The organism is Nonomuraea sp. LPB2021202275-12-8, assembly GCF_037044575.1.
GTDB lineage: Bacteria > Actinomycetota > Actinomycetes > Streptosporangiales > Streptosporangiaceae > Nonomuraea.
Window position 1 is genome coordinate 1 of record NZ_JBAHWD010000006.1, and the last position, 56,541, is coordinate 56,541.

Genomic DNA, 56,541 nt, shown 5'->3' on the forward strand with positions numbered 1-56,541 from the left:
CGGCGCAGGGTCGCCATCTGGCGCTTGTTCAGCTTGTCCCACCGACGCATATCACTAGATGACATCAGGTCGCGACCGTACGCAACCAAATTGGGCGACGAGGGTTGTCAGCTCATGAGTGTCACGATTGATCAAAGCTGGTGCTGGGCCTGTGATGTTGCGTCTGAGATATACGTGGCCACATCGGCCGTCGCTGTGAGGGGGTTGTTGCCCGTACAGGTGATGCCAGGCTCATCACCTAGTCCTGACCTACACCGGCCGCCCCTGCACGAGGAACCCGACCAGGCCGTTGGTCCCCGAGGGAAGATAGATCGGATCTGAGGGGGTTCCAGATGCGGGAGGAGGCCGCCGATACGCATCCCGATGACGTTGTGTCTCTTCTTTGCATGCGGGCAGTCAGCCAGGGAAATGTCAGTAGTGCCAGGAATAATGAGGTTGAGAAGGGGAGGTTCGATGTCTCACGACGTTCCAGACCTCGATCAACAGTCCTTGCCTTCGCCCAATGGCTGCCGCTGGTGTGGCGTGGAAGAGCGCGATCACGCCCAGCGGTGGAAGCCGCCTGTGGGCTGGCACCGCTGGGCGGAGCCTACGTCCGATCAGCGTAAGGAGCGGATGCGAGCACGCCGAGACCGGCGTGCTCGCCGACAAGACCCTGATGCCTGCGCTACTCCGCTTGTCGCGTGAGCGCTGTAAATATCTCTCTAAGCTGGGTGGGCACCTGCTCGGGGTGAGTAAGCGACGAGGCGAGTTGGTACATCATCTCCGGCTTGCCCCCGGGGCCCGCCTCGCTTTCCCGTTGAAGTAGACCGTGAACCTCTTTGCTGAACTTGCCGTTCCCACGCAGAGCTTTGAAGTCTCCGGCGTACCACTGTCCAGAGGTTCTGGGCCAGATGGTGTTGGCGACATCGGCCCACACCTCATCGGTGAAAAGTTCCTCGAACTCGTTTAGCTTCTGTGGCTCACCGAGAAATCTGACGATGTCGTCGTGGGCCTGCCCGAAGCGCGTCCGGAGCCGGTCCGACTTGAAGATCGACAGATTCCTGCTGTCAGCATCGATCATGAGCATGACCGACCGCTGATGCTCGACCAGATAGCTGGCCAAGTGCAGGGCTCCTTCGTTGTTGTTGCACGCCCAAAGAGCGATGCCGACCGCCTGTAGCGCAAGCCCCTGCGACAGACGGAACAACACAGGGATGGCCTGCTGCTCTGAGGGGCCTTCAACGGCGAGGAAGACGCGCTCATGCAGCAGCACCGAGTTTCTTAGCCCTAGGGACGCCGCTAGGTGCTGCAGATGCCGGTCGATGGCGCCGTGCTCGTCGGTCCCGAGCCGTTCCATGACGGTTCGGCCACCGTGATCCAGCTTGAGATTGACCACATCGGCGATGTCAACGCCGTCGATCAGGTTCATGGAGTGCGTGGCCACCATGACGCCGACGTGAGCAAGCGCGCTCTGTTCCCTGATCAACTTCATGATCTTACGCTGGTAGCCGTAGTCGAGGTGCGTGTCGGGCTCGTCGTAGACGATGATCATTTGAGGCCGTGAGGGGACAGGTTCCTCCGACACGTCCGCGGTCTCGGCGGCGAGGTCCTGCTCGGTCTGGAGAAACTTGCTCGTCCACTCCCAGATGGCCAGAGAGATGCGCCGGGCGCTGCCTTGTCCCGAGCGATCGAGGCCCACATGCTCTCCAGAAGCGCGAGCAATGCGCAGCGGAGCGGCTTTCAACCCCTGCGAAAAGGAGATCTCGGGCTCGACGAAGACCTCCTTGAGGTCGGGACACCGGCTCAGGATGTGGCCGCACAACGCTTGGGCGTCTGCCTGCAGGTTCTCCTTGACCTGGGCCTGAATTTCGTTCAGCTGCCCCTGCAGAGTTTCGTCGGACAGGTGCGTCTGAAAGCAGCTTTGCAGCACCGAGCGCACCGCTTCGTTGGGCTCAGAGGAGCGTCCGTCGAAAGGTAGCACGGTGGGCATGCGGGTTTCCAAGCCTGAAGGAGCCTGCACCCATCCTTCAGGGCCAGAGTGGAGGACCGCGTACTCTCGTAGGGCCTGCTCAATTTCCGCCTTCTTGGTGCCGGCTGGGGACAGGCCCAGCTCTTTGGCCAGCGCTTTGAGTTCAGACACCTTGTACGAGGACAGATCGCGCAGGCGCTCATCGCGCGGAACCGGCAGCCAGCACTCCAGGCGCGAGACGAGGTCAGCGCCTGCTGAGCGCCGCAATCGAATGGTGGCCCCGAGACCGAACGTCTTCTGCTCCCACTCGTCGAGCGTGAACACGCCTTCGACCTCGGTCAGCTCGCATCGCGACAGCGAGTCAGACGACGACAAGTAAGTGCGGTCGTCATCTTCCAGGGGGCATCGACCAACCAGGTAGCTCAGGGCCGCGAGGATCGCGCTCTTCCCGCCGTCGTTCGGGCCGGCCAGGATCGTCGGCTTGCTGACAGGAATGCCGTCAAGTCGCAGCAGGGAGCGGAATCCCATGACGGAGAAGCAAGTGAGCAACACGCGCTGTAAGCTCCGATCGCGGGGAGAGGTGGGAGAGGATGTGCGAACGCCTTCGATTCAGGCGATAGCCACTCGAGCCTCAGATACAACATCGTAGAACGCCTACACAGTCGAACGCTCACGCTTTGCGCGACACGCCGGAAGGCTTCGTAGGCGATCACGAAACCGAGGAATGCGCGGATCCCATCTTCCCGGACGGCTTCGCTTAAGCGGCCCACAGTGTCGCGCGGATCGTTCCAGAGTGGCTCCGGTGATCGGCTTACCGTAGCGGATCAATTGGATTGGAGTAGATCGAAGAAGCGGCAGTTCAGGCCCCTAACGCAGCGAAACCCATCCGGCACAGAGGTTAAGGCCGGGACCGCCCGATGACGGAGACCGTGGACGGGTGGCGACCGCAGGGGGACACTCCTCATGGGACAGGCCCTCGGCGTGAGGTGACCACATGCAGGCCGCAGTCATCACCGCGAGTGTCAGCGTCGTCGTGGCCGTGCTCGTCTTCCTCCTCAACCAGCGCAGCCAGCTTCTGCAGGAGAGACGCCAGGCTCGCCTGACGCGGATCAACGCTCAGCTACGCGAGCTGTACGGCCCCCTGCACGCGCTGGTCGACGTCAACGAGAGGATCTGGGCCGAGCTGGAACGGACCCAGCTGCCACCGCCGGGGGAAAGGCTCTCAGTCCGGACTCTCCCTCCGCAGGCGGCCGACAACTGGCGCAGATGGTTCCGGAGCGCCCTGATGCCGACAAACCTTCGGATGCGGGAACTCATCATCAAGCACGCGGATCTGCTGATCGAGCCGGAGTTCCCCAAGCCGCTGCAGGATTTCTGCGCGCACGTGACCTCCTACGAGGTGCTGCTCGGCGCGGAGGAGAGCGGGGAGAGACCGTTGATCGGCCATCCGGGCGAGCCGTACGTCGAGTACGTGCGGACGTCGTTCACGCGGCTCAAGGTGGAGCAGCTTCGGCTGCTGAGCGGGAAGCGGGGGACGAACGGCCCTCGGGGATCCGCAGGGTGATCGCATCGCGGGTCTCGCCGAGCGGTCTCGGGCGCCGGTGCCCCAGCGGGTCGTCCGGATCGAGGTCGTAGAGGTAGCACAGCTCGTGCAGAACCAGATTCGACAGTTCGGCAGCATCGCTCAGTGCGGGGAGAGGGTGCTGCAACAGGCGTTCGATGTCGGGGCTCAGCTCGTGTTTGTCGCCCAGCAAGGTCTGAGCCCTTCTCAAGGTCCGCTCCAACCCCGCGCGCGCGAAGCTGGACACCTCGACTCCACTCTCACCTGCCTGCAGCCGCGGAACCCAGATCTCCAGGTGTGCCCGGATGGCGCCGGCGGTGCGCGCCGCCCATAGTTGTTGCTGGTATCCCGCATCGTCCGGCACGCTCAGCTCTGGTAGCGCCGGGTCTCCTCGTCGAGTCGTCTGCGGCCCTCGACGGTGATCTGACACCTCCCGTTCTTGAGCTGGGAGGGCTTCTGGTTACCGGGCAGGGTGACGAGCCCTTCCTGCAGCAACGCGTTCAGGGTGGCCTGAACTTTCTTCATGGGGACCCTCGTCTCGGCGGCTATCGTGCGCACGTCGATGTTGTCGCTGTCGCTCAGCTTGGCGAGCAGGATCCAGTGCAGCGGTAGGGCTCCGAGCAGCGCGGGGCCAGTGACGCACAACGCGGGAAGCGGCTTGGGGAATTTCCCAGCCTCCTGCCAGCGGCCGTCGTCCCCGTTGACGGCGACGCCCATAGTGGCAAGCTTGGCCATCACCTGCTGTCTGGTCTTGGAGGTCGCGTCGAATCTGACGGTCTGCAGGCTGCCCAGGTCGCTGGGGAGCGAGATGTCGCCGTACTGCACGACGAGGGTTTTCTTCCTGTTGAGGTGCCAGGCGTAGCCGAGCTCGAACAGGACGTTGGCGCGGGGCCGGTTCATCAGGTCGCGCGGGTCATGGGGCTGGATCAGCGCTGGGTGGATGAGCACCAGGTCGTCGGGGGTGAGCATGACCACCGTGGCGTACGACATCTCGAAGCCCTTGTCCACGACGTCGGCCGCGAAGTTGCCCGCTCCTCCGAGCGCCAGTTCGGCGTCCTCCCACTTGATCACGTGCAGGTTCAGCGACTGGAGGAAGACGATCATCGCTTCGGTCGCCTCGTCCCACCGCCCCTTGACCAGGAACACCTTGCGCCGTTCGCTCTCGATGGGAGGAGCCGCGAGCACCGCGGAGGTGACGTCCTTGCCCCTCTCGGCCGCCAGCACAGCCCGGACTCCGGGATGCCTGGTCGGCGGGCCGGTCCCGACCTTCTCCTCCAGGTCCACGAACCCGAAAAGTTCGTCGGACGAGGCCTCAGTCTGCGTCACTTTGATGCGCGTGATCTCCCCAATCGGGACTCGCCAGCCGTTGACATTGAAGTCCCGGCCCTGCCGGAACGGTTCGAGGAAGTCGCGTTGCAACGTCGCTTCGTCCAAGTCGAAGTGCACTATGGGACGGCGTTCTTCACGTAAGTGGACCTGGATGTGATAGAGCACGTTGACCCCCACCAGACCGGGTGTCCAACATGTTAGAACTCTTCACGTCAGGAGGCGATACTCGCCGGCTCGGCATGGCAGGGCGTGCGTTTCAGTACGCGCCACCTGGCTGAGGATGACCACGCCGATCACCATGAACACCACCGGCGCCCGTGCGCTGTCTACTTTGAGGATCGCTCGCCGCGGACCGTCGGTCGCCGCCGCAGGGATGATGGCGGCGCTGTTCCAGAAGGGCCTGGTAGGGAATGACGAGCCGTGCGGCCAGGGCATGGAAGTCCTGGCGAGGCATTCCGGTCAGCTGCGGATGAGTCAAGCGCCTGGAAGATGTGCATCTGGCTGGTGACCGTGGTCGAGCCAGTCACGCAGGTCCTGGGCCTGGGAAAAGTAGCGCGCCGTCTGGCCCATTGTGATCTTCTGTTCGTCCATGACGAGTACGGGTTTCCCGGATCGCCTCACCGATGGTGACAGCGTTGGTGCCGAGTAGAGCGGCCAGGACGTTCTGGGGGCAGACCTGACGCAGGTAGATGACGGTGACCAGAACACGGTCGGCATGGGTCAGCAGTGGCCGACCGTGAAAACGCGGGCCTCACAGCACCGAGTAACCGGTGATTCCATGCCTATTGACCAGCGGTCCGCACCAGCGAGATTCACGGAGCCACACTGCCCGGCCAGCCGAAGAGTGCGCATGGTCAAGGGATGCCAACCGTTGTACGGTTGCTCGTCGGATGCTCATCGGCACCTGATACGGCATGACACCGGGCGGCATTCTCGGACATTTGAGCGCGGGCAACGCATGACATCGCGACTTTTAATCCGTAGGTTCCGGGTTCGAGCCCCGGGCGCCCTACCATCTCGACCTGCGGTTTCCCCCGATTCTGTAGTCGAGTCGTCCGACCGTGAGTCACGGTGAGACACATGTGAGTCACGTTCCAGGGCGGGCGTTGTTCACTGTACGTGCGGACTTGCGAGCCGCCTTGAGGACAAGCCGGGCAGTGGCCCGAGCGCTGTCGTGATATAGCTGCGGCAGCACCGACGTGTACGTGTCGGCGGTGAGCACGATGCTGGCATGACCGAGCAGACCCTGCACCACGCGTAGATCCGCACCTGCCGCCAGGGCCAGCGTGGCTGCTCCGTGTCTCAGGTCGTGTAGCCGCACCGGAGGAAGGCCGCTGGCCAGGACCAGCTTGTGGAAGCGGTAGCTGAGATAATCGGGATCGATCGCCTCGCCGTTCTCGCGGGTGAACATCGGGGATGACGGCGACCAGCCGGTGCCCAGTTCACCGCGCTGGGCCCGTTCATGGCAGTGCAGCAGCCGGAGGGTGTCGACGTCCAGAGCGACACCGCGCTGACTGGAGGCGCTCTTCGGCGGGCATGGGAACAGGCCATGGTCAGTGTGGACGAGCTGGCAAGCGATGGTGAGTTCGCGCCGATCGGTGTCGAGGTCGATCCAGCGCAGGCCGGCTACCTCGGCGCGCCGCAGACCATGTAGCGCGATCAGCCACCACAGCGCGAACAGCCGGTCATCGCGGACGAAGGTGAGGAACTCGGTCAGTTGCTCGATCGTCCACACCGCCACGGCGGGGCGCTCGCCGGTGCGCCGCCAGGCGGCCACGCGTCGCGGGGTCCACACCACCGGGTGGACGTGGCGTGGCGACGGTAGCCGCAGCCCGCAGGCCGGGTTGTCACTGATCACATCTTCCCGTAGAGCTTCGTTCAAGGCAGCGCGCAGGGTTGCCCGGATCCTTTCCAGGGTGGCCGCGCTGATCGGCTTGCCGTACCTGGTGCGGCGCCTGCCCACCACGGTGAACATCCTGACAACGTGCCGCCTGGACAGCCCGCGAAGCGGGACGAGGCCGAGATGCGGGATCAGGAACAGCCGGACGTGATCACGGTAGGCCTTGAAGGTGGTCGGCCGGATCCGCCGCTCAACCACCGACAGCCAGTAGCGCAGCCACTGGGCGACCGTACAGTACCCGGTCACCGGCGCCGCCTCCAGCGACTGAGCGAGATCACGGGCAGCCTGCCTCGCCGCTTCGGCCGTGGGGAAGCCCCCACGTCGCAGTCGCTGCCGCCGCCCGGACACGTCCGTCACCTGGACGGCGAAATACCAACTGCCGTGCGCCTGATCCGCCAGCCGGGCGCAGTGGTTTCCCAGCCGTTTACCTGTCGCCGCGTCGGCACAGCCACAACGCCGATACACCACGTAGTGATCTTGGATGCGTGTCATCGCCGTTCACTCCCTCGCTTGGGTCACGGGAGATGACGGCAACAACGGCATCTACATCCAGTGAATTTTAGGTAGATCCGTCAAGCCACAAACCCATCCCTGTCGACAAGACGTCCTGCCCTGATGACCTCGACCATTTTGACGAGGTACAGGCGCCGCCTGCCACCGACGCCAGCAAGGGACCGCCTCCGGGAACCCGCCGCACCCAGGGCCTACGAGGCCGCATGTCCTATCACCGCAGCTAGATGGGCGGCGGCCTCATCTAGCGGAGGGCGTCTTTCCCGTTACTGAAAACGATCTTTACTTTTAGTTCAGCCTTATGTGATGATCATTCAGTTTTGATACTTCTGTTCGAAAGGTTATGAGTGCGCAAACGCCGATCAGCGTCCGGCTTATCCGCCCGGACGCGCCGCCAGGCTGCCCTGATCACCACTCTGATGCTGCCGCTCTCGCTGTTGAGTGCACCCGCGATCGCCCAGAGCCCCACGCCATCCCCCTCCCCAACCGCCGCATCGACAACGCCACCAGGCGCCACCCCAGACCCGGCTCTCAAGACCGCCTGGGATAAGGCGGCCACATCCGGCAAACCCGTCGAGGTGCCCGCCCAGTTCACCGAGACCATGAAGGTCTGGGCGAACCCTGACGGCAAGAACATGCGGGCCGAGCTGCACACCCGGCCCGTTCAACTCAAGGACCCGGCCAGCGGCGCTTGGGAGCCCATCGACACCCGCATCGTCACCCGGGACGGCAAGCTGCAGGCCGCGCGGGTCAAGAGCCCGCTGACCTTCGGCGGGCGCGGCGCCAAGCAGCTGGTGTCGGCGGACGGCAGGCAGGGGACGAGCGGCCTGAAGGTGACTCGGGCGCTGCCGGAGCCGAAGGTCTCCGGCAGCGCGGTCACCTACCCTGACGCCGTCGCGCCGGGAGCGGACCTGGTGGTGCAGGCCCAGGCCGACGGGTTCATCTCCCAGGTGGTTCTGCGGCAGCGGCCGACCGGCCCGGTGACCGTACGGCTGCCGCTCACCCTGCCCGAAGGCACCACGTTCGGCACGACATCCGACGGGCAGCCGCAACTCAAGGACGCCAAGGGCAAGGCCGCGGCCGCGCCGATCGTGCTGACCGCGATGGACGCCAAGGTGGAGTCCTCCCCCGAGGAGGGCAGGTCCGCCCCGGTCGAGGCCCGCATGCAGACCTCCGGCACCACCTCGGAGCTGGTGTTCACCCCGGACGAGAAGTTCCTGGCCGACCCGGCGGTGACCTACCCGGTGACGATCGCCGCCGCCTCCGAATGGTTCGGCGGCGGAGAACCCGACGACGCCTGGGTCAGCAAGAACAACCCCGGCACCAACAACGCCGCGGCCGGCTGGCTACGCGCCGGCACCACCCAGACCAGCGCCGACATCGCCCGCGTGTACCTGAAGTTCGACACCGACGACCCCGTACTCGAGGGCGCCACCGTGCTGGACGCTGACCTGTGGGTGTGGAACTACAAGTCCGGCGGCCCCAACGGCCAGCTGTGCGGCGACCCGATGGACGGCTCGGGCATCGGTGCCGCCCTCATCACCTCCACGTGGGATACCTCCACCTTGAACTGGTCCCGGCAACCCACGCTCGCCGGCGTGGCGGGCGGGAGCGGGAACCAGGCCGGCTACAACTATGAGGCCGACCCCGCCAGCTGGTGCGCCAAGGAGGAACAGCTGGTCCACCGGGTCACCGGCATGGCCCGCGGCTGGATCGAACAAGGCGTGGACAACCACGGGATGGTGCTGCGAGCGGTCACCGAGAGCCCGGCGATCAACTGGCGGCAGTACTACGCCAGCGAACACAGCGGCGACCCCTACCCGGGCTACCGCCACCCACCCACCCTCATGGTCGAATACACTCCCGCTCCGAAGCGGCTCACCATGCACCCCAGTGTCGAGGAGGAAGTCGTCACCTCGGAGGTACTGGATCAGTACATCGGTGATCTCACCAGCACTCCGCAGGCGGCGCCGGCTCTCAGTTGGTCCGAGGTCCAGGAAGAGCATCGAGCCAGCAATGAAGTGATGGGGCGTAACCCGGACTCCTTCTTCACCCCGCCGAGCGACATACCGGCGGACCAGATCGTCGCCGATCTGGATCCCGATGCCAACGAGAGCGCAGATGTACCGGCAGAGGAAACGATTCTGGGGCACTGGTCCTTCGACGAAGGCTCAGGCCAGGTAGCTGCGGACTCTTCCGAGTTCGAAAGCCACGCCACGTTGGGCGGCACGACGACCTGGACTCAGGGCCGGTCGGGAAGCGCGCTCACCCGCACTTCCAGCGGTTCGTCCGCACCGGTACCCGCTGGCATCTCCCGCTCCACCGCCTCACAAGAGGCCAAGAAACAGGGGAAGCCGGTAGAAGTCACGGCTGAAACCTCCGAGACACGCATCACCCACGCGCTGCTCGATGGCTCCTACAAAACCGAGATCACCATGGGGCCAGTCCGAACTCGGCGCAGTGATGCGTGGATTCCCATCGACACCACGCTGATCGAACAGGACGGAAGCCTGAAGCCCAAGGCGATCTCGGCTGGTGCCAGCGTGGAGGTCTCCAACGGCGGTAACGATGCCTTCGTGAAGATGGCCGCCCACGGCAAGAGTTACGCCTTGCGCTGGCCGACGCCGCTGCCCAAGCCGATCGTGAAGGGCCAGGTGGCCACTTACACCGACGCAGCCGGCGCCGGGGCTGACCTGGTGGTGACGGTGCTGCCGACCGGGTTCCGGCATGAGGTGGTGCTGCGCCAGCGGCCCGCCAAGCAGGTGGAGCTGAGGATCGGCGTCGAAGACGAAGGGCTGACCCTGTCGGAAGGCAAGGGTGGCCGACTGCTGCTGAGGGGCAAGGACAAGAAGCTGGTCGCCGCAGGGACACGACCGGTCATGTGGGACTACAGCGGCAAGGGCCGACTTGCGCCGGTCAAGCGGGGCGAGACCGGCACGGACGTGGTCACCAAGGACGGCCGTACGGAACTGGTGGTCAAGCCGGACCAGGCGTTCCTGGCAGATGCCGGCACCATCTACCCGGTGCGGGTGGCCGCGGTGGTCACGCTTCCGCTCAGCGCCGACGTCGATACCAGCATGAACGACTCCGAGGGCTGGCCCGCGCTCCCGGACAATCCGGTCATGCTCGCCGGCACCATGACGGGCGGAACGAGGGCACGGGTACATCTGCAGTTCGACACCGCAGGCGTGCAGGGCAGCACGGTGACCGACGCCACGCTGTCGATGAACACCATCGACAGCCACAACTGCGGCGCCACGCTCTCCCGAGGCATCCAGGTCGCCCGCCTCACCGGCGCGTGGGACCCCGCGAACCTGTACTGGGCCAACAAGCCAGCCCACACCACCGAGGACGCTTCCACCAACTTCAAGGGCGTCGACCAGAACTGCGACATCTACCCGGACAGCATGGACTGGAACGTCACCGGCATCGCCCAGGACTGGGCCGCCGGCGCCGTCAACCACGGCCTGGTGCTCAAGTCGCCCGGCGAGGCGGATGTCGACAACTACCGGGTGTTCACCTCCTCCGAAGACACCGACTTCAACCTGCCGCCGACGCTGACCATCACCACCAGTGGACCGGCATCGCAACCGGCGGTCTCGGCCCCGGCCATCACACCGGCGCACACGGTGGACGGCACCACGGTGACGACCTCACTCACCCCACAGCTCGCCGCTACCGTCACCGACCCCGCAGGCGGCAACCTCACCGGCCAGTTCGAGGTCGAGCACGACCCCGCCGCCATTGGACAGGGTAGCGGCCAGATCTGGGCCGGCGCCTCCCCGGTGGTCACCTCCGGCAGCCAGGCCACGGTGAGCGTCCCGGCGGGCATGCTGACCGACGGCTGGAAGATCCGCTGGCGCGCTCGTGCTGTCAACACCGGCGCTACTACGACCTCGGCGTGGTCGGACTGGCTGGCCGCTACGGTGGATGTGCCCGACCCCGGCGGTCAACCGACAGTAACCGCCCTCCAGATCGACCCGTCCCAGCAGGTCAACGGCCAAACCGTGACCACAAGCCTCACGCCGGCGCTGCTGGCACAGGTCACCGACCCAGCTGGCCAGCCGCTGCGCGTGGAGTACGAGGTCGAGCACGACCCCGCCGCGACCGAGCAGGGCACCGGCCAAATCTGGACCGGCGCGCTGGACAACATCGCCTTCGGGGCCCCGGCCAGGATCACAGTGGCAGAAGGAAGGCTCCAAGACGGCTGGAAGGCGCGCTGGCGCACCCGTGCTCTCAACACCGCCGCCGGCACCAGCTCAGCGTGGTCGGACTGGCAAGAATTCCAGGTGAGCGTGATCGAGCCGACCGATGACGCCCTCGCTTACACCGCCGGAGCTCTGATCCCAACCGATGGGAACTTCACCGTCACCGCATGGTTGCGCTGGGACGACAAGGACGGCGCCTACACCGTCGTCGAGCAGAAGGGACTGCACCAGGCTCCCTTCCACCTCGGCAACACACCGGAGGACGGCCTGGTGTTCACCTTCACCAGCGCCGACTCTCCCGATGCCACGACCGAAGGCGTGCGCTCGCAGGTCGAGCCGCCCGTTAACGAGTGGTTCCACCTCGCGGGCGTCTACGACGCCGCTTCAAAGAAGGCAACGCTGTACCTCAACGGCGCTGCGATCAAGTCAGAGACAATCAGCTTCCCCGCCTGGCGCGCCACCGGCTTCACCACCCTCGGCACCCGGATGAGCGGCGCCTTGGATGATGTCCGGATCTACGACAAAGCTATCACCGCAGATGAAGCTGTCATCTCAGCTGGTGGAACTCCACAGCCCACCACTGCACCTAGCACCAAGAGTGAGCGCGCAACCACTGCAGCCTCAGGGCTCGTCGCCGCGCCCGCCTACAACCGCATCCAGCCCGCCGATTGCATTGCCCGGAACGACTCCTTCTACCGCCCGGCAACCACCCGGGTACCGCCAAAGAATGAGCGAGGATGGACGCCGGGTCCCCACGACTGGTGCGTCAGCCAGAAACCGAAATTCACCGTGGAGGTCAAGACAAAACTCGGCTGGCAGGTGACCGACCAGGCAGAGTTCGTCTTGATGACCATCGGTCGCACCGCCAACGATTCCCGTACGACTGAAATCGACGTCATCACCCTAGCCATGAATGACGCCGTCAAGGGCGTCCTGCTCAGGGATCAGGTGTTCACACTCGGCCTCATGGTGCAGGGGTCACCGGCTAATTCGTGCCGACAGGTGGTCGACGCCAACCATCCCCAGGTCTTCGCTGGGAACCGGCACTACTGGCAAAACAGCCGGAAGGTGACATTCAAGGTCGAATCCCCGGAGACCGGCTGGAGCGGGGGCGGGAACAACCTGCTGTCCGAATGCACCATCCAGCTGTCTCTCACGGTTCCACATGTCCAGGGAATGATGTACAAGAACCGCTCAGCGAAGGCGCTCATTCGCTGTGACTCCTCTACCGAGAACAGGTACTTCCCCCGCGGATGCATCTTCGACCACAACATGCGCGCGCTGGAACTCCATGAAAACACCTTCCCGAATGCCTACGCCCACATCTCAAAGGCGTACCTAACCCCCAACATCACAACACCCTCAACCAGCACCACAGATCGAAAACTGTGGCCACGGCATCTGGCCTTCGGAACAGAGAAGAAATTCCCGGGCTTCAGCCCCGCCACGCCGCTGACCCGCCTGAAAGCCGGACCCCGGAAGGGCCGGAACTACTACCGCTCTTTCAAGATCTGCGCCTTCGACTACGGCATCAGGACCGGCAATCCCTACACGGGGGGCGCTGCTCCATGGGACACCGATAAGCAGGAGTGCGACGAGTTCCCCTTCCAGAGCACCTATCAAGGCTCCTGGGTGAGCTGGCAAAAAGACAAGCCCACAGACAAGGGAGCACCTTATATGCCGGGTGTCGCCATCTCAGTATCCCTGATCCCCAAGCAGGAGAATCGAGACTGGGGCGACGTACACCATATCGCAGGGCTCGGACGCTTCTACCAGAACGACCGAATCCTGCACGATGAAGACTTCATCCTCCACCTTTACAATGCGATGAACGAACGCATTAACTAGCGAGACATAGAGGCCCCGAGCGAGCTGTGCCGTTCGGGGCCTTGTCATTTCTTATTGCTAGTCGCGTGCCTCAGCCGGCCAAAACCGAAACACGAATTCCTCGAGCCCCTCCTCCGGAAAACCCGGATCGTTATCATCGTCGTCATCATCGTCGCCACCCCAATCCAGTCCACCTGCCCCCTCGGCGAACGGATCCGTCATCGCGATTCGCCTTCCGCGCACCAGCCATGAGACCCCAGAAACCCCAAGATCGAGCACCGGACTCGACTCCCCTGAAGAGTTATGAAGCCAGAACCTGCCCGAGCTGCTGAACATCTCAACCACAAGCGCACCCACCCCACCTTTTTCCTCGGCAGGAGGCTCGGCATCCCACCGCTCCAAGGTGACACGAACGACGTGATGGGAGCCTGCACGGCTCCGCACAATTGCCATGTTCGGAGTGGCAGCGAACCAGATCTCGCCCTCGTCGGTGAGGGCGTACAACTCCTGCGGATCAAGTGCGGAAGGCAACCGCGACAACCCATCCATGTCCAAGATCGAGAAGGAGCCATACTCCACCGAGTACGTGCTTGTGACGCTATCGACCAGATTGGCCATCTAACCCTCCCGTGATGCGGCAAAACACGTGGATCACCGAGGGCGAGATTATCCGAAATATCCCGGCGACGATGGATGTCGAGTCCCTTGACGGCGGTCAGCGGGCCAGGCCGGGCCCGCGGTCGATCCCGTGGCTGGGTGGCGGCCGGTAGGCCTGATCGCGGTGCTGGCGTTCCTGGTCTCGCTGCCGGTCGGGTGCCGGCCTGGTGGGCCTGGCGCTGGCGCTGAGCGTATTCGGCACGGGTAGCGCGTTCGATGTCGCGCCGGTCGGGCGGCAGGTCGGCGCGGCGCTGCTGTTCCTGCTGGACAGCCGCCAGCTCGGCGTGGGCCAGGTCGTGATCGTGGCGGGCGATTCGGCGAGAACTACCGACTCTTCGCAGGGGAGGGTCTGGCCGAGTCCTGCTGCCTCACCTGGGTCAGGCTCGCCGATCCGGACGAGGTCGCACTACGGTTCGGCGCGGCCCTGGACGACGTCCGTGAGCGCACCATCGCCGAAGCGAGAGGCGAACTGCCGTCATACCCTGGCCATACCGCGCCGCACATGATCGTCTGCGGACGCGCGGGTGACCACGTCGTCGTGATGGAGCCTATGGGCTGGCATGGCAAGAGGAAAATCGAGCAGATCTCAGCCGATGGAGTCGAGGTCCTCAACCTGTTCGCCAACCTGAACACGCGGCTCACCCTCAGGCGAGCAATCGACCGCCGAGTCCTGACCGTGGTCGACAGCGGCGGCCTGCGATTCGCCGGAGGTGAGGATCCCCACGGTCTCGACGACCATCTGGGGGACCTGCCGCTGTTCCCGCCGCATCCTTATGACGAACGGCAGGGGGCTTTCCTGGAACTGGCGTTCATGCTGTCAGGGCACCGGCTGGACGTCGACTGGTTCGAAACTACGGTCCACCGGCGCTACTTCATCCGGATTTAACCCTTCAGTCGTAAATCACCTTGACTCTGGGAGATCCCTACGTCGCTCGCTCAGCACGTTGTGCACGGATGAGCTCGGCCAGGCGGACAAGGGTCTGGTTGGACAGCGGAATGCCAGCACGGTAAGACAGCAACGAGGCTCCCGGTTGGGGCATCGGATCTTGGTCGACTGCTGTCTTACCGGGAGCCTCTTCTCATGCCAACTCATCCCAGCCCGTACCGCTGCTGACCTACGCCATCAAGTTGGAAAACGCTCAAGGTGCGCTCTCATCGTCCAATGATCGTGGGCAACGGTGGCGGGCTCCCGGCGCACAGGGTCTCATTGCCGGCTCCACCACCGCGTTGACCACGACCGTGTCGCCCACGATCATCAGTCCGGCGAGCCTTCCTGCACGCAGGTCGACACATTCATACAAGTCGGCCCCCATCCTCCAGGGGATCCTTGACCCACATTCCAAGGGAAGGGTCGCGATGCTCAACCTGTCGATCATCCTGGAAAACGGCGCCCACCATGCCCCTGACCGCACCGCGCTGGTCTTCGGCGACCTGCGCCCGCCATACGGCATGGTCGACTCCGACCCGCAACTATCCCAGCGGGATCAGACCCTCCAATTGGGCATGAACAGCAGAAAGCGAGGGCTGGTTCAGCCTCGACTGATGGTTGTCAGATGCGCTCCCCCGTCCAGCGGCCAGCTATAGGCTGGGTTAACGGTCAAGGCCGTACATCACCGGATCGGTTGCTCGTTGGATGCTCATCGGCACCCGATACGGCATAACACCGGGCGGCACTCTCGGACATTTTGAGCACGGGCAACGCATGACATCGCGATACAACAGGACACGATTCGACAGCGGGCGGCATTGAGAACTGCGGCTTTTAATCCGTAGGTTCCGGGTTCGAGCCCCGGGCGCCCTACCACCTCTTACCCTGTCTGACCTGGGGTTTCTCGATTTTCGGATGCCTCCGGCGAGAAGATGATCTCACTTGGTTGCTCGGTGGTTGCTCTTGGGCACGGACCGGGCACATCGCATGATCGTTCAGACTACGCGCTTCACGACGAACCCATGAGAAGATCGTTAGACGGCCAAGCCGGAATGCGTGTACCGCTTCAAAATTCATCGCATAGGGCTTGAGCTGGGCGTTCTCCGGAGTGGTTACGCGGCTCGATGGTACTCATTGATCAACCCGTCGAGCACTTTCCGGCGTTCGATCCCGCCTTTCAGCGGTACGACGGTCCGCTCATCGTGATCGGGTGGCCGCTGCGCGCGGGATTGGTGCGGCGGGTGGCCGTTGTAGTGATCGGCATACTCGGCCAGCACCGAGCGCAGGTGCCGTTCGCCGTAGATCAGCATGCGGTCAGTGCACTCGGCCCGTACGGTGCGCACCCACCGCTCGGCATAGCAGTTGGCCCGCGGTGTGCGCGGCGGGGTCTTCAGCACCGTCACGCCCGCGCCGGCGAAGACCGCGTCGAAGACAGCGGTGAATTTGGTAGCCCGGTCGCGCATGAGGAAGCGGAAGGATCTGACCCGGTCACCGAGGTCCATGAGTAGGTTGCGGGCCTGCTGGGCCGTCCAGGCGCCGGTCGGATGGGTGGTCACGCCGAGGATGTGCACGCGCCGGGTGGCGATTTCCATCACGAACAGCACGTACAGACGCTTCAGAGAAATCGTGTCGATGTGGAAGAAGCCGACCGCCAACAGCCCTTGTGCCTGGGTGCGCAGGAACGTTCGCCATGAGGTGTCGGCGTCTCGGGGAGCCGGGCCGATGCGCCGGCCCCGCAGGATCCGCCACACGGTCGCTTCGCTCACGCGGTAGCCGAGCCCGACCAACTCGCCGTGCACCCGGCGATATCCCCAGGCCGGGTTCTCCCGCGCCAGGCGCAGCGCCAGGGCCCGAATCTCCTTGCTCATCCTCGGGCGGCCGAAGCGGCTCGGATACGTCCACCGGCGTCGGACCAGACGCCGATGCCAGGCCAGCAAGGTACCCGGTGTCACCAGCCGATGAGCCCGCAACCCGGGCGGCAGGAGTCGTGCCAGCGCAGCCAGGACCGCTCGATCGGCCCAGTCCGGCTTCGGCCGGGCGACTTGACGACGCAGCACCGCCACTTCGTGCCGAGGCATCGTGATCTCGGCGTCCTTGGCCGCCTCGCATCGGCTCAGGAGCACCAGCCAGCCGCATACCCCGAATCATGAGTAGGTAGAGGAGATGGAGAGACACAAGAACTGATCTTGCCCCTACTTCTGCACCAGATCGACCCGCAGGTCATGCACCCTGCGATGACTTTTGAAGCGGTACAGGGTCTGCGCCTCATGGAGATGCCCTTGTCCTTGCGCAGGAAAATGACAGGGACCAACACCAATGAGCTGGGCATTGACAGGTAGCGTGAGGCGGGTCGAATGGCATTTCACTCAACCCACTTGTCGTGTTCTTGGTCCGTAAGCATTCGTCGCGCGTACGGTGTAACGGTTCGACTGGATGCGTGACCGTCCGTCACTTTTTAGAGGTCGTAAGGCCGCTATGCCGCCGTCTTGGCCAACGGTCGGCCTCGTTATCTCAAGAAACTGTTCGGTTCTCCGGCTCGTCCAGGAATCGCTCCACGATGCCGGTCTGCCGTACGTTCTCCTCCACTGACTCCCCAATGATTCGGCCCGCCAGGTCGGTCGACAGACGGCCGATCTCCGTGCGCATTTGGGCGAACGCTGCCTGTCTGTCGGCCTCGATCTGGGCCCGCGCCATCGCGATGAGGTGGCGAGCTTCGGCCTGCGCCTGCGCGCGCAACTCAGCCTTGATCTGTGCGCCCTGCTCACGGGCCTCCTCGCGCAACCGCGCCGCGTCGCGTCGCGCTTCTTCCAGTTGCTCGTGGTATTGCCGCTCCAGATTCCGGGCCTTGGCTTGGGCCTCCTCTGCCCTCATGATGCCGCCGTCAATCGCGTCGACCCGCTCGGCTAGCGTCTTCTGCAAGCGCGGTACGAGCAGTTTGCCGACGACAAACAGGGTGATGAGGAAAACGACGAGCCCGATAGCGGGCTCGTAGTAGTTGTCCGGGAAGAGGGGATTCACGAAAGGACCTTTCGTGGGCGGGATTGTCAGAGGGCTTCATGCATACTCGGCGAAAGGTTGATCGAAGTGATATCGAGCGAAGAGGTTGGCCTGGGGGTCGCGATCTTCGTGTGGTCGACTCGAGGTGTTGACTGAGGTTGACTGAGGTTGACGGTTGGTGTCGGTCAGGTCGGTCCAGGGCGGTGATGATCTGGTGTCCCCAGGGCCATCGGGTTGCCATGCGCTGGTACCCAGCAGGCGTTGGGTTCGTAGCAGTGGGCGTCGGCGCCGTGCAGGGCGAGCAGTTGCAGCACGCCCGCCGACGGCCGGCTCTGCCCGGGGCCTGGGTCGCCGACCGTTTCATGGCTGTCCGCTCTCTTCCGACACCGCCTTGATCGCGCAGCAAAACCCCCAGCTCACCTTACGAAGCCGTGTTTCGAGCGGGACAGGCTCACCTCGCAGGCCCGCCCCCATGAGATCAAGGACGTGGAGATCCTGGCCCTGCGCTCTCAGGATTCGGGCGCGTGTTCCCCGCGGGGTTGCAGCACGCGGATGGCGGCCCTGGGATCGTCAGCGAAGAAGCGGATCGTGCGGGTCTCGGCGCGGCGGCCAAGAGGGCGGACGACGGTGATCGGTTCGGTCAGTTCGAGGATCAGGTTGGTCTGGGAGGCCACCGCCACGGCCAGCCGGTCGTCCTCCACCTTGACCATGCCGTTCTCGTTGAAGTTCCGGATGTGTCGTACCTGGGCGATCTGCGCGTGCGGGACGCGCAGGTCGAAGAACGCGCCGTAACGGATGCGCACCTCCTCAGCGGAGACGACGTGGGGCCGGGTAATACTGGCCGCGATGACCGCTAGCACGATCAGGACGCTATAGGCGTCCGCCACCAGAATCACGGTGCGCAGGCCGACCGGTGCACCGAGCGCCCGCAGCAGGATCTCCGCGACCACCAGCTCCACGACCATCGCGAACACGAATATCATCATTGTGGAGGTCTGCGCGCGTGAGTAGGAGATGGCGGTGGTGCCGTACGGCACGCCGTGGTGGCGCCGTGCGACCCACAGGGCCAGGCTGACCATGCCTTTCACGTCGAATCCCACGAGCCGGCGCACCTGATCGGGGACAAGTTGGCTGCAACTCGCCCGCAACGCCGTCCGTCGGTTCGCGCCGCCCCGGCGTTCGGCTCCGAAGAGCCGGTACAGGGTCGCCGCCTCCAGGATGAGCACCGCGACGGCGGCCGCCCCGGCCGTCGCGACCAGCGGGCGGGGAAGTGACACGCCGGACACGAGCAGGACCGCGAGCAGAAGCTCCACGGGAACCATGGCGAACAGCGCGGCGTGTGCAATCCTCAGCATCACCATCGCTCCTTCAGAATGATCATGATTAGCCGGGACACCTCGGCTCGGGCGGGAGAAACTCGGTGTACTTCGTGCTGAGCCACTGCCTGCCAGCCACGTTCTCCGCCGAGGCGATGCATGGCGGGCCATGGCGGTGCGGTGGCCTCTATTTGATGTGGAAGACATGGACCACGTGTGGTGCGTCGATGAGGGTGTGGGGCGCCAGTGCGTGATAGCCCCAGACGTGAACCCATGCGTTACCGGTACGCACCGTGAGCACCGTCTTGAACATGCCCGGCGCGAAGTAGGTCAACAGCAGGAAGACGACCGACAAGACGGTGTTGCCTGGCGAGGTGAACACTGTCCAGGCGTCCCAGATGTGTAATGCCGTGTAGGTGAGCCCGCCCAGGATCACTGTGGTGGCGGGCGATCCGGTGAGGCGGAGGAAGCGTGGCACGAGGATCGCGTAGATAAAAATCATGGCGGGTAGCACCGCGCCGGCGAAGTAGAGCATGAAGGTCAGGGGGAGCCCGAGCAGGAGTTGACCGGGGGTCAGTTCGGAGGTTCTTGGGGCGAGGACGGTGATCTGGACGAGTGACTCGGCCAGGAGGATGACGCCGATGAGGACGGTGTCGGCCCGGCGGTCGCTTGAGCGGAGGTTGAGTGCCTCGGCGGAGTAGCGCCGCCGGAAGAACAGCAGCGGAATCACCGCGTAGACGAGGAGGTTGTAGGCCGCCCAGGCGATGGACTCGGCGGGGCTGACATGTTCATGGGTTCCGTAGATCGAGCCGGCGAGGTGCAGCCCGAACGGGTGCCATCCGGCGAGTCGGCCAAGGAGGAAGCCCAGCCCCAGTGCGCCGGCCCCGTACAGGAGCAGGAGCAGCGTCTCGCGGGCGGCTGCTGAGCGTTCTGGCGCGCGGTCGGCCTGGTTGGGCAACGTCCGCTTGCGGGTGAGCCAGAGCGTCAGCATGGTGAGCAGGAGTACTTCGGCCAGGGCCAGGTTGGCGTCCATCAGGCGGCCGGCCGGCGTCTGGGTTGCGGCGGCCGGCCAGTCGAACGGAAGTTCGTCACCCGCCACGGCAAGGACCACCATGTTGCAGCCGAGCCAGCCGGCGGCGGCGAGTTGGACGCTGCGATTGCGGATCAGTGCGGCCGGGCCGCGTCGGGGCGGGCGTGGCCCGTGGTCGGTCATGCGGGAAAGCGTCATCGTCTGGCTCCAAAGTTTGTAGTACAGCTGTGCTAACAATCACAACCGGTACGGTAACACGACTGTGCTATAAAGGGGCAGTGCCCAAAGTGGTGGATCCGGCGGAGCGTCGACTGCTGCTGGCCGAGGCCGTGTTGCGGGTGATGCGCCGCGACGGCCTGGAACAGGCCTCGGTCCGCAACGTCGCCCGTGAGGCGGGACTGTCGATGGGCTCGCTGCGGCACTACTTCGCCAGCCAGTCCGAGCTCATGGTGTTCGCGTTCCGGACGGTCATCGACCGGATCGAGCTCCGCCTCGCCGGATTGGAGCCCGAGCCCGATCCCCGGCGAAGAGCGCAGCGCGTACTGAACGAACTGCTCCCGCTCGACGACGAACGGCGGGCGGAGAACGAAGTCTGGCTGGCCTTCACCTCCCGGGCCATGGTCGACCCTGCGCTTCGGGCCCTGCGCGATGAGGGATATGACGCCCTGCGGGCCGGCTGCCACACGATAGTCGCCGACCTGTCCGCGGCCGGTCTGGCCCCGACCGACGTACCGGCCGAGGCCGAACGCCTGCACGCCCTGCTGGACGGCCTCGCCGTGCATGCGGCCATGCGCCCGGACATCCACACCGCCGAGTCGTTGACCACCGCCATCGCACGCCACCTCGACGCCCTCGCGACCGAACCCGCCCCACGAGACGCATCCGACCGCGGCTGACGAGCCGGTTCGGTTTCCAGGGCCCAGTGATCGCGGACGCGGTTCGGGTTCCGTCCCTACAGGGCGATCGTGGTCTTCTCGAGAATCTCGGCAAGCGCTGCGTAGTCGGCGTCTTGCCCTTCTGCGATGTCAGCGCACTTACGATCCCCTTTGCCCATCGCTCGGATGAGGCCTTTGACCGTGGGGATGTCCATGGCGTTGAAGACCATGAAGGAGACCTTGCCCCGGGCAACCGCTATGACGGCCGCGTGATTCCCGTTCTTGAGGAAGTGCGGCTTGCCGTATTGAAGCTGCTCTTCGACGCCGGGAACGGTTTCGTGGATCATCGCACGCAACTTCTCGCAAACCGCCTTCTGCCATGGTGCGGTGTCACTGATGTACTGGGTGACTTCGTCGTTCATGCTGTTCTCCCGAATGTCGTTTCGTGAATCCTGAGCAATGCCTTGTCATGTGTCAGTCGACGAGGGCCCCGCCGGAGATGTTCATCTGCGTGGAGGTGATGCTCCTGGCCTGATTCGAGGCCAGGAACGCGGCGACCTGGCCGACGTCGTCCCGGGTCGTCGCCCGCTGGAGCAGCGTGGCGTCGATCATCTTCTGCTTGTAGGGCGCCGTCTCGGGAAGGTCGGGGAGAGTCTCGGGGATCCCGCCGGTTCGCATCGAGATGACGCGGACGGAGTGCGGGCCGAGCTCGCAGGCCCACTGGCGGCGCATCGCCTCGAGCAGGTCGCAGCCGATCTGTACGGTGCCCAGGCCGGGCGTGGAGTTGGCCGGATCGGAGCCGCCGAAGTGCAGGATGACTCCCGAGCCCTTTTGACCATGTGCCAGGCGGCGGCCTGGGCGGTCAGCAGGAACGAGCGCGCGACCTTGTCCATCGTGTGGCCGAAGTCGGCGACGGGTATGTCGAGCAGCGGTACGAACAATGCGTCCTGGGAGATGACGTTCACTGAGATGTCGACGCTGCCGGTCTGCGCCGCGATGGAGTCGACCCAGCCGTTGACGGCCGTCTCGTCCAGGGCGTCCACGATCGCCGTCTCGGCCAGGCCGCCGGCGCGCCGGATGTCCCCCGCGACGGCGTCGAGCTTGTTGGGTGTGCGGCCGGCGAGGACAACCCTCGCTCCTTCGGCGGCGAAGGCCCGCGCCATCGCACCGCCGATGGCGCCGCCGCCCCCGTAGATCACCGCTGTCTTGTTCTCCAGAAGCATGGCTGTCTCCGTCCGTTGGTTGATGGCTCGAATTCAGGAGCGGCACGGCAAGGCGGATTGGGTGGCACGGTTGGGCGCTGAAGGCCGCACCGCGTCATCGGCTCCCCCGCTTGTTCGATCGGGCCTGGCAGGGCGGGCCGGCCCGGTTCGGAGGGCCACGTAGGCCAGCGTGAGCCCCCGATGGCCGGCAGAGCGATGCCTGCTGGCAGCAGGCAGCCGAAATGAATGCCCACCGAGGCGTACACGCGCACCCCTGGAGAGCCGTCGAGGCGCATCACCGCGACGGACCAGGCGCCGTACGTCTTGTCCATTCCAGCTCGCGGACACCCGACCCCGCGGACGCGGCGGCCCCGATCGGGACAGCTGAGGCAGCGTCGTGATCGCCCTCATCCGCCCTAATAGCACAGCTGTGCTACTTGAAAGCCATAATAGTACGGCCGTGCCATAAAAGGGAAGCGTGCACGTTGGTGGATAGCACATGGTCATCGACCGGATCGAGAACCGGATCGCGGCCCTGCCCGCCGAACTCGATCCGCCGCACCGCGCCGAGAAGGTGCCGGCAGAACGGCTGTCTCGGAACGCCGAGCGTGCCATTGGGAACCGGGTGTGATGTACACCGCAGCCCCGGTCTTATCCCTCGGCGTTCTCCGTCGCCGCGTGCCGCGCGGCCGCGGCGTCGATCAGGCTCTCGGCGGTCGGCTCGTAGTTCAGGGCCACGACTCCCGAGGAGAAGGCCTGCGATCCGGTCAGGCGGAGCACGGTGGTGTCCACCGACTCGTCGAACAGTCGCGCGCCCTTGCCGGCCACGACGGGGTAGGTGACCAGGCGCAGTTCGTCGATGAGCTGCTCGCGCAGCAGCCACCGGACGAGGGCGGCGCTGCCGAAGATCAGGATGTCGCCCTCGATCTCTTTCTTGAGCTGCGCGATCCGCTCGGCCGGGTTGTCGCGGATGACGGTGGTGTTGTTCCACTCGCCCTTGTCCAGGGTCGTCGTGACGACGTACTTGGGCAGGGAGTTCATCCTGTCGGCGTAGCCGGCCTCGTCGGTCATGCCCGGCCAGGCCGCGGCGAAGCCGTCGTAGGTGACCCGGCCGAGCAGCAGCGCGTCCGCGGCGCGAATCTGGTCGAGGCCGGTCTTCATCGCGTCCAGGCTGACGAACTGGAAGGTCCACTCGTGCGGGTTCTCGATAACGCCGTCGACGGTGGTGAAGACGGAGAGAACGACTCGTCCCATGATGGTGCTCCATTTTCCGGTGTTCTTGCTGATGTGCTCATCCTGGCGATGCGCGACCATGCGGACATCGGGGGCCGGTACCTAACCCACCACCCAAAGGGCCACGCAACGGATCACGCAGACCGGGGAGCCAGGGCATGATGGGGCGGTGTCTGTCGCGTATTCAGGGGCCGTGTCCAAGCGTGAGGCAGAGGTGCTGGCTCTGCTCGGCACGCACCTGTCCAACGCGGAGATCGCCGCCCACCTGCACCTGTCGGTCCGTACCGTCGAGAACCACGTGTCGTCGCTGTTGCGCAAATGCGGGGTCGCCGACCGGCGGGAGCTCGGCAGACTGGCCGGGCAGGGATCGGCCGAGCCGGTCGGCATCGCCGGTCTGCCCGCGCCGCTGACTGCGTTCATCGGCCGCGCCGCCGAGCGCGAGCGGCTGCTGGAGGCGCTGCGGACCGCCCGCCTGGTAACGCTGGTGGGTCCGGGTGGCGTCGGCAAGACGCGGTTGGCGACCGAGGTGGCAGGCGGCGCCCAGGGCTCTCTTCCCTCGGGAGGGGCGTTCGTCGACCTGGTGCCCGTGGGCGAGGCGTATGTCGCTCAGGCGGTGGCCGCCGCGCTGGGCGTCACCGAACGTCCGGATCAGCACCTGCACGAGGCGATCGCCGAACGGCTCGGCGACGGCAGGGCGCTGCTGATCCTCGACAACTGCGAGCACGTGATCGACACCGTCGCCCGGTTCGCCGAGCAGACGCTCAGCCGCTGCCCCGGCACCCGGATCCTGGCCACCAGCAGGGAACGCCTCGGCGTGCCCGGCGAACGCACTCTTGCCTTGCTCCCCTTCGCCCTGGCCTCGGCCACGGCGGCCCCCGTGCCGCTCACCGCTCACGCCGAACTGCTCTTCCTCGATCGCGCCACTGCGGCGGATCCGGGCTTCAACGCCGACCCCGCCACGCTCAGGCTGCTGTGCGCGCGGCTCGACGGGATGCCGCTGGCCATCGAACTGGCCGCGGCCAGAGTGGCCGCCCTGGGGGCCGACGGTCTCCTCGCCGCTCTGGACGACCACCTGCGCCTGCTGGCGGGCGGCCGGGGCGCCGACGAGCGGCACCGCTCGCTGCGCGCGGTCATCGGATGGAGCCACGAGCTCCTGGACGAGGAGGAGCGGGCGCTGTTCCGGCGGCTGGCCGTCTTCGCGGGCCCGTTCGACCTGGACGCCGTCGTGGCCGTCAGCCCTGACGTGGCCCGGAGCGCGGCGGCCGACGTGCTCGGCCGCCTGACGGACAAGAGCCTGGTCACCGTGCACCGCCGCTCCGGCGCGGACAGGTGGAGACTGCTGGAGACCGTGCGCGCGTACGCCGCCGAGCGGCTCGATACGGCGGGCGAGGCGGAAGCGGCCAGGGAGCTGCACCTCGAGTGGGCCGCGGGCATGGCGGCGAATCTGGAGACGGCGCTGGACGGGCAGGCAGCCGGCTCGTGGCGGGACGACTTCGACGCCGTGGCCGACAACCTGCGTGCCGCACTGGCCCGGGCACCGGACGGGCCCGAGGAGGCGCCGCACCGGCTGGCCCGGGCGCTTGGGCACCTGACGTACGCGAGAAGGTTCCTCGTGGAGGCGCTCGGCCACTACGAGACGGCTGCGCGGCGGGCGCCGGCTCCCCTGGAGGCGGTTGCCGACCTGCGCGCGGCGTCCGAGTGCACCTACGCGATCGGCGACGCCGGGCAGCAGCCGTTCGGAATGCTGCTCGAGGCCGCCGGCCGGGCGCGCGAGGCAGGTGACGGCGATCTGACGGCCATCACGCTGGCCTCCGCCGTCAGCGTCGCCTGCCGCCATCACGCCAGTTTCGAGGAGGAGGCGCCGCACGCGAGGAAGCTCCAGCTCCTGGCAGAGGCACGAGCCGCCGGCGACACGGCCGACCCGGTGGTGGCCGCCCACCTGGCGGCCGCGGCGGCCTGGATAGCGAACGAGGACGCGGCCGCCGCCGACGCCCCGGCGCTGGCCGCGGACGGGGATGGCGAGTGGGCGGATCCGGCGCCGGTCGCGGCCGCGGTGCGGGCGGCGCGGGTGACCGGAGATCCTGTGCTGGTCAGCGCGGCGCTGGACACCGCGGCTTTCGCCGCTCTCTACGCAGGAAGGCGACGCCACGCCCGCCGCGTCGCCGGCGAACGCCTGTCACTGCTGGAGAGCCTGCCACGGCACGCCCCCGACGCCTGCCCCGAGATCGTGGACATCTTCAGGATGGCGTTGTACAGCTCTCTCGGTGTGGGCGACCTACCCGCCGCTCTGGACGTCGCACGCCAGGCCATGGACGACGACCTGGTGGGAGGCTCCTACCTGGCAGCCGCCCAGCTGATCACACCGCTGGTACTCGCCGGCCGCTTCGACGAGGCGCTGACCCTGGAAACGGCGGTATGGGAAGGCTGGCAACGGGTGGGCCGGCCGTTCGGCGCACAGCTCAGTGCTCCTGTCGGCGCCCTCTCGCTCGCCCACGGCCTGCGCGGCGACAACGACGCCTCGCAGCTGTGGCGCTTTCGCGCGCTCAACCCACCTGACCGGCAACGGTACGGCCACTTCATGGCGTTCGCCGACGTCAGGCTGGCGCTGCACCACGGGCGCTTCGACAACGCGGCCGAGCTTGTGGAGACCGCCCTGATCGGCCGCTCGACCTCGGCGACGGCACCGTACCGGGAGGCTGTCGCGGCGGAGCTGGCGGTGGCCGCCGGACTGCCGGGAGCGGCCGACCGGCTGACCGCCACCAGTCCGGGCGAGAACGACTGGGCCACCGCCTGCCTGTCCCGCGCCAGGGGCCGCCTGCACGAAGACGAGGGCGAGTTGCACACCGCCGTAGCGGTCTGGGAGCGGATCGACGCCCGCTTCGAACGCGCCTGCACTCTGCTCCTCCTGCCCACCCGGGCGGACGAGGGGATCCGCGAGATGGCCGAGATGGCCTGCATGCCGCCCAAGACCTGACCCGGCCGGCCATCACCGCGCGTTCAGACGGCTCCCACGCTGCTAGGTCGGCGGATGGTGCCTTCCCCAACCCGATAGCCGAGGCCGAGCAGTTCACCCCGGATCCGCCGGTGCCCTGTACCGCTTCAAAACTCGTGCACATGGTCTGAGCTGGTGTTTCTCCGGGTTGGTCAGGCGGCTCGGTGGTACTCGTTGATGGCCCCGCTGAGCACCTCTCGGCGCTGAATCCGGCCTTCCAGTGGTACTGCGACGTGCTCGTCTTGATCGGGTGGGCGTTGTTAAACGATCACATCTTCGACGCCGCCGCCGAGCGTCAGCGTGGCCGCGCAGTGCCTCAGGTCGTGCAGCCTCACAGGCGGCAGACCGCTGGCCCGCACCAGTCGCTTCCACCGATACGTCAGGCAGTCCAGATCCAGCGCAAGGCCGAGCTCGTCGGTGAAGACCTTCCCGCTGTCGGTCCAGCCCTCCCCCATCGCCAGGCGCTCGACGCGCTGCATCTGACGCCAGGCTCTCAACAGCCGGACGTTCTCGGCGCCCAGCATCACTACGCGGCGGCTGCTGTCACCCTTGATGCCGGCGGCCGCCTCTGCGTCCTCGTCCTCCAGCACGCTGAGCGTGCGCGCGTCGTCCAGATCGACGTCACTCCACTCCTGCCGGCCGACCTCGCCGCGGCGTAGTCCCCGGGTCATGACCAGAGCGGGTACAGCCGGTCCTCGCCGTCCTCCAGCCAGTCGAGCATCTGCCCGGCCTGTGCCGGCGTCCACACCATGACCGGTCCCGGCTCTCTCAGAACGTTCCGGTTGAGGTGGCTTTCGGGGTCGAAATCGGGGACATTCCGGAGGACGGAGCCCTCCGAACCCACCATGATCGCACCATCACTGATCAACGTTGCAGAGGGCGTGTGATGAGACGATGGTTCGGATCCAAGCGGGCCGGGCGAGCGGCTGAAGAGCGGGCACGGAGGTGGTGGCTGGCCTTGAGCACGGTCACTGTCATGGCCGTCGCGGTGACGGCCGCGGGCTCCGGGCCGGCGCAGGCCATCGCCGGTGGAAGCAAGGTCCTCAATCAAAAGGAGGCGCCGTGGATGGCGACTCTGGCGGTCAAGGGGCCAGAGCCGTTGCTGCAGCGGGCCTCCTGCGGAGGAGCCCTCATCGCGCCCGACCGGGTGCTGACGGCCGCGCACTGCGTGGCAGGGGTTCCAGTGGACCAGCTCAGAGAGATCGCCGAATACCACATCGGTGCCACCGTGTTGTCCGGTGATCCCGGCCAGGTCGCGCAGATCGCGGCGGTGTCGGTTCATCCGCAGTACCGGCTGATCCCTTCTCCCGAAGCTCCGGATGACCCCCAGGCCAGCAGTGCCGCCTACGACCTCGCGGTGATCACGCTGGATCGTGCGGTACCGGGGGTGTCGCCGCTTACGGTGGCCTCCCGGGCGTCGGCGGCGGGGACACCGGCCGTGCTGTACGGGCACGGGATCACCGGCCCGCCGAACCCGAGCGACCCCGAGTCGATACGCGGCGACGTGCTGCGCCGCGGAGTCTATGGGGTGACCGCCGACAGCGTGTGCGCCGCCGCCACGCCCGCCACAGTGGACACCGCGTCGGTGCTGTGCGGGCAGGGCGCCGCCCAGGCGTGCTTCGGCGACAGCGGTGGACCGCTAGTGATATGGAGTGACGGTCGGCGCAAGATCGCCGGTGTGTTCAGCTTCGGGATGGAGACCGCTGGGAAACTGTGCGGCACACCAGGCCCCAACGCCTTCGCCGACACCGCCGCGGCCTTTCCCTGGATCGACGAACAACTCAACACCAAAGGCTCGTAGCGGCGAGGCGTTCCCCGTCCACGGCCTCCGCTCAGGTCGCCGCCACCGGGCGAAATTAAAGCGTTCGCCCAAGTCGTGGGCGTCTCAGAACTGTCTCTCAGAACATTCCGGCTATGAGAGGAATTCCGCGAGCGGCGACCTGGGCGAACGCCTCACTGAGTGAAATAGGTGCCGACCTCGCATAGTTGCTTCTGCTAATTACACACCGTCACCATCGTCACACAGAGCTACTTTTCCCCTGGTGGCGGCGACCCGAGTGGGGGGCCGTGAAGGTGGCGTAGGCGGTTGATCGTAGGGGTGGCCTGCGCCGGTCGCGGGCTACCCCTGGCGCGTAACACCTTCTCCGCTTGGTTGCCTACCGGAACGTTCCTCAACCCTCGACCCAGTTCGCGCTTCCTGATGCACGACCGGAAGCAGCCCACCCTCAAGGTGTACGGGTCCAAGGTGTCCGGCCCGTCGACTGAGCCGGCGGAGCCGGCTTGGCGTCGTCAGTCCGCGGTCTGCCCGCCGCAGAACACCTCCTGGACGAGCTTGTCCACCAGCTTCGTGTAGTCCTTTGCCGGGCCCCTTGTGGCTTCGTCCACCCAGGTCACCGAGGCGGTCAGGGTCTTCTTGCCGTCAGGTGAGCTGTACATGAACGCCCCGTAGCCCTGCGGGGGGCTGCCGTTGTGCTGGAAGACGGTGCCGCAGTCCGGGCCCAGGTCCTGCACGAACAGCCCGAGGCCGTAGCCCATCTTCGGGTGCGGCTTGCGCATCTCGGCCAGCAGCTTTGCCGGCAGGAGCTTGCCGCCGTTCAGCGCGGAGAAGAACGTGGCCAGATCCTGGGTGGTTGAGATCAGGTCGCCGGCGCCGGCCAGAAGGGAGAGGTTCTGGCGCGAGATGTCGACCACCTTCTGCTGGCCGGCGTCCTCGTACCGGTAGTAGCCGTGGGCGTGCGGCCCGGGGAGCTGCGTCCGGTTGCCCGCCACCATGGTGCCCCGCATCTTGAGCGGCCGCAGGATCCGCCGCTGCATCTCCTCGGTGTACGAGTGGCCGGTGACCTTCTCGATCAGCAGCAAGGCCAGCGTGTAGTTGGTGTTGGCGTAAATCTGGTCCGTCCCCGGCGCGAACCGCGCCGGCTTGGACAACGCCAGCCGTACCAGCTCTTCGGGCCGGTAGCTGCGGAACCGGTTGTCCAGCCACTCCTTGCCCGCGGCGGAGATCCCCGGCACATACGTCCCGTCGGGGTCGAAGTCACCGGTGTAGTTGAACAACCCGCTGGTGTGCTGCAGCAGCATCCGCACGGTGATCCGCCGGTCCAGCCCGAGACTGGGCAGGTAGCCGGCCACCGGGGCGTCCAGCCCGATCTTGCCCTCGGCCACCAGCTGCAGCACCACGGTCGCGGTGACGGGCTTGATGATGCTGCCCGCCCAGAACGACCCGTTCGTCGGCGGCTTGGCGCTCTGACCCAGCTTGCGCACCCCGGCGCTGCCGGCCCACTCGCCCTGCTCATCGTGCACGCGCACCTGCACCCCGGCGAAACCGGCGTCGATCCACGCCTGCGTGGCCTTCTGCAGCTCCGGGCGATCCTGCCCGGCCTTGGGCACGGTCACGCTACCGGCGGCTGTGGCCGCCCCGGGAGCGGCCACAGCCGCCCCGGCCAGCAGCGCGGCCGCCAGCGCCGTAACCGCCACTCGCCGCAGGACCTTGCTTTGCGTGATCGCTGGTGGGGATTGGGTTTTCATGGTTCCTTGTCTTTCGTTGTCGCGCTCGTCGAACAGTTCGCCAAGCAATTAGGGGGTCGATGAGGAATGGGGCCTGGGTGGAGGGCAGGCGGCTGCGTGCCATCAGCTCGCCTGTCAGGAAGTCCAGGCGCGCTCGCGGAAGTAGTGCAGACAGTCGATGAGTCGGTGCCCGGCCCCGGCTACGACGATCAGCTCGAAATCCCTGTCAGCGGCGAGGGGTCGGTCGATCAGCCGCAGCGCGTGGTCCGGGTGGGACCTGGTCGCCCATGCCGGCGGGGCGTCAGCCAGGGCGAGCGGGCCGGCTGACCTGTACGGGTTCACGGTGCTCGGCCCTGTCTCTGGGGCGGCTCTACAGAGCCGGCCCGCCCTGCCCGCCGCCGAACACCTCCTGGACGAGCTTCTGCGTAGCCTTCTGGAAGGCCTCTCCCATGGACAGTGCGGCGTCGTCCACGTAGTTCAGTGAGGCGGTGAGGGTCTTGCTGCCGTCGGGCGTGCTGTACATCAGCCCCGCGTGGCCGGTGATGCCGCCGTTGTGGGTGATGACGGTGCCGCCGCCCGGCGCGTCCTGTACGAACACCCCCAGGCCGTAGCCGGCCTTCGGCTCCGGCGTGCACATCTCGGCCAGCAGCTCGGCCGGCAGCAGCCTGCCGCCCACCAGCGCGGAGATGAACGTGTGCAGGTCGCGGGTGGTGGAGATCATGTCGCCGCCGGTGGAGATCCAGGACGGGTTCTGGCGAGTGACGTCGACCACCTTCTCCTGGCCGTCCTCCTCGTACCGGTAGTAGGCGTGGGCGTGCGGCTCGGGTACGTCCGTCGAGGTGTCGGGCACCACGGTGCCGGTCAGCCCGAGCGGCCCCAGGACCAGCCGCTGCATCTCCTCGCCGAGCGAGCGGCCGGTGACCTTCTCGACCAGCAGCCTGGCCAGCACGTAGTTGGTGTTGGAGTAGCTCCAGTCGGTCCCCGGCTCGAACCGCGCCGGCTTGGACAACGCCAGCTCCACCAGCTCCTCCGGCCGGTAGGTCCTGAACCGGTCCTCCACCCACTCCCGGCCCTGATAGACGATCCCCGGCACGTACTCGGGGTAGTAGTCGCCGGTGAAGTTGAACACCCCGCTGGTGTGCTGCAGCAGCATCCGCACCGTGATCCGCCGGTCCAGCCCGAACTCGGGCAGGTGGTCATCCACCGGAGTGTCGAGCCCGATCTTGCCCTCGGACACCAGCTGCAGCACCACGGTCGCGGTGAAGGTCTTGGTGTTGCTGCCGATCCGGAAGTGCCCGTTCACCGGCGGCTTCTCGCTCTGGCCCAGCTCGCGCACCCCGGCGCTGCCGACCCACTCGCCCCGCTCATCGTGCACGCGTAGCGTCACCCCGACGAAACCGGAATCGACCATCTCCTGGATGAGCTTCTGCAACTCCGGGCGATCCTGCCCGGCAGCGGGTGGCGGCACGGCAACACCGCTGTCCGGGATGGCCGTCCCGGGCTTGGCCGAAGCGGCGTCGAGGGCTGCGGTGATCTTGCGGGCCATCTCGGCCATGGTGGGGCTGGCCTCGTTGTTCTGGGGCCGGGGGGCTGCCTCGACGGCGACCAGGACGGTGCGGCGGAAGTTGTCGGCCTCCGCCGGAGCCTGCTGCTTGAGCAGGCTCATCGACGCCGTCAGGGCCGGCAGCACCTGGTCAGCGAGCTCGGCCACCGTCTTGCCGTACTTCACGCCCTTGGGCGCCTTGGCGAGCACGTGCCCGACCAGGCCGGTCGCCGAGGTCAGGGCGATGGAGCCCTCGGTGGCGACCTTGTGCGCCGAGCCGGCGGCACCGGCGGCGGACATCAGCGAGACCGCGCCCCACGCGGCGGTGCGCAGGGTGAGCTTGTCCTGCTCATCAAGGGTGACAGACATGATTGCGTACTCCTTTGAACCAATGAGAATTCACTGCAACGAACCGATGGTGGAATGCGTTGCTGCTGACACGACCGCGCATACCCCCGGCGGTGATGCCGGTGACGGCGAACGACACGACCAGATCGGCAGGTCCGGAGTCAGTCCGTGATCGGCAAAATCCACTCGGTGAGCTGGATCTTCACGCCGTTGGGATCGGTGAGCTGCATCAGCAGCTCACCCCACGGCTCCCGCCGGAGCGGGATGGTGATGGTGGCGCCTTCACCGCGCAGCCGCTCGTACTCGGCGGCCAGGCCGGTGACCGCGAACACCACGATCGCCTCTGCCAGTCCCTGTCCCGGTTGCCACCGCTCGAGGTCGCGCTCCATCAGGACCAGGTCGACGGCCGCGTCGTCACGGCCCAGCACGATGAACTCCTCGCCGACCAGGACTTCGCGGAAGCCGAGATGACGGGTGAAGAACCGGCTGGAAGCGGCAGGGTCGGCGACGGTCAGGGAAACAGCCGAAGAGACGATGTTCACCTCACAGCACCAGAAAATGACATATCCCCACTCACCTCCCGACGGGCGTGCTTCTTGGATGGATCAAGCATCACGCCGGGCAGTGCCGCGGATCAACGGCGACTATCGCAACGGTCGTTGACCCATGGTTGACGGTCTCAGCCGGGCAGCGGTCCCAGGTCGCGCACCACGCCGGCGAGGGCGCGGATGAGGTCGTTCTCCCCGTCGCTGCGCCAAACCATCCGGTACGGCAGCGCCTCCATGTCCGTGACGGGCAGGTAGACGATGCCGGGGCGCCGGTAGTAGCGGGTCACGTGAAGCGGGAAGAGGGAGACCGTATCCCCCATGGCGGTGTTCATGAGGATGTCCTCGACGTTGTGCACAAGGGTCGTGCGGTCGATCGACCGGCCCTTCGGAGTGAGCTCGGGAACGTAGCGGTCGAACCAGTTGCCAGGCGCCGACTCGGCGGTCACGTGCCGATAGTCGCTGACCGCCTCCAGGGAGGTCGTGGACCACTTGGCGAGGGCGTTGTCGGCAGATACGGCCAGCACCCTCGGCTCGGCGAAGAGCAGAGGGCCCACCGTCAGGTCGGGCTCCTCCAAGGGCGGCCAGGTGACCAGGACGTCGATCTCCCCGTTGCGCAACTGGGCGAACGGATCCGCATAACCCGACATTCGCAGCCGCAGCTCCCACTGTGGGTGGCGGGAGCGAAAGGTCTCCCAGTACCGGCGCAGCTCCTGAACATTGACGGGAAACAGGCTGACGCTGAGCGTGCCGGTCTTGCCCCGGCCCGCCAGCCGGGCCCGCTCCAGGCTCTGCGTCAACCTCTGATGCACCTGGCGCAGGTCGTCGCGGAGCTGCTCACCCACCGGCGTGAGCCGTACATTGCGGCTGTCCCGGGCGAAGAGTTCGACACCGATGGCCCGTTCCTGCTTCTTGAGCGCCTTGCTGACCGCCGCCACGGAGACGTGCAGCCGCTCCGCCGCGCGGCCGAAGTGCAGCTCCTCGGCAAGGGTCAGAAAGATCTCAATATCGCGCAGTTCCACACGATCCCTCTCCGTCGATCCCACCATCGAGACCGTTTATTCAGCGGAAATATCCCCGGTCACCCCAGGTCGAGGCGGTCAACCAGTCCAGCGTTGGTGAAAGCGGCTACCAGTTCGTCACGGCCCTCGGTGAAGTGGGCCCAACTGTCGTAGTGGACGGGAACCACCCGGCGGGCGCCGAGGATCGTTGCGGCCTCGGTAGCCTGGGCGCTGTCGAGGACAATGAGCGCGCCGTCGAAGAGGACGGGCAAGCGGGGAGCCCCGACGAAGAGGATGGCGGTCTCCACCGGGCCGAAGCGTTCGGCGATCTGCTTGACCAGGTCGAGCGAGGCGTTGTCGCCGCTGACGTAGACCGTGGGCAGGCCCTCCCCGGTCAGGACGAATCCGACGACCTGGCCGGTGATCGGTTCGACGTCCTCGCGTGCGCCGGGCCCGTGGACGGCGGGCACGCCCGTGACGGTGATGGTGCCGCCGCCGGGGCGGTCCAGTTCGATCGACTCCCAGTCGGCCAGCCCTTGGGCCCCATTCCCCAGGCGCTGCGCGCCCGCGGGGGTGGTGATGGTGAGCGGGACGTCGGCGAGCAGTGCTCGGCCGGAGTTGTCGAGGTTGTCGGGGTGCTCGTCGTGGGAGAGCAGGACCACGTCGATATGGCCGAGGGCGGCCGGTGCGACGGAGGAGGGCGCCGTCTTGGTCAGCTGGCCGCCCGGTACCTGGTAGTCGCCGGGAGTGTCGAAGGTCGGGTCGGTCAAGAATCGCAGGCCGCCGTATTCGAAAAGAGCGGTCGGGCCGCCGAAAACGCGGACGGGGATCTGCTCAGTGGACGCGCTGGTACTGGCCATCTAGAAACCTCACGGATAGAAAGCGGTTTATCCGTGAAGGACGGTAGCGGTATCTCACGGATGAATGCAAGCCGTACCATGAGAGCTATGAGCGAGCTCCTGACCGCCGAGTCTGTGTTGCCGCCCGCGCCGGGGGCGGAGGCCTACCTCGCCCTCGACTTTGTCAACAGCGCCATCGCGCTGCCTGGAGGGCAGTTCATCGATCTTCTCGGCACCCCTGAGGCGACGAATCAGTGGCTCGCCGAACGCGGCCTCGCTCCGGCCGATGCCGGGCTGCGGGAGATGTGCACAACGCAGCTGCGCTCGCTGCGCGAACACCTCAGGTCATTGTTCGACGCCCGTGTTGCCGGGCTGCCCGCCTTGCCCGCGGCTCTGTCCGCCGTCAATGACGCGCTGAGCGGGGCCCCGACGGCCGCCCTGTTGTACTGGGACGAGAAGAACGGCCCCTACCGCGCGGCACCGTGCCCCACCAACGCGATCCTCGACCGCGTTCTCGCGACCCTTGCGGCCAACACGGCCGACCTCCTCACCGGCCCCGACGCCGACCGCCTCACCTCCTGCGGTTCCACCTCCTGCAACCGCTTCCTGCTACGCCACGGCCGCCGCCACTGGTGCTCCATCCGCTGCGGCGACCGCGCCCGCGCCGCCCGCGCCTACGCCCGGCGCATCCAGTCGAAGGCGGGCTGACGACCCCCTGCATCCTGGGGATTGACACCCTCAAGCTGAAGTCTGGATCCAGCGCTCCATGATGGAGTTCATCCGTGGCAGCCGAATCCCGCTCTTGACGCCGCGAGACCGTGTTCACGGAAGAGGAAGAGGAAGGTCAGTCGACGCCGCTCTGCAAGCTGTCGAGCTCGGCCAGCTGCCATGCGATCTGCTCTGCGCTGATGTCGTCGATCTGAGAGACGTTGAGATCGTTGAGGATCCCCAGTGCCTGGCGCCAATGCTCACGAGCTTTGTCGTACAAGAAGAGATCGCGGAACACCTGTGCGAGGCCGTCATGAGCGCGAGCCTGGTCGCCGGGCTGTCCGAGACTCCTGGCCAGGTCGAGAGCGGCCAGGTGGCGTGAGAGCGCCAGGTCCAGGTGACCGGTGGCCCTGACCGTGTCGGCGAGTCCGTGGAGAGCCTCGAGCTCGCCGTTACGATCTCCGATCAGCTTTGCCACACGCAGGGCGTGCTGGAGATGATCGATCGCCTGCCGATGGAGGCCTTGGGCCAGGTTGGTGTGGCCGAGGCCGTGCAGGGCGTTGAGCTCGCTGGCAGGTTCGCCGATGGCGCGGGCGAGATCGATGGCCTGGTGGAAGTGCTCGGTGGCGAGCTCGTACCGCCGCTGGCGGCGAAAGACATGGGCGATGCTGTTCAACCCGGCGAGTTCACCGGTGCGGTTACCGGCCAGGCGGGCGAGCTGCAGAACCTGCCGGAACCGCTCGGCTGCCGACTCGTACTCGCCCTCCATGTAGTGGATGTTGCCCAGGCCACGCACGGCGGTGAATTCTCCGGTGCGGTCGCCGATGCGCCGTGCGATCTGCAGGGCCTCGCCGTAGCTGTCAGCAGCCGCTCTGTGCCGGCACTGGCGCCGGCGAACATGGCCGAGTCCGATCAGAGCCTTGGCCTGAACCGCACGATGACCGATGTCCCTGGCGATGTGGAGAGCCTCGTTGAAGTGGGAAAGGGCCGGCTCGTAGTGGGTATGGCCGTACTCGGTGTCGCCGAGATCGCGCAGTGCGATGGCCTCGTAGGCGCGGTGACCCAGCGAGCGAGCGGCGTCCAGAGCCTGGGTGTGAAGGGCATGTGCTTCGGCGTAGCGCGCATGGGTGTGGAGATAGTCATGCAAGATCGCCGACAGCCGCATCGTGTGCACCGGCGAGTCGTTCTCCGCGGCATTGCCCGCCACGGCCAGGAGGTTGGCGATCTCGCTGTCCAGCCATTCGGCGGCCTGTTGCGGCTCCTTGAGCGACGAGTCGGAAACAACGGCCACCGCGGCTGCCGCGGCCTCGGTGTAGTGGTCGAACAGCGATTTCAGCGCGATCCGTCGGCTCGCATCGGTCTCAAGGCGTTGTGCGGTGTCCGCGGCATGCGCACGGATCAGGTCGTGGAACCGGAATCGGCCCGGGCTTGGCTCGTGCAGCAGGTGACATCCGGTCAGGTCGTCAAGGAGCCGCTCCACCTCTTGTTTCGAGGCCTGGGTGAGGGCGGCGGCGGCAAGGGTGTCGCAGTCCGGCCCAGGGTGCAGGCCGAGAAGCCGGTAGAGGCGCTGCTGGTCGGTCCCAAGATGGTCATAGGACAGGTCAACGGCGGTGGAGAAGCTGCGGCTGCCGGTGTTGAGCTCCGCCAAGCGATGACGCTCATCGTGCAGTCGCGTGGCGAGGTACCGGGCGGTCCAGCTCGGCCTTGCGCGGAGACGGGCGGCTGCGATCCGGATCGCGAGCGGCATTCGCCCGCACAACTCGACGATCTCCTTGACCACATCGGGCGGGTTGTCTCTACCGGCTATGCGTGTGAACAGGGTTGACGCGTCGAGGGCGGGGAGGATGTCCAGCGACAACTGCTGGCCGCCGTCGATGCCGCTCAGCGTTCTCCGGCTGGTGATGAGCACCAGGCAACCCGGAGCGCCGGGCAGAAGCGGCTGAACCTGCTCCTCGTCGAGAGCATTGTCCAGCACGAGGAGCATGCGCTTGTCGGCGAGCCGGGTGCGGAAGCACGCGGCTCTGGCATCCAGTTCGCGTGGAATCTGTGCGCCTGGTATGCCGAGCGCCCGCAGCACGCGATCGAGCGCGTGATCGGGCTCGACCTGCCGTACGCCACGGGTGAAGCCGTGCAGGTCGATAAAGACCTGACCGTCGGGAAACCGGTCAGCCAGCCGATGACCGGCATGTACGGCCAGCGCGGTCTTGCCGATCCCGGCCATCCCGTCTATCGCGACAATCGCAGCGTGCACCGGCGAGATCAGTTGCTTCAGCTCGGCCAGCCGACCGGTGAAGGTCGGCAGATCGCCGGGCAGTTCCCGTGGAACAGGCAACGCATTCCACCCGGCGGAGGTCATCGAGGTGGGGCCGTCACGGAGCAGGTCCTGGTGGAGTTGCTGCAACTGCTCGGGAGGGTCCAGTCCGAGCTCCTCACGCATCCACTCGCGGGCTCCTCGATAGGTCTCCAACGCCTCCGATGTGCGCCCGGTGCGATGGAGCTCGCGCATCAGCGCCGAGGTCAGGCGTGGCCGGTGTGGATGCTCGCTGGTCAAGGTCATCAGTTCGGCGAGCAGCCCGTCGAGCTTGCCCAGCCGCAGGCACGTCTCGATGCGATCTTCGATCGCGGTCAGCCGTAGTTCTTCCAGACTTCTGCCTATCAGCGAACGAACCGCCTCGGTCGCAGCCCCGGCCAGCGGCGGCCCTCTCCACAAGCTCAACGCCTGGTCGAGCAGCGTCAGCCTGTGCTCGTCGTCGAGGCACTGATACGCGCCGGCGAGCAGGGTGCGAAACCGGTGGACATCGATCCGCGAAGGATCACACCGGAGGAGATATCCCGAGTCTTCAGTGTCCAGGCTGACGCCGTAGTCGCGGGCGTTGGCGCCTGCCAGCACACCGCGCAGCCTGCTGACGCAGGTGTGGATCATGCCTCGGGCGGTGCGCGGGGGGTCGTGCGGCCAGGCCAGCTCTATGAGCCGATCGGTGGAGATCGGCTTGTTGGCCTCCAGCGCGAGCATCGCCAGCACGAACTGCTGCTTTCGAACTCCGAGGCTGATCGGCCGGCCGTCCATCCTGATCTGAACTTGTCCAAGGAGAAGGATCTCCACGCTGATCCCTTTCGGACACCGCGCTTTCCCGCCAATCAGATCAAACCAAAGCACCCGGTGAATGCAAGAAGGAAACCAGGCCGAGGTGAGAAGGAATCAAGAGGCGGGTGTCACCGTGGCAGACATGGTCGACCTGTCTCGCAGGTGTTCGTCCGAGCCAGGCGATCCGAACAGAAAGGAACCCCATGACCGCTCTCGTCGATCGACTCGGTGGTCTCGTCGCACGCGTCCTTCCCGGGGCATTCCCTCAGATCACCGCCAGCGCTGTTTACTGCGTCTGGGAGTACCGATGCACCATGGGTGGGACCTACAAGAGGCGTTGCTGCAACGACGCCGGCACCAGGGTGTGCGGTTCGTGGCAGAAGGTCTGCAGCTGTTGCTGAGAGAGGGCGTCGCGTGACCTCGGTGGCGCTGGCGCTGCGCCTCGTGCTGGCAGTGGTGTGTCTGGTCGCGGCGGTGACGAAACTGTCCGGACGCGGTTCGTTCGCTGCCTTCGTCCGCGAGTTGGCCGCCGTGGGCATCGCGCCTCGTCTGTGCCCGCCGGTCGCCATGGCCATCGTGGTCGCGGAGGTGACTGTCGCCGCTCTGGCGCCTTGGCCCGCTACGGGCCTGGCGGGCGCCGTGATCGCGAGCGGGCTGATGACCGCGCTGACCGTCGGGGTGGCTCGTTCGGTACGGCGGGGCGTTCCGGCACGCTGCCGGTGTTTCGGCTCTGGCGGCGGCCGGCTCACCCGGGTCCACGTCGTGCGCAATACCGGCCTGACGTGTGTTGCGGTGCTGGCTGTGGCCATGACCGCCGCTGTGTCCTGGCAGCCGTTGGATCCGGTCGGCGTGGGGATCGCCGCCACAGCTGCCGGGCTCGCGGCGAGTCTTGTCATCTTCTTCGAGGACGTCGCCGCCTCGGTCCGGCGCTGAGCCGTACGGAAGGAAAGGGCATGATCGGATATCTGTGGGCGGCCGTGACAGTCACAGGGGTTACGGCCGCAGTGGCTTTGGGCCTTGTTCTCCTCCTGGGACGCCGGTTGCGGGAGCTCAGGGACATGCTGGACACCAGCGGGATGCCACTCGGGCCTGACCTGCCTGAGCCGGGCAGGGCGGTGCCCGCGTTCGACGCGACCACGACCTCCGGTGACCGGATCACGCAGGCCGATCTGGACGGACCCGACGTCGTCGTGCTGTTCCTGATGGAGTCCTGCGCGTCCTGCGTCAGCCTGATCACGGGGCTGCGCGAACGACCCGTCCACGAGGGTCCGTTGCCGATCGCCGTGCTCGTGAGCGACGGCCCGGAGCGTGACAGGCTGGTCGGGGAGCTGGAACCCGTGGCACGTGTGATCAATCAGCCGGATGGCGAACGACTGGCCGCCGACTTCGGCGTACACGGCTTTCCCGCGGTCCTGCTTGTCGGTGCCGGGGTGATCCGCAGCGCGTCGCACCGTCTGTCGGCGGTCCCGAGAGAGGTGCCCGCGTGATTTCCGGCCCGACGGGGCTGGTACACCGGGCCGGCGGGGCGATCCGGCTCATCGCCGCCGCCGCGCCAGGCTGCTCGATCCTCCTGCTGGTCCTGGCCCTCGTCGAGGGGCTGCTGCCCGCGATCGCCGCATGGGGCGTCAAGCTTCTCCTCGACGAGGTGGCCCTCGGCGCCGAGGCTTCGACCGAGCGGGTGGTGACGGCAACGACGATGGTCGTGCTGTCCGGCCTGCTGCTCGGTGTGCGCAGCAGCGTCAACGGCTACGTAACCGCCCGCCTCCGCCGCGCTGTCGGTTTGCTGGCCCGCGACCGGCTGCTCCGCAGGGTCAATGCCTACCCGGGGCTCGCGCCGTTCGAGGATCCCGACCGGCTCAACCGGCTCAAGCTGGCCGAGCAGTCCGGCGAACAGATCCCGGAGGAGCTCCCGGGGGCCATCATGTCAACCCTGCGTAGCGTGGTCATGGCGGCTGGGTTCGTGACCGCGCTCATGATCGTCTGGCCGCCGATCGTCGCCCTGCTCCTCGCGGCAGCCGTACCGACGATCTTCCTGCAACTTCTTCAGGGTCGTCGACGAGCACATCTCGACGAACGCGTCACACCACTGCTGCGTCGACTCTGGTTCTTCCAGACACTGCTCACCGATGCGAGGGCGGCAAAGGAGGTGCGGCTGTTCGGTCTCGAATCGCACCTCCACGGCAGGACGCTGGGCGAACTGCGCCGTGCCCATGCGGCCGAGGCCGGCCTGGATCGGCGGGAACTACGTCTGGAACTGGTCCTCGAAGTGATGGGCGCGACTGTTGCCGCAAGCGGTGCCGTAGCCGCTGCCTACCTCGCGATCAATGGACGCATCTCCATCGGCGACGTCTCCATTTTCCTGGCGGCCGTCGGCGGGGTCCACACCGCCATCGGCAGCGCCGCCGACGCGTCCGCCACCGCCTACCGGGGGCTCCTGCTCTTCTCCCACTACCAGGATCTCGTCGACCGGCCCGAGCCCGCGCAGGAACAGCCGGAGGTCACAGCGCCCCCGCTGCGGCGCGGCATCGAACTACGCGACGTGTGGTTCCGCTACGGAAGCGACCAACCGTGGGTGCTGCGCGGGGTCGACCTCGTCATTCCGTACGGCGCCGCCGTCGCGCTCGTGGGTCGCAACGGAGCGGGCAAGAGCACGCTCGTCAAGCTCCTTTGCCGGTTTTACGAGCCCACCGCCGGTGCCGTCTACTGGGACGGTGTGGATCTGCGCAGCATGCCGGCCCATGAGCTGCGTGCCCGCATCGGCGCCGTCTTTCAGGACTTCATGACCTATGACCTGACGGCAGCCGAGAACATCGGGCTCGGCAGGTTGGCCCTCCGCGACGATCGCGCGGCAATCCGGGCAGCCGCCGAGTTGGCGGGCATCGACGGGGCCCTGTCCGCTTTGCCGGGCGGCTACGACACCATGCTGAGCCGGGTATACGAGCCCGACGATCTGGATGGCGCCTCCGGCCTGCTGTCCGGCGGTCAGTGGCAGCGGCTGGCGCTGGCTCGCGCCTTCCTGCGGGCCGACGCCGATCTGATGATCCTCGACGAGCCCAGCGCCGGGCTCGACGCGGAGGCCGAGCACCAGATCCACCAGCGGCTTACGCAGCTGCGATCAGGTCGGACAAGTATCCTGATCTCTCACCGGCTGTGCGCTGCACGCGACGCCGACGCCATCGTCGTGCTGGACCAAGGACAGGTCATCGAGCAGGGCGGTCACGGCGAACTGATGGCCGCGGACGGCACCTATGCACGCTTGTTCCGACTCCAGGCGGCCGCCTATCGCAAACCTGATGAAGTGGCCGTCACGTGATGGCCGTCATGGGCATTCTCGTCGGCGGCCTTCTGCTCATCTCGGCGCTACGGCGCCTGTTCGTGGTGGTCACCGTGGTCGGTGACAGCATGCTGCCCGCCTACCGCTGCGGTGATCGTGTCCTTGTCCGGCGTCGCGGCCTGCGTCACATCCGCTCCCGCGACGTAGTCGTCGTGCGTATGCCGCTGGGCGTACCGAATCACCAGTGGGTCATCAAACGCGCTGCGGCCGTTCCAGGAGATGGCGTACCGGCCACGCTCCGTGCGTCCCTGCCCTCGGGAGAAGGTGCTGTCGTGCCTGCCGGACGGTTGCTCGTTCTCGGTGACAACTCCGAGTGGAGCACGGACTCTCGTCACGTCGGATACCTCCATGGCTTCGACGTGCTGGGGCTGGTTGTACGCCGGCTACCTGCCGCCCCTGCGCCGACCACAAGAGATCCGCACCGAGCCTGACGGCCGTCGCCGTGCAGTGGACAGATCAGAGCGGAGCGGGTCACCTGGGCCCGCCGCCCGCCCCCTGCGCGTGACCTGCGGGAGTCAGCCCCTGACCGAGGCGACCCTGAGGCGGGGGTCGGACCCGATCTCCGCCTCGGTGAACCGCTCGGTCACCCACGCGCCCCGCGAGAACAGCGCCGTCTGGTCGCTGAAGTGCGGCGACGACGGGTTGGCCGACAGCGAGTAGGTCAGGATCGTACGCGTGCGCGGCCCTGCGGGGGTGAGCTCGACCGCCATCATGAAGCTGGAGCCGGTGTTCACGTCCGGATAGGTCCCGTCCGCGCGCAGCGGTCCGCCGGTGCGCACCCGGTCGAAGCAGCCCTCCCCCTCCGTGCAGCCGGGCACGGCGATCTTGCCGTAGTGCTGGGCCTGGCCGGCTGTGCGGGTCAGGGGGATGCGGTGGGTCCGGAAGAAGTCCACCGTGTCGGCCAGCGCCCGCAGCGTGGTGGCGTCGCGCTTGAGCCCGCGCGGCGTGGTGACCGGATGATAAGGGTCGAACGGCGAAGGACAGCATCGCCAACCTTGCCCCATAGGCAGGCGGTGGTCGAGCCGTCCAGGACGGGGCTGTCGACTTCGGGCGACGGCGAGGGCTTGGCGCAGAGGGCGGCCAGGGCGTCGGAGACGTTGGGCACGACCGAGGCGTCGGCGAAGTAGGCGGTGCCGCCCGTGTCGGTCGCCAGGGTGTGCACGAACGCCATGCCCTGGTGGGTGTCCTGGGCCTTGCGCAGCTCGGTCAGGTTCCGCGCCCGGCCCATCGCCAGCCATTCATCGGCCGCGCGCAGGTTGGCGGCGTTGGCGTCGGCCAGCGCGTAGGCGTACTTCTCGCTCCTGCCCGCGGCCAGCACCGGGCCGTAGCGGGAGGTGGGCAGGTCGGGCCGGACGACGGTGCCGTCGCGCAGGACGACCTCGACCTGCTGCCGGCCCATCGGCTCGGCCTTGCCGTCGACCAGGTACGACTGGGGATCGCCCGGGACGAGCTGGAGCCGGTATAGAGGGACGGAGCAGGTCGCGAGCGTCCCCACGGTCAGCCGCCGACGCTGACGTCCGCCTCCTCGATGTCGAGCGCCTCACATTGCCGAAGACCAAGAGCGACGGGTTCCGTTCCTCTGGTGGCTGGCCACATCAAGCGGGCGGCGCGGCGCCCCTGACCGGGTTGCCGCGCCGCCGCACAGATGCAGTCCTACGATCGCCACTGCATGGCTGAACGCCATACGTGCTTGGGAGCGGCTCTGCCGCTGTCGATCGCGGCGATGCCGCCGGTGTCGCTGGTTGGTTCGAGTTGGGTCGTGGACTCCTCGGACAGGTAGCGGCGCTCGCGTGACTGCCGCTCGTCGTGCATGTCGGCCACTGGGTCAGCGGTGTCGCCGGTACCGCAGGTATACGATCCCGTTGCTGGAGGCGGTGCTGGAGACCAGGTCGAGCTGGTGGGACTTGGGGACACCGTCGAACAGCCGGGTGCCCTCGCCCGCGACGTAGGGGAACATGCTCAGCTGGAGTTCGTCGATCAGGTCGAGCCGCATGAGCGACCGCCAGAGGCCGACGCCGCCCCAGACCACGATGTGGCCGTCGCCGCCCAGCCTGAGCTTGTCGATCTCTTCTGTGGTGTCACCGGCGGCGATGGTGGTGTTGGCCCAGTCGGCCGTCTTCAGGGTCCGGGAGAAGACGACCTTGCGCCCGGCGTTCAGGATGTCGGCGAACGGGTGGTCGGTGGACGTCGTCATGGCCCCGGCGATGCTCTCGTAGGCGGTGCGGCCCATGAGGTGCGCGTACGCGCTCTGGAGGAAGTCGAGGTGCGCCGCGTCGTCGGGCTCACGGTTTTCGGGCAGGTCGAAGCAGAACTTCCAAAAGTCGGTGCCCTCGTCGGCGAGGAGGCCGTCGAGGGAGTAGTTGAACACTGTCGCCATCAGCTTCCGCATGATCAGAACTCCGTGGTCGGGTCGTCTGGGGACCGTGCTTGCTAGGGGAACGTGCGTGTCCCGGGCCGCAGCGCTCGCGTGGCCGCGGCGTCTGTGGCCTGTCGCTGATGCTTTAGACGACCCTGACGCCCGGAAGTCATCGGTGCGCTCTTGGCGAAGGGCCCGCAAACAGCGCTGTGGCGCCCGTCGGCCGAGATCGCGAGCGGGTCAGCGGGGAAGCTCAGCCTCGGGGCACCCGCCCACCGTCCACGGACCGCGACACCCTCACGTGCGGGAATTCCGGCGTGCTCGGTGAGATGTGCAGGCGGCCGGCGATCTGCCGGTTCAAGCCTCGGCGACCAGATCGAGTAGGTCCCTCAGATGCCCGGTTTCTTCGCGGTCGAGCTGGCCATGAGCACCTTCTCGACCTCGTCCGCCGCCGCTGGGGCCCCGCCCGCTGCGGCCAGTTCGTCCCGCATCCAGTTCAACCGCTCGTGTACGCGCCGGTCGGCGGCCACCTCCTCCACCGCCTCCCACAGCGCTGAGCCGGTGAGCTCGCTGGTCGGCAGCGCCAGGCCCAGGCCCAACTCGGCGATGCGGTCGGCGTTGGCGCGCTGCTCGGCCATCTGTGGCACCGCCACCATCGGCACCCCGAAGTGCAGGCTCTCCATCGTGCTCCCCATCCCGGCGTGGGTGACGAATGCACGTGCGTGGCGCAGCACGGCCAGCTGTGGCGCGCTGCTGTGCACCTCCACGTTGGGCGGGATCGGGCCGAGGTCGCCTGGGTCCACTCCGCCGACGGCCAGCACGACGTGCCACGGCCGGCCCTCGGCCCCGCGCAGCACCGTACGGTAGAAGTCGGGCCGGTCGTTGTATCCGGTGCCCAAGGAGACCAGCGCCACCGGCAGGTTGCCGCCGGGCGGCTCCCATTCGCCCTGGTAAGCCCGTTCGGTCAGGCCCGGCCCCACGAACGAGTAGCCGTCGCCGAACGTCTCGCCCGCGTACTGGAATGCCCGCGGCAGCAGCACCAGCCTGACCGCGGCCCGGTCGCCCCGCATGAACGCCTGCATGTCGCCGAGCCCCTCCTTGCGCAGGAGGCGGCCGACCCGCACGGCCATGCGCAGGAAGCCGAAACTCAGGGGATTGAAGGTCGTGTACTGCCGTTGCATCGACCAATGCTCGTTGCTGACCAGGTTCGGCCAGGTCTCGACGGAGGGGACCTGCCAGCGGGCGGCCAGGATCCGCCCCCACCAGCACAGCGGGCCGTCGTGCACGACGAGGTCAGGGCGTTCGCCACCGCCGAGCTGGGCCAGCGCCGACCTGGTCTCGTCCAGCAGCAGGCCCATGGCCCTGATCAGCTCTTTGCCGTGCATCTGCGGCACCGCGTCCTGGTCGAGCGCGTCCCAGGTCGAGGTCCAGGGGATGATCTCGGCGCCGGTCTCCGCAACGCGCTCGGCGTTCGCCTCGGTGGTGGCGTACGTGACGCGGTGGCCGCGCTGGACGAGCTCGGCGGCCAGGCCCAGCGTGGGGTTGACGTGGCCCGCTCCGATGGGAGCGAAGAACGCTAAGGTTGCCATACTGCTGTATTATAATACTCCGGTATGAAAAAGGAGGCATATGCCGAAAAAGGTCGACCACGACGAGCGGCGTCGGTGCATCGCGGAGGCGGTGCTGCGGATCGCAGGCCGCGACGGGCTCGACGGCGCCAGGCTGCGTGACGTCGCCGTCGAGGCGGGCATGTCGCTCGGCTCCGTGCAGCACTACTTCGCGAGCAAGGACGAGATGCTCCGCTACGTGGTGCACTACCTGGGCGAGCACGTCACCGAGCGGATCATGGCGGGGGTGCGCGCGCCCGCGTCGGCGTCGGCGTCGGCGTCGCCGGTGCTGTCGTTCCTGTTGTCGATGGCCTCCGAGATGCTGCCGCTGGACGCTCGCCGCCGGGCCGAGCTCCGGGCGGGGCAGGCGTTCACCGCTCGGGCCGTTGGCGCGCCCGAGCTGATGGAGTACCTGGGAGAGGGCGACCGGTGGCTGCGCGAGCGGGTCGCCGAACTGATCGCCCAGGGGCAGCGGGACGGCGAGTTGCGCGCCGGACTGGACCCCCGGCTGGAGTCCGTCGTGCTGCTCGCCATGCTCGACGGGCTCGGGTCCGAACTTCTCGTTGGCCTGCGCGACCCCGAGGGCGCACTCGCTGCCGTCCGCTACCACCTGGACCGGCTGACCGCACGACCAGCGGCGATGACCACGTCACAACACTCTTCTCATCCGTAGGCTCCGGGTTCGAGCCCTCAGGCCGCCTACCGTCGGCTCCGAAGCCTTCGCCCCGATGGGAGACCCCGACCAGATACTCGCCCTGTACACCGTGGAACGCCTCAGACGGCTTCGCTTGTCCGCAAGGCCTGCTGAGGACGGACGTTGTGGTTGCGGGCGAACAGGTTGCCGGGGTCGTACTGACGCTTGACCGCCGCGAGACGCTCGTAGGTCTGTGTTGGATAGATCGCGGCGACATCCTCCTCGGCGGCAGAGGCGAGGAAGTTGGCGTAGGCGCCGCTGACGTGAGGTGCGAGTCTCGTCCAGATCGATTCCAGCGCAGGACGCGCGGCCTCGACGACCGGCTGCGGACCCACGATGGTGGTCACGAACATCAACTCCGCCTGGCGATGCGCGTAGGCGGTGGCATCGTCGGGGACTCGGGACACCGCACCGCCGACGCTGCGAACGGCGATGAGCGGCGACCCTTTCGCTGCCCCGACCTCAGCAAGGATTCGAAGGACCTCGGGCACCGACTCCTTGTCGACGAATGCGCTTCGGGTGACCAGGTGGATGCCCTGCGGAGGGGTGGCGCCGTCCACAAGCGTGTCCGCATAGGGCTTCAGCGCGACATCGTCGTCGATCACCGTGCCGAGCCGGCGGATCGGGTCGATGGCCTTCGCGGCGAGCTCGGGTTCATCGCCGTCGAAGGCGACGCGGATCTCGACCGGCGCTTCGGGCCCGCCCGCGAAGGGACTGGCGAACTCCGCGACAGAGGTGAGCTCTTCGGGGGCGGTGCGGAGGTAGTCCGCCCATCCCTGGAGCACGGTGGCCGCCTCCGACGCCGGGAAGGCGATCCTGCCGTGGAAGACGTCCGTCGTCGGATGTGCCGCGAACTCGAAGGCGGTCACGATCCCGAAATTGCCACCGCCACCGCGAATCGCCCAGAGCAGCTCGGGGTTCTCCTCCGCGCTCGCCCGCACGACCTCTCCGCCGGCCGTGACCACCTCCGCGGTGACCACGTTGTCCAACGCGAGGCCGTACTTCCTGACCTTCCAGCCGATACCACCGGTCAACGTCAGCCCACCGACCCCGACGCCCATGGTGTCACCCGCGGAGATCGCCAGGCCGTGCGGGGCCAGGGCGGCGCCGACCCGGCCCCAGGTTGCGCCGCCACCGATCCGTACGAGGTGACGGTCCTTGTCGATGATCTCGACGTTCGCGAGCTTGCCGAGGTCGATCACGACGCCGCCGTCGTTGGTGCCGAAGCCCGCAAAGCTGTGGCCGCCGCCTCGCACGGACAGCGGAAGCCCTGCGCCGGCGGCGAATCTGACACCTGCTCGTACGTCCCCGACGCTCTCGGGCCGCAGAACGCAGGCCGGACTGCCTGAAGCCAATACCGAGCGACTGGCCGATGTGTACTCCGCTGCGCCCGACTCGATGACGTCACCGCCGAAGTCACGGCGAAGGGTTTCAAGCGCTGAGCTCATGACGTTCCTTCCATGCAAAAGAATCTTCGTTGTCGGCGCGCCTGGCCTGCCGGTCAGTTGGCCATGCCGGCGAACATGCCGGGCTCGTATGAACCCCCCGGGTTGCGCACGATCACGTTGAGCCGGTTGTTCGCGTTGATCATGGCGATGAGGGAGACCAGCGCGACGATCTGGTCGTCGTCGAAGTGCTTGCGCGCCTGGGCCCAGGTCTGCTCGGACACGCCGTGGTGGGCGTCGGCGAGTCGGGTACCTTCCTCGGTGAGCGCCAGCGCGGCCTGCTCGGCCTCGGTGAACACGGTGGACTCGCGCCAGGCGGCGACCATGTGGAGCCGGACCGCGCTTTCCCCGGCGGCCGTGGCGTCCTTGGTGTGGTAGTCGACGCAGAAGCCGCAGCCGTTGATCTGGCTGGCCCGCAGCATCACCAGGTCCTGGGTGGCCTGGGGTAGCGGCGACTGCTGGATCGCCAGGGCGACGTTGTAGATCCGCTTGGCGATCTTGGCGCCCAGCTCGTTGGCCATCAGGTCGATGCGGGCTTCCATGATGTGGTCCTGACTCGTGGGGTTGCGTGCCGCGTGAATGGTTGGCGCGGCGTCCTGACGAGCAAGAGATCCCGGCGACCCGATCCTTGTGACAGCACGGTGGTGTGACGTGCGTCACCGATCGCGGGTGTCACAAAACGGTGGGATCCGGGATCTTACGCATGGCACGGTCGAGCACGAACAGGCAGGAACCAGCAATGAGCGAACGAAGCGAGCAACCGACGGACACAGCCGGGCCCCTGGGTGGTGACAACCACAACCGCATGGACTCTGCTACCGAAACGTTCCTCACCCACCGCAACCTGTTGTTCACGGTCGCCTACGAGATGCTCGGCTCAGCCGTCGACGCCGAGGACGTGCTGCAGGAGACCTGGTTGCTGTGGGCGGGCGTCGACCTCGGCACGGTGCGGGATCAGCGTGCCTACCTGGTCCGGATCACCACCCGCCAGGCGCTGAAGCGGCTGCGCACGCTCGGCCGGCGCAAGGAGTCCTATGTCGGCCCCTGGTTGCCCGAGCCGTTGCTGACCGCCCCGGACGTGGCCGAGGACGTCGAGCTGGCCGACAGCGTCTCGATGGCGATGCTGCTGGTGCTGGAGACGCTCACCCCGACCGAGCGGGCGGTGTTCGTGCTGCGCGAGGTGTTCGATCTGGCCTACGACGAGATCGCCGAAGCCGTCGACAAGAGCCCGGCCGCGGTCCGCCAGATCGCCCATCGGGCACGGGCACACGTTACCGCGCGCCGGCCCCGCGGGGTCGTTTCTGCGGCCGAGGCCCGCGGCGCGCTCAAGGCGTTCCAGAGTGCGGTCGAAACGGGTGATCTGCAACGCCTGCTCGACATCCTCGCGCCGGACGTCGTCCTCCTGACAGACGGCGGCGGACTCAAGCAGGCCGCGCTGGCGCCCGTCGTGGGCGCCCTCCAGGTGGTCGACGTACTGGGCAGGACCGCACTCGCGGCGTCGCTGAAGCTGACACAGGTCAACGGCAATCCGGCACTGATCGTCCGGATCAACGGCGACGTCGACACCGTCATGATGATGCGCATCGACGACGGCCTCATCACCGGCCTCTACGCCGTGCGCAATCCTGAGAAGCTGGCGCATATGGAGCGGGAGATCACCGTGAGCCGCTGAGCCCGGAGCCGGTCCGACGTCGTCATGTGCGTCGCGGTGGCGTCAAAGGCTCCGGCGAGTCAATGCCGGTAGATCCGCCGGGCGGCCGCCACGACGGCCGTGCCGAGCGCGATCCCGCCGGCCAGGGCAGGCACCCAGTCGCCCAGCCGCACGTACGGTGTCTCCTCGACTGACAGCGGTACGTCCACCACGAACGCGCCGCGGTACTCGGGCGGGAACCAGGCCAGCCGCCTGCCGCGCGCGTCGAAGGCCGCCGAGGTGCCGTCCAGCTCGACCAGGACCGCCGATCGGCCCGACTCGACCGCCCGCAGCGCCTCGAAGCTCGCCTGCTGCGCGTGCGCCCAGCTCCCGTGGAACGTCGTGAGCGACCCCTGCGTGATCGTCACGTCCACGCCCCTGCGGGCCAGGCCGCGCCGCAGATCGGGAAAGGTCGACTCGTACGAGATCAGCGGCCCCACCCGGCGGCCGGCGACCTCGAACACGACCAGCCCGGCACCGGTGATCCGGTCCTTCTCGGCCGCCTCGGTGTGCCCCGCGATCCAGCCGAGCACCGGCCGCAGCGGGATGTACTCGCCGAACGGGGCCAGTCGCTGCTTGACGTACGTGTTCACGACCCCGTCCGGCGTGTACTGGTAGGCCGACTTGGCGATCCGGCCGGAGGAATCCGCGGCGTCCACGTTCACCAGCAGGTCGGCGCCCGCCTCGGCGGCTGCCCGGCGCAGCAGGAGGTCCACGTCCGGGCGCCGGGCGGGGTCGAGGGCGACGCTGCTCTGGCCCCAGACCACTACGTCGGCGTCACGGCCGGCGAGTTCGCCTGTCAGCCGGAGGTGCGCGGCCACACGCCGCTCCGGGCCGGTCACGGGGCCCGGCTGCACGCCCGCCACGCGCATGACCCCCGTCACGACGGGCTCGGGCCGTACCAGCCCGGAGCACGCGGCCAGCGCGACCAGCGCGACGGCGGCTCCGCCGCCGGCCAGCCGGGCCCGCCGGCCCGCATCCGGCAGTACAGCGATCGCGAGTCCGGCGTTGACCGCGACCAGGGTGAAGCTGAGCAGCCATACCCCGCCGAGCGCGGCCAGCCCCAGCACCGGCCGCACCTGCCACTGGCTCGACCCGAGCAGTCCCCACGCCCCGCCGAGGTGCTGCCACGAACGCAGCGCCTCGACGACCACCCACACCGAGGGCAGCACCAGCAGCGCCACCCCCGCCCTGACGGGGGAAACGCGCCGCAGCAGGCCGAACGCGACCAGCCCGAACGGCACCCACACCAGCCCGATGACCAGCACCGCCAGCGGCCAGAACACGCCCAGGAACGGCAACACCCAGTGCTGCATCGTCCCGAAGAAGCCCGCTGACGCCCACCAGCTCCGCCACCCCGCCTCACGGAACGTCCCCGCCGCGGCTACCAGGAGCAAGAAGGGCACGAGGCCGAACCACGCCCACCACCAGGCGTTCACGGCGGGGAAGGCAAGGGCCAGGCACGCGCCGGCCACGGCGGCCAGCAGGCGCGGGCCCCAGCGGCGCACCACGCCGGCGCGCTCGGCCGTGACGGTGACGGACGCGGTCTGCACACCGCCCCGCTACCCAACCCGGCCCCCGTCACCGCCTCCAGACGGTGAGCGACCAGGAACCCCAGGAACCGCGCAGGCCGATGGCGCTGCTGGCATGCGCAGCTCACCGAAAGCCCAGGTCAGCCTTCATGTCCTCCGACCGGGGCGTGAGTGCAGAATCCGGCCTCGATGACGCCGGTAAGCGTGGCGATGGGATGACCCTGGTCGATCCAGTCGGCGTTGATGTGCACAGTGATCAGGCGCTTGCCGTCGCGGGAGCCCATGGTGTAGACGTAGCTGCCGTTGATCATTCCGGCGGCGCCGTAGAGGGTGACTCCGCACGGCAGGTTCTGCTCGAACATGCCGGCGCCGTAGCGGGTGTCGGGGATCCACTGCTCGCTCGCGGTGGACACGGTGGTCAGCAGTTCTTCCTGCTGGGCGGGTGCCAGCAAGCTGCCGCCGAGCAGCGACTGGAAGTAGCGGTTGAGATCACTGACGGTGGAGACGATGCCGCCCGCGGCCCAGGCGAAGGACGGGTTGATCTCGGTTACGTCGTGGATCTCGGCCGCCGGGTCGCCGTCCATGGTGTTCTTGGAGTAGTGGCGCACGTGCTGCCCGCGGAGCTCGGTTTCGTCGTTGCCCGGCACGTAGGTCCCGGTCAGGCCGAGTGGCTGAATGATCCGCCAAGTCACCTGATCGGCGTAGCTGGCACCGGTCGCCTTCTCGATGATCATTCCGAGGAGCATGTAGTTGGCGTTGGAGTACTTGAACGCCTCGCCTGGCTGGTGGTACGGCGCGTACTTCATGGCGATGCCCACCAGCTGCTCCGGACGCCACCGATCGAAGCGGTGCTCCAGGAAGCCGGGGTTGAAGAAGCCCTCCAGCATTTCGGGGTCCAGGGCGTAGTTGTAGATGCCGCTGGTCTGGTTGAGCAGGTGGCGAATGGTGACCTTGCTGCCGTCGTGGCCGTTGCCTTGGACCAGGCTGGGCAGCCACTGCTCGACGGTGTCATCGAGGCTCAGCTTGTACTCGGCCGCGAGCTGCAGGACCACCGTGGCGGTGAACGACTTGGTGGTGCTGCCGATGCGGAATTGGTCCGCCTGGTGACGCTTTCGATCGGTCCCGGTGTCGGCCACTCCCGCGCTGCCGAACCATACGTCCTTGCCGTTGCGGATCTCGACGGCGATGCCGGGCACGCCACCGTCGGTGACGGCCTGGTCGAGCGTGTGCTGGATGTTGACGTTGGTGGTCATGTCTGTGCCCCTCTTTGCCGCGTACGTCGTGCCTTGTTGCGCACACTGTACGCTATGAGAACAGTGTGCGCAATTGCGCTCAGTAGTTGCCACGTACGGAGGTCCGGGCATGCGGGGCTGGGGGCCGGTCCCGGACGGCGCGGGACTACGAACCGGGCCCGAGCTCTGGCGTGTCCCCCGAACCGGGGCGACTCCGATGACACGTCGGAAGACCATTCAGATCTACGGCGGTCATCGGCGTCCGCTCACCTATCGGGGTCGAGCACGTACACGAGCGACGCCCGGGCCGCCGTGGAGGAAGTGCCTGCGGCGACGGCCAGGAGCGCGGCTCGCCAGGCCGCGGCGAGCATGTCCGCGGCGGGCGCCTTGTGCTTTGTCAGCAACGGTCGCAGTGCGGTGGCGACCGGGTCGCCGCGCTCTACCGGCGGCTGCTCGCCAAGGATCCGGCTCACGGTGAACCGGACGGCGGCGTCGAACGCCACCAGAAGCGCGGCGCGCACCGCAGGGCGGCCTCGGTTCCCCGCCGCCGCGGCGGCCCCCTCCATTCGTTCGACGATCCGCTTCTCCATGTCCTCGCGGACAGTCAGGTACAGGCCGAGCTTCGAGCCGAAGTGGTGATACAGCGCGCCAGTGGTGACGCTCGCCTTGCCGGCCAGATCGACGACGTTGACGGCCTCGTAACCGGTGAGCTCGAACTGGTGGATGGCCGCCTCGATGAGCCGGGCCTTGGCCGAGCCCGGGACCGGGACCCATTCGCGCATGCGGCTAGCATAACTGGTTGACGTCCGGACGTAACTCATTTACGGTCGCCACATGAAACTGACGTTCCTGTACCAGCCGGTGAAGGACCTCAGAGAGTCGGTCGCCTTCTACCGCGACACGCTCGGATTCGACGAGTCCTGGCGGGAGGGTGAGTCGACCGTCGCGTTCAAGATCCCGGGTTCGGAGGTCGAGCTGATGCTCGATGTGCCACCGAGCGCCGGGCCGCGATGGGGAGCCGGCGGTTTCTACGCCGTCAACAGCGTGGACGTCTTCCGGCAGTCGCATCCGGAGCTCGACTGGCAGGGCGAGATCGAGATGCCGGGCGGCAAGGGTGCGACCTTCCTGGACCCGAACGGCAACCCTGTTCACCTGTTCGACCAGAGCACCGCCGGACCCGAATAGCGTCGCCTACCGCCGACTTCGCCGAGTCCGGCGCCCACGCGTCCAGTCACGCCGCGCATGCCGCACCCGTCGGCGCGGTCGCAGAGCGGGCGCGATCTTCAGCTGGCTGCCGGGAATCGGTGGCGGCACGTCGGACAGTGCCGGGATGCACCTACTCGCCTGGCCGTGGATCGGCACGCCCGGCCAGGGCGGCGAGCCGTACGGCACCGAGCACGCCCGGATCCTGAACGTCGAGACCGGCGAGCCCCAGGGCCGCCGTCACTGGTGGTTGGGTACGGCAGGAGAGCCGGCGCCCCGTCCCGAAACATCGGCTTGGGTGCGAAGCGAACGGTTCGCGGTTCGGGAGCGCGCCTCGGCCATCAGATGGGCCGCGATCAGCGACGTCCATGCCCAGCTCAGGGCCAGCCCCGCCAGCATCAGCCGGAAGTCGAGACCATCACCTGATCGCTCGTAGGGATCCAGCCGTGCGATGTCTTCAGATGGAGTCGACACGTTCGTACAAGTCCTGCCTGGATCCTCTGGGCATCCTTGGGACGCACGGAGGTTCCGTTCCAGGAAGAGGCGGGGGACGTAGTCCTGCGTCGCCGGGCGGGGTCAGCCGTCCACGCACTTTCGCAACATTCCGAGGAAAGGGTCGCGATGCTCAATCTGTCGATCATTCTGGAAGACAGCGCCCGCACTGCTCCAGACCGCACCGCCCTGGTCTTCGGCGACCTGCGCCTGCCGTACTCCATGGTGGACTCCGTCGCGAACCAGGTGGCCAACCTTCTGGTGGCCCGCGGGATCGGCAAGGGCGACAAGGTCGCGCTGCTCTGCCCGAACCTGCCCTACTTCCCCTTCGTCTACTTCGGCATCCTCAAGGCCGGGGCGACCGTGGTTCCGCTCAACGTGCTGCTGCAGCCGCGCGAGATCATCTACCACCTGACCGACAGCGACGCCAAGGCGCTCTTCTGCTTCGAGGGCGCCCCCGAGCTGCCCATGGGCGCGCGCGGACGGGAGGCCTTCGACGCCGTCGAGGGCTGTGAGCACTTCTTCGTCCTGCCCGCCACGCCGCTGGCCACCGAGTCGGCGCACGGCGAGTCGTTCTGGGCGGCGCTGGGCGGCATGTCCGGGGAGTTCGAGACGGTGCAGACCGCGCCGGACGACACCGCGGCCATCCTCTACACCTCCGGCACCACCGGTCAGCCCAAGGGCGCCGAGCTGACCCACATGAACATACTGACCAACATCATGGTCAGCGACGAGATGTTCCCCGCCGACCCCGACGGCGACGTCTCGCTCACCGTGCTGCCGCTCTTCCACTCCTTCGGCCAGATCGCGGTCATGAACGTCAGCCTGCGCCGCCGCGCCACCCTCGTGCTCCAACCGCGCTTCGAGCCCGGTGAGGCGCTGGAGCTCATGCGCAAGGAGAAGGTGACCATGTTCGCCGGGGTGCCGACGATGTTCTGGGCGCTGCTGTCGAAGATCCACACCGACGGGGCCGAGGCGCCCTCGACGCTGCGGGTGGCGGTGGCGGGCGGGGCCTCCTGCCCGGTCGAGGTGCTCAAGGACTTCGAGGCCACCTTCGGCATCCCGATCCTGGAGGGCTACGGCCTGTCAGAGACCTCCCCGGTGGCCAGCTTCAACCAGCTCGGGCGGCCCACCAAGCCCGGCACCGTCGGCTTTCCCATCTGGGGCGTGCAGATGCGGCTGGTCGACGACGAATGGAACACCATCGAGGGCGAGGGCCCCGGCGAGATCGCCATCCGCGGGCACAACGTCATGAAGGGCTACCACGGGCGGCCCGAGGCCACCGAGGAGGTCCTGCGGGACGGCTGGTTCCGCACGGGCGACATCGCCACCCGCGACGAGGACGGCTACTACGCCATCATCGACCGCACGAAAGACATGATCATCCGAGGCGGCTTCAACGTCTACCCGCGCGAGGTGGAGGAGGTGCTGATGATGCACCCGGCGGTCTCGCTGGTGGCGGTGGTCGGCGTGCCCCACGACTCGCACGGCGAGGAGGTCAAGGCCTACGTCATCCCGTCGCCCGGCGCGACGGCGAGCGAGGACGAGCTCGTCGCCTGGTGCAGGGAGAACATGGCGGCCTACAAGTACCCGCGGACGATCGAGTTCCGCGAGAACCTGCCGATGACGGCGACGGGCAAGATTCTCAAGCGCGAGCTGCGCTAGGTGTACTCGGCCATCAGGTCAGGGCAACCAGTCGATCGCGGCGGCGAGCTCGGAGGGCGCATTCCCGAAGGTGTGCCGGAAGACCCGGGTGAAGTGCGGGCTGTCGGTGAACCCGGCGCTGTGAGCGGCCGCCGTCAACGTCTCTCCCGCGGCTACCAGGTCGATGGCACGCTGCAGGCGTAGCCACCGCACATAGGGCCGCAGCGGAATCCCCACGTGCGCGCTGAACAGGTGCGCTAGCCAACTCGGCGACAGGTGGACCGCGTCCGCCACCGTACGCAGTCGCACCGGTCCCCGTCTCAGGAGCGTGGGGATCACGGTGATCGCCGCCTCCACCGCTGGGTGGAGCGGAATGCTGTCGGCGGCGCTGTGGCCGGTCCACACCTCGACAACGCGCAGCGCGGTCGTCGCCTCGGCTGAGCGCGCATGACCGATCGGCGGCTCGGTGAACATGAGCGGCCGTACTCCCTCGTGCTGGCCAGGTCTCGGGCTCGTGTGCGCCGGTTCGGGCACCGCATGAGCCGAAGAGCCGCGGACGGGCAGATCCCGGGTTCGCGTGACGGATGGCGACCAAGTCGAAGCCTCGCAGCCCGTACCGGAGCGCGCGAGAAGGGACCGGCCCGGCGAACTGCGGGGATCCAGGTGAGCGAGCAGGGCCTCACGGGCTCCGGTGAGCACCGCGTGGCGGGTGTCGGGGGGAATGACGGCGATCCGCGTGGTCAGCCGCTCGCCTTGGGCGTCGGCCATGGTGAAGGGCTCGGCGGAAACGATCAGCTGAACCGCATGGTGTGCGTGCAGGGCGTTCCTGCCGACCGTCCCGCCGTACAGCAGGAGGCCGGGGCGAAGTAGGCACCAGCCGCGCCAGGGATGCGACATCACACCGTCCTTCATCGGCACACGTCGAACGACCGCAATGTCCAGACAGACGAATATATTTCGCGCACGGCAATGGAGCGTAGAAAGCCAGGCCGACCGCCCGACGACGGCAGCGGACACATGGGTCGCAGAGTGCGTTGAATGAGGTCGTGAAGAGAGTCTTCCAGGCCAGGACACGATGTGCCGTCCTGGAAGGCCACGCCGATGATCGAGGGGGATCTCACTCGAGCGCGTCGAGGTGGGCCAGGCGCTCGTGCAGCCCATGCTCCCGCGCGTGGTCGCGCAGCGTCGCCACCGTGAGCGCGCCGATCTCGAGCTGCGCAGCGAGC

At 67.2% G+C, this 56,541-nt stretch carries 50 protein-coding genes and 5 pseudogenes (1 of these 55 only partly in view); 17 read left to right on the top strand and 38 right to left on the bottom strand.

The features are described 5' to 3' along the window. Positions 1-664 precede the first annotated feature (664 nt). Positions 665-2,476, bottom strand: a complete 1,812-nt coding sequence (locus V5E28_RS13235; protein WP_336207129.1) for an ATP-dependent nuclease — start codon at positions 2,474-2,476, stop codon at positions 665-667. 466 nt (positions 2,477-2,942) lie between these two features. On the opposite strand from V5E28_RS13235, the gene V5E28_RS13240 reads away from it, so the two are divergent. Continuing rightward, complete coding sequence (locus V5E28_RS13240; protein ID WP_336207130.1) at positions 2,943-3,512, top strand: hypothetical protein; 570 nt, start codon at positions 2,943-2,945, stop codon at positions 3,510-3,512. On the opposite strand, the gene V5E28_RS13245 is transcribed toward V5E28_RS13240, so the two are convergent. The 6 genes and pseudogenes from V5E28_RS13245 to V5E28_RS49530 form a co-directional block, all read right to left on the bottom strand. After that, positions 3,442-3,873 (bottom strand): hypothetical protein, encoded by a 432-nt coding sequence (locus tag V5E28_RS13245; RefSeq protein WP_336207131.1) that lies wholly within the window; start codon positions 3,871-3,873, stop codon positions 3,442-3,444. The genes V5E28_RS13240 and V5E28_RS13245 overlap by 71 nt on opposite strands. A 2-nt stretch (positions 3,874-3,875) precedes the next feature. Next, a complete protein-coding gene (locus V5E28_RS13250) occupies positions 3,876-4,835 on the bottom strand; it encodes a TIR domain-containing protein (RefSeq protein WP_336207132.1) in 960 nt (319 codons plus the stop codon). 210 nt (positions 4,836-5,045) lie between these two features. Further along, the gene (locus V5E28_RS13255; protein WP_336207133.1) at positions 5,046-5,273 is read right to left on the bottom strand and encodes a hypothetical protein; all 228 of its coding nucleotides are present in this window, start codon (positions 5,271-5,273) and stop codon (positions 5,046-5,048) included. Then, positions 5,191-5,586 (bottom strand): annotated as a pseudogene (locus tag V5E28_RS49525) (ISAzo13 family transposase); the annotation flags it as partial. The pseudogene V5E28_RS49525 and the gene V5E28_RS13255, both read right to left, overlap by 83 nt. Before the next feature lie 339 nt (positions 5,587-5,925). Next, the gene (locus tag V5E28_RS13260; RefSeq protein ID WP_336207134.1) at positions 5,926-6,813 is read right to left on the bottom strand and encodes a tyrosine-type recombinase/integrase; all 888 of its coding nucleotides are present in this window, start codon (positions 6,811-6,813) and stop codon (positions 5,926-5,928) included. An 18-nt stretch (positions 6,814-6,831) separates the two neighbouring features. Further along, positions 6,832-7,230 (bottom strand): annotated as a pseudogene (locus V5E28_RS49530) (Arm DNA-binding domain-containing protein); the annotation flags it as partial. A gap of 437 nt (positions 7,231-7,667) precedes the next feature. Between V5E28_RS49530 and V5E28_RS13265 the strand changes: the two are divergent. After that, a complete protein-coding gene (locus V5E28_RS13265) occupies positions 7,668-13,304 on the top strand; it encodes a DNRLRE domain-containing protein (RefSeq protein WP_336207135.1) in 5,637 nt (1,878 codons plus the stop codon). A 57-nt stretch (positions 13,305-13,361) separates the two neighbouring features. Here the strand turns inward: V5E28_RS13265 and V5E28_RS13270 are convergent, their stop codons facing one another. Further along, positions 13,362-13,901: a hypothetical protein gene (locus V5E28_RS13270; RefSeq protein WP_336207136.1), complete on the bottom strand. Its 540-nt coding sequence runs from the start codon at positions 13,899-13,901 to the stop codon at positions 13,362-13,364. A 541-nt stretch (positions 13,902-14,442) separates the two neighbouring features. Between V5E28_RS13270 and V5E28_RS13275 the strand changes: the two genes are divergently transcribed. After that, entirely contained in the window at positions 14,443-14,826 is a 384-nt protein-coding gene (locus tag V5E28_RS13275) for a hypothetical protein (RefSeq protein WP_336207137.1), read from the top strand. 46 nt (positions 14,827-14,872) lie between these two features. On the opposite strand, the pseudogene V5E28_RS13280 reads toward V5E28_RS13275, so the two are convergent. Continuing rightward, positions 14,873-14,959 (bottom strand): annotated as a pseudogene (locus tag V5E28_RS13280) (IS5/IS1182 family transposase); the annotation flags it as partial. A gap of 337 nt (positions 14,960-15,296) precedes the next feature. On the opposite strand from V5E28_RS13280, the gene V5E28_RS13285 reads away from it, so the two are divergent. Then, a complete protein-coding gene (locus V5E28_RS13285) occupies positions 15,297-15,524 on the top strand; it encodes a hypothetical protein (protein ID WP_336207138.1) in 228 nt (75 codons plus the stop codon). A gap of 456 nt (positions 15,525-15,980) precedes the next feature. On the opposite strand, the gene V5E28_RS13290 is transcribed toward V5E28_RS13285, so the two are convergent. From V5E28_RS13290 to V5E28_RS13305, 4 genes are all read right to left on the bottom strand, one after another. Then, positions 15,981-16,931 (bottom strand): integrase core domain-containing protein, encoded by a 951-nt coding sequence (locus V5E28_RS13290; protein WP_336207139.1) that lies wholly within the window; start codon positions 16,929-16,931, stop codon positions 15,981-15,983. A gap of 448 nt (positions 16,932-17,379) precedes the next feature. Beyond that, positions 17,380-17,886, bottom strand: coding sequence for a F0F1 ATP synthase subunit B (locus tag V5E28_RS13295; RefSeq protein ID WP_336207140.1), 507 nt, complete (start codon positions 17,884-17,886; stop codon positions 17,380-17,382). 488 nt (positions 17,887-18,374) lie between these two features. Further along, positions 18,375-19,220: a hypothetical protein gene (locus V5E28_RS13300; protein WP_336207141.1), complete on the bottom strand. Its 846-nt coding sequence runs from the start codon at positions 19,218-19,220 to the stop codon at positions 18,375-18,377. Positions 19,221-19,368: 148 nt separating this feature from the next. Then, positions 19,369-20,409 (bottom strand): hypothetical protein, encoded by a 1,041-nt coding sequence (locus tag V5E28_RS13305; RefSeq protein ID WP_336207142.1) that lies wholly within the window; start codon positions 20,407-20,409, stop codon positions 19,369-19,371. 80 nt (positions 20,410-20,489) lie between these two features. Here V5E28_RS13305 and V5E28_RS13310 point away from each other — a divergent pair, with 80 nt between their 5' ends. After that, positions 20,490-21,107 (top strand): TetR/AcrR family transcriptional regulator, encoded by a 618-nt coding sequence (locus V5E28_RS13310; RefSeq protein ID WP_336207143.1) that lies wholly within the window; start codon positions 20,490-20,492, stop codon positions 21,105-21,107. A 56-nt stretch (positions 21,108-21,163) separates the two neighbouring features. Here V5E28_RS13310 and V5E28_RS13315 read toward each other — a convergent pair whose 3' ends face one another. From V5E28_RS13315 to V5E28_RS13325, 3 genes and pseudogenes are all read right to left on the bottom strand, one after another. Further along, a complete protein-coding gene (locus tag V5E28_RS13315; protein ID WP_336207144.1) occupies positions 21,164-21,508 on the bottom strand; it encodes a DUF1801 domain-containing protein in 345 nt (114 codons plus the stop codon). Positions 21,509-21,560: 52 nt separating this feature from the next. Next, complete coding sequence (locus V5E28_RS13320; protein WP_336207145.1) at positions 21,561-21,818, bottom strand: SDR family oxidoreductase; 258 nt, start codon at positions 21,816-21,818, stop codon at positions 21,561-21,563. 125 nt (positions 21,819-21,943) lie between these two features. Then, positions 21,944-22,309 (bottom strand): annotated as a pseudogene (locus V5E28_RS13325) (SDR family NAD(P)-dependent oxidoreductase); the annotation flags it as partial. Between the two features lie 478 nt (positions 22,310-22,787). Between V5E28_RS13325 and V5E28_RS13330 the strand changes: the two are divergent. After that, entirely contained in the window at positions 22,788-22,919 is a 132-nt protein-coding gene (locus V5E28_RS13330) for a hypothetical protein (protein WP_336207146.1), read from the top strand. 20 nt (positions 22,920-22,939) lie between these two features. Here the strand turns inward: V5E28_RS13330 and V5E28_RS13335 are convergent, their stop codons facing one another. Continuing rightward, positions 22,940-23,542: a dihydrofolate reductase family protein gene (locus V5E28_RS13335; protein ID WP_336207147.1), complete on the bottom strand. Its 603-nt coding sequence runs from the start codon at positions 23,540-23,542 to the stop codon at positions 22,940-22,942. 172 nt (positions 23,543-23,714) lie between these two features. Between V5E28_RS13335 and V5E28_RS13340 the strand changes: the two genes are divergently transcribed. Next, the gene (locus V5E28_RS13340; protein ID WP_336207148.1) at positions 23,715-26,495 is read left to right on the top strand and encodes an ATP-binding protein; all 2,781 of its coding nucleotides are present in this window, start codon (positions 23,715-23,717) and stop codon (positions 26,493-26,495) included. Positions 26,496-26,773: 278 nt separating this feature from the next. Here V5E28_RS13340 and V5E28_RS13345 read toward each other — a convergent pair whose 3' ends face one another. Both V5E28_RS13345 and V5E28_RS13350 read right to left on the bottom strand, forming a co-directional pair. Further along, on the bottom strand, positions 26,774-27,184 hold the full coding sequence (locus V5E28_RS13345) for a tyrosine-type recombinase/integrase (protein WP_336207149.1): 411 nt from the start codon (positions 27,182-27,184) through the stop codon (positions 26,774-26,776). Then, positions 27,181-27,360, bottom strand: a complete 180-nt coding sequence (locus V5E28_RS13350) for a hypothetical protein (protein WP_336207150.1) — start codon at positions 27,358-27,360, stop codon at positions 27,181-27,183. Before V5E28_RS13350 ends, V5E28_RS13345 begins: the two co-directional genes overlap by 4 nt. A gap of 129 nt (positions 27,361-27,489) precedes the next feature. Between V5E28_RS13350 and V5E28_RS13355 the strand changes: the two genes are divergently transcribed. Further along, positions 27,490-28,314, top strand: coding sequence for a S1 family peptidase (locus tag V5E28_RS13355; protein WP_336207151.1), 825 nt, complete (start codon positions 27,490-27,492; stop codon positions 28,312-28,314). 488 nt (positions 28,315-28,802) lie between these two features. On the opposite strand, the gene V5E28_RS13360 is transcribed toward V5E28_RS13355, so the two are convergent. From V5E28_RS13360 to V5E28_RS13385, 6 genes are all read right to left on the bottom strand, one after another. Next, a complete protein-coding gene (locus tag V5E28_RS13360) occupies positions 28,803-30,038 on the bottom strand; it encodes a serine hydrolase domain-containing protein (protein ID WP_336207152.1) in 1,236 nt (411 codons plus the stop codon). Positions 30,039-30,152: 114 nt separating this feature from the next. Next, positions 30,153-30,359: a hypothetical protein gene (locus V5E28_RS13365; protein ID WP_336207153.1), complete on the bottom strand. Its 207-nt coding sequence runs from the start codon at positions 30,357-30,359 to the stop codon at positions 30,153-30,155. Between the two features lie 28 nt (positions 30,360-30,387). Next, the gene (locus tag V5E28_RS13370; RefSeq protein ID WP_336207154.1) at positions 30,388-31,929 is read right to left on the bottom strand and encodes a serine hydrolase domain-containing protein; all 1,542 of its coding nucleotides are present in this window, start codon (positions 31,927-31,929) and stop codon (positions 30,388-30,390) included. Positions 31,930-32,069: 140 nt separating this feature from the next. Beyond that, the gene (locus tag V5E28_RS13375) at positions 32,070-32,450 is read right to left on the bottom strand and encodes a VOC family protein (protein WP_336207155.1); all 381 of its coding nucleotides are present in this window, start codon (positions 32,448-32,450) and stop codon (positions 32,070-32,072) included. Between the two features lie 137 nt (positions 32,451-32,587). Further along, positions 32,588-33,475 carry a LysR family transcriptional regulator gene (locus tag V5E28_RS13380; protein ID WP_336207156.1) on the bottom strand — a complete coding sequence of 296 codons (888 nt, stop codon included), beginning with the start codon at positions 33,473-33,475 and terminating at the stop codon, positions 32,588-32,590. 59 nt (positions 33,476-33,534) lie between these two features. Continuing rightward, a complete protein-coding gene (locus tag V5E28_RS13385; protein WP_336207157.1) occupies positions 33,535-34,314 on the bottom strand; it encodes an MBL fold metallo-hydrolase in 780 nt (259 codons plus the stop codon). An 87-nt stretch (positions 34,315-34,401) separates the two neighbouring features. Between V5E28_RS13385 and V5E28_RS13390 the strand changes: the two genes are divergently transcribed. Beyond that, positions 34,402-35,001, top strand: coding sequence for a CGNR zinc finger domain-containing protein (locus V5E28_RS13390; protein WP_336207158.1), 600 nt, complete (start codon positions 34,402-34,404; stop codon positions 34,999-35,001). 136 nt (positions 35,002-35,137) lie between these two features. On the opposite strand, the gene V5E28_RS13395 is transcribed toward V5E28_RS13390, so the two are convergent. Then, positions 35,138-38,104: an AfsR/SARP family transcriptional regulator gene (locus V5E28_RS13395; RefSeq protein WP_336207159.1), complete on the bottom strand. Its 2,967-nt coding sequence runs from the start codon at positions 38,102-38,104 to the stop codon at positions 35,138-35,140. A 396-nt stretch (positions 38,105-38,500) separates the two neighbouring features. On the opposite strand from V5E28_RS13395, the gene V5E28_RS13400 reads away from it, so the two are divergent. The 4 genes from V5E28_RS13400 to V5E28_RS13415 all read left to right on the top strand — a co-directional run bounded on the left by V5E28_RS13400 (position 38,501) and on the right by V5E28_RS13415 (position 41,851). Then, entirely contained in the window at positions 38,501-39,019 is a 519-nt protein-coding gene (locus V5E28_RS13400; protein ID WP_336207160.1) for a MauE/DoxX family redox-associated membrane protein, read from the top strand. 125 nt (positions 39,020-39,144) lie between these two features. Beyond that, positions 39,145-39,573 carry a hypothetical protein gene (locus V5E28_RS13405; RefSeq protein WP_336207161.1) on the top strand — a complete coding sequence of 143 codons (429 nt, stop codon included), beginning with the start codon at positions 39,145-39,147 and terminating at the stop codon, positions 39,571-39,573. Further along, positions 39,570-41,399 (top strand): ABC transporter ATP-binding protein, encoded by a 1,830-nt coding sequence (locus tag V5E28_RS13410; RefSeq protein WP_336207162.1) that lies wholly within the window; start codon positions 39,570-39,572, stop codon positions 41,397-41,399. Before V5E28_RS13405 ends, V5E28_RS13410 begins: the two co-directional genes overlap by 4 nt. A gap of 8 nt (positions 41,400-41,407) precedes the next feature. Beyond that, positions 41,408-41,851, top strand: coding sequence for a S26 family signal peptidase (locus V5E28_RS13415; RefSeq protein WP_336207163.1), 444 nt, complete (start codon positions 41,408-41,410; stop codon positions 41,849-41,851). Between the two features lie 84 nt (positions 41,852-41,935). Here V5E28_RS13415 and V5E28_RS13420 read toward each other — a convergent pair whose 3' ends face one another. From V5E28_RS13420 to V5E28_RS13440, 5 genes and pseudogenes are all read right to left on the bottom strand, one after another. Beyond that, on the bottom strand, positions 41,936-42,424 hold the full coding sequence (locus tag V5E28_RS13420; protein WP_336207164.1) for a penicillin acylase family protein: 489 nt from the start codon (positions 42,422-42,424) through the stop codon (positions 41,936-41,938). Positions 42,425-42,477: 53 nt separating this feature from the next. Further along, a pseudogene (locus tag V5E28_RS13425) lies at positions 42,478-42,915 on the bottom strand (penicillin acylase family protein); the annotation flags it as partial. A 158-nt stretch (positions 42,916-43,073) separates the two neighbouring features. Further along, positions 43,074-43,241, bottom strand: coding sequence for a hypothetical protein (locus V5E28_RS13430; RefSeq protein WP_336207165.1), 168 nt, complete (start codon positions 43,239-43,241; stop codon positions 43,074-43,076). A 4-nt stretch (positions 43,242-43,245) separates the two neighbouring features. After that, on the bottom strand, positions 43,246-43,809 hold the full coding sequence (locus tag V5E28_RS13435) for a dihydrofolate reductase family protein (RefSeq protein WP_336207166.1): 564 nt from the start codon (positions 43,807-43,809) through the stop codon (positions 43,246-43,248). A 356-nt stretch (positions 43,810-44,165) separates the two neighbouring features. Next, positions 44,166-45,365 (bottom strand): macrolide family glycosyltransferase, encoded by a 1,200-nt coding sequence (locus V5E28_RS13440; protein WP_336207167.1) that lies wholly within the window; start codon positions 45,363-45,365, stop codon positions 44,166-44,168. 40 nt (positions 45,366-45,405) lie between these two features. On the opposite strand from V5E28_RS13440, the gene V5E28_RS13445 reads away from it, so the two are divergent. Continuing rightward, positions 45,406-46,056 (top strand): TetR/AcrR family transcriptional regulator, encoded by a 651-nt coding sequence (locus V5E28_RS13445; protein WP_336207168.1) that lies wholly within the window; start codon positions 45,406-45,408, stop codon positions 46,054-46,056. A gap of 101 nt (positions 46,057-46,157) precedes the next feature. Here V5E28_RS13445 and V5E28_RS13450 read toward each other — a convergent pair whose 3' ends face one another. Both V5E28_RS13450 and V5E28_RS13455 read right to left on the bottom strand, forming a co-directional pair. Next, positions 46,158-47,525, bottom strand: coding sequence for an FAD-binding oxidoreductase (locus tag V5E28_RS13450; protein WP_336207169.1), 1,368 nt, complete (start codon positions 47,523-47,525; stop codon positions 46,158-46,160). Positions 47,526-47,578: 53 nt separating this feature from the next. After that, on the bottom strand, positions 47,579-48,064 hold the full coding sequence (locus V5E28_RS13455; protein WP_336207170.1) for a carboxymuconolactone decarboxylase family protein: 486 nt from the start codon (positions 48,062-48,064) through the stop codon (positions 47,579-47,581). 263 nt (positions 48,065-48,327) lie between these two features. Here V5E28_RS13455 and V5E28_RS13460 point away from each other — a divergent pair, with 263 nt between their 5' ends. After that, entirely contained in the window at positions 48,328-49,194 is an 867-nt protein-coding gene (locus V5E28_RS13460) for an RNA polymerase sigma-70 factor (RefSeq protein ID WP_336207171.1), read from the top strand. Between the two features lie 59 nt (positions 49,195-49,253). On the opposite strand, the gene lnt is transcribed toward V5E28_RS13460, so the two are convergent. The 3 genes from lnt to V5E28_RS13475 all read right to left on the bottom strand — a co-directional run bounded on the left by lnt (position 49,254) and on the right by V5E28_RS13475 (position 52,758). Further along, a complete protein-coding gene (gene lnt / locus V5E28_RS13465; protein ID WP_336207172.1) occupies positions 49,254-50,765 on the bottom strand; it encodes an apolipoprotein N-acyltransferase in 1,512 nt (503 codons plus the stop codon). Positions 50,766-50,884: 119 nt separating this feature from the next. Continuing rightward, a complete protein-coding gene (locus V5E28_RS13470; protein ID WP_336207173.1) occupies positions 50,885-51,997 on the bottom strand; it encodes a serine hydrolase domain-containing protein in 1,113 nt (370 codons plus the stop codon). A gap of 245 nt (positions 51,998-52,242) precedes the next feature. Further along, positions 52,243-52,758 carry a TetR/AcrR family transcriptional regulator gene (locus V5E28_RS13475; RefSeq protein WP_336207174.1) on the bottom strand — a complete coding sequence of 172 codons (516 nt, stop codon included), beginning with the start codon at positions 52,756-52,758 and terminating at the stop codon, positions 52,243-52,245. Positions 52,759-52,810: 52 nt separating this feature from the next. Here V5E28_RS13475 and V5E28_RS13480 point away from each other — a divergent pair, with 52 nt between their 5' ends. Then, positions 52,811-53,161 carry a VOC family protein gene (locus V5E28_RS13480; protein ID WP_336207175.1) on the top strand — a complete coding sequence of 117 codons (351 nt, stop codon included), beginning with the start codon at positions 52,811-52,813 and terminating at the stop codon, positions 53,159-53,161. A gap of 639 nt (positions 53,162-53,800) precedes the next feature. Further along, complete coding sequence (locus V5E28_RS13485) at positions 53,801-55,336, top strand: long-chain-fatty-acid--CoA ligase (RefSeq protein WP_336207176.1); 1,536 nt, start codon at positions 53,801-53,803, stop codon at positions 55,334-55,336. Between the two features lie 18 nt (positions 55,337-55,354). Here the strand turns inward: V5E28_RS13485 and V5E28_RS13490 are convergent, their stop codons facing one another. Together V5E28_RS13490 and V5E28_RS13495 are read right to left on the bottom strand one after the other, a co-directional pair. Continuing rightward, positions 55,355-56,212 carry a helix-turn-helix transcriptional regulator gene (locus V5E28_RS13490; protein ID WP_336207177.1) on the bottom strand — a complete coding sequence of 286 codons (858 nt, stop codon included), beginning with the start codon at positions 56,210-56,212 and terminating at the stop codon, positions 55,355-55,357. 220 nt (positions 56,213-56,432) lie between these two features. Further along, on the bottom strand, positions 56,433-56,541 hold the 3' end of the coding sequence (locus tag V5E28_RS13495; RefSeq protein ID WP_336207178.1) for a hypothetical protein. The gene runs 1,064 nt beyond the window's last position; 109 of the gene's 1,173 nt are visible here — the last part of the coding sequence; its start codon lies beyond the right edge, outside the window — the gene reads right to left on this strand; its stop codon occupies positions 56,433-56,435.

Excerpts from the sequence above, each read along its gene's own strand:
- V5E28_RS13235 (WP_336207129.1), bottom strand. The coding sequence starts at position 2,476 with ATGGGATTCCGCTCCCTGCTGCGACTTGACGGCATTCCTGTCAGCAAG.
- V5E28_RS13240 (WP_336207130.1), top strand. The coding sequence starts at position 2,943 with ATGCAGGCCGCAGTCATCACCGCGAGTGTCAGCGTCGTCGTGGCCGTG.
- V5E28_RS13255 (WP_336207133.1), bottom strand. The coding sequence starts at position 5,273 with ATGCCCTGGCCGCACGGCTCGTCATTCCCTACCAGGCCCTTCTGGAAC.
- V5E28_RS13260 (WP_336207134.1), bottom strand. The coding sequence starts at position 6,813 with ATGTTCACCGTGGTGGGCAGGCGCCGCACCAGGTACGGCAAGCCGATC.
- V5E28_RS13265 (WP_336207135.1), top strand. The coding sequence starts at position 7,668 with ATGCTGCCGCTCTCGCTGTTGAGTGCACCCGCGATCGCCCAGAGCCCC.
- V5E28_RS13270 (WP_336207136.1), bottom strand. The coding sequence starts at position 13,901 with ATGGCCAATCTGGTCGATAGCGTCACAAGCACGTACTCGGTGGAGTAT.
- V5E28_RS13275 (WP_336207137.1), top strand. The coding sequence starts at position 14,443 with ATGATCGTCTGCGGACGCGCGGGTGACCACGTCGTCGTGATGGAGCCT.
- V5E28_RS13285 (WP_336207138.1), top strand. The coding sequence starts at position 15,297 with ATGCTCAACCTGTCGATCATCCTGGAAAACGGCGCCCACCATGCCCCT.
- V5E28_RS13300 (WP_336207141.1), bottom strand. The coding sequence starts at position 19,220 with ATGCTGAGGATTGCACACGCCGCGCTGTTCGCCATGGTTCCCGTGGAG.
- V5E28_RS13305 (WP_336207142.1), bottom strand. The coding sequence starts at position 20,409 with ATGACGCTTTCCCGCATGACCGACCACGGGCCACGCCCGCCCCGACGC.
- V5E28_RS13315 (WP_336207144.1), bottom strand. The coding sequence starts at position 21,508 with ATGAACGACGAAGTCACCCAGTACATCAGTGACACCGCACCATGGCAG.
- V5E28_RS13320 (WP_336207145.1), bottom strand. The coding sequence starts at position 21,818 with ATGCGCCGCCAGTGGGCCTGCGAGCTCGGCCCGCACTCCGTCCGCGTC.
- V5E28_RS13330 (WP_336207146.1), top strand. The coding sequence starts at position 22,788 with ATGGTCATCGACCGGATCGAGAACCGGATCGCGGCCCTGCCCGCCGAA.
- V5E28_RS13335 (WP_336207147.1), bottom strand. The coding sequence starts at position 23,542 with ATGGGACGAGTCGTTCTCTCCGTCTTCACCACCGTCGACGGCGTTATC.
- V5E28_RS13345 (WP_336207149.1), bottom strand. The coding sequence starts at position 27,184 with ATGACCCGGGGACTACGCCGCGGCGAGGTCGGCCGGCAGGAGTGGAGT.
- V5E28_RS13350 (WP_336207150.1), bottom strand. The coding sequence starts at position 27,360 with ATGGTGGGTTCGGAGGGCTCCGTCCTCCGGAATGTCCCCGATTTCGAC.
- V5E28_RS13355 (WP_336207151.1), top strand. The coding sequence starts at position 27,490 with ATGGCCGTCGCGGTGACGGCCGCGGGCTCCGGGCCGGCGCAGGCCATC.
- V5E28_RS13360 (WP_336207152.1), bottom strand. The coding sequence starts at position 30,038 with ATGAAAACCCAATCCCCACCAGCGATCACGCAAAGCAAGGTCCTGCGG.
- V5E28_RS13370 (WP_336207154.1), bottom strand. The coding sequence starts at position 31,929 with ATGTCTGTCACCCTTGATGAGCAGGACAAGCTCACCCTGCGCACCGCC.
- V5E28_RS13385 (WP_336207157.1), bottom strand. The coding sequence starts at position 34,314 with ATGGCCAGTACCAGCGCGTCCACTGAGCAGATCCCCGTCCGCGTTTTC.
- V5E28_RS13390 (WP_336207158.1), top strand. The coding sequence starts at position 34,402 with ATGAGCGAGCTCCTGACCGCCGAGTCTGTGTTGCCGCCCGCGCCGGGG.
- V5E28_RS13405 (WP_336207161.1), top strand. The coding sequence starts at position 39,145 with ATGCTGGACACCAGCGGGATGCCACTCGGGCCTGACCTGCCTGAGCCG.
- V5E28_RS13415 (WP_336207163.1), top strand. The coding sequence starts at position 41,408 with ATGGGCATTCTCGTCGGCGGCCTTCTGCTCATCTCGGCGCTACGGCGC.
- V5E28_RS13420 (WP_336207164.1), bottom strand. The coding sequence starts at position 42,424 with ATGGGGCAAGGTTGGCGATGCTGTCCTTCGCCGTTCGACCCTTATCAT.
- V5E28_RS13435 (WP_336207166.1), bottom strand. The coding sequence starts at position 43,809 with ATGCGGAAGCTGATGGCGACAGTGTTCAACTACTCCCTCGACGGCCTC.
- V5E28_RS13440 (WP_336207167.1), bottom strand. The coding sequence starts at position 45,365 with ATGGCAACCTTAGCGTTCTTCGCTCCCATCGGAGCGGGCCACGTCAAC.
- V5E28_RS13445 (WP_336207168.1), top strand. The coding sequence starts at position 45,406 with ATGCCGAAAAAGGTCGACCACGACGAGCGGCGTCGGTGCATCGCGGAG.
- V5E28_RS13450 (WP_336207169.1), bottom strand. The coding sequence starts at position 47,525 with ATGAGCTCAGCGCTTGAAACCCTTCGCCGTGACTTCGGCGGTGACGTC.
- V5E28_RS13455 (WP_336207170.1), bottom strand. The coding sequence starts at position 48,064 with ATGGAAGCCCGCATCGACCTGATGGCCAACGAGCTGGGCGCCAAGATC.
- V5E28_RS13460 (WP_336207171.1), top strand. The coding sequence starts at position 48,328 with ATGGACTCTGCTACCGAAACGTTCCTCACCCACCGCAACCTGTTGTTC.
- V5E28_RS13470 (WP_336207173.1), bottom strand. The coding sequence starts at position 51,997 with ATGACCACCAACGTCAACATCCAGCACACGCTCGACCAGGCCGTCACC.
- V5E28_RS13475 (WP_336207174.1), bottom strand. The coding sequence starts at position 52,758 with ATGCGCGAATGGGTCCCGGTCCCGGGCTCGGCCAAGGCCCGGCTCATC.
- V5E28_RS13480 (WP_336207175.1), top strand. The coding sequence starts at position 52,811 with ATGAAACTGACGTTCCTGTACCAGCCGGTGAAGGACCTCAGAGAGTCG.
- V5E28_RS13485 (WP_336207176.1), top strand. The coding sequence starts at position 53,801 with ATGCTCAATCTGTCGATCATTCTGGAAGACAGCGCCCGCACTGCTCCA.
- V5E28_RS13490 (WP_336207177.1), bottom strand. The coding sequence starts at position 56,212 with ATGTCGCATCCCTGGCGCGGCTGGTGCCTACTTCGCCCCGGCCTCCTG.